The sequence below is a fragment of the Deinococcus sp. YIM 77859 genome, from assembly GCF_000745175.1.
In the GTDB taxonomy this organism is placed as follows: Bacteria; Deinococcota; Deinococci; order Deinococcales; family Deinococcaceae; genus Deinococcus.
In genome coordinates this window covers 1,755,001-1,807,912 of the sequence record NZ_JQNI01000002.1, presented here as the reverse complement: position 1 = coordinate 1,807,912, position 52,912 = coordinate 1,755,001, and the positions used below count along the sequence as shown (strand labels likewise).

65 protein-coding genes and 1 tRNA gene (2 of these 66 running past the window's edge) are annotated in these 52,912 nt (G+C 68.2%); 38 read left to right on the top strand and 28 right to left on the bottom strand.

The window, feature by feature from the left end; translation table 11 throughout:
• The 6 genes from EI73_RS08920 to rdgB all read left to right on the top strand — a co-directional run.
• Positions 1–1,242 carry the 3' portion of a HAMP domain-containing sensor histidine kinase gene (locus tag EI73_RS08920; RefSeq protein ID WP_034387965.1) on the top strand. It extends 168 nt beyond the left edge of the window, so 1,242 of the gene's 1,410 nt are visible here — the last part of the coding sequence; the start codon falls outside the window, past its left edge; it ends in the stop codon at positions 1,240–1,242.
• Positions 1,239–2,033 (top strand): NTP transferase domain-containing protein, encoded by a 795-nt coding sequence (locus tag EI73_RS08915; protein ID WP_034386048.1) that lies wholly within the window; start codon positions 1,239–1,241, stop codon positions 2,031–2,033. Before EI73_RS08920 ends, EI73_RS08915 begins: the two co-directional genes overlap by 4 nt.
• A 100-nt stretch (positions 2,034–2,133) precedes the next feature.
• Entirely contained in the window at positions 2,134–2,370 is a 237-nt protein-coding gene (locus EI73_RS08910) for a ferredoxin (RefSeq protein ID WP_034384600.1), read from the top strand.
• A gap of 232 nt (positions 2,371–2,602) precedes the next feature.
• On the top strand, positions 2,603–3,535 hold the full coding sequence (locus EI73_RS08905; RefSeq protein ID WP_034386045.1) for a magnesium transporter CorA family protein: 933 nt from the start codon (positions 2,603–2,605) through the stop codon (positions 3,533–3,535).
• Complete coding sequence (locus tag EI73_RS08900; protein ID WP_034386042.1) at positions 3,535–4,236, top strand: hypothetical protein; 702 nt, start codon at positions 3,535–3,537, stop codon at positions 4,234–4,236. Before EI73_RS08905 ends, EI73_RS08900 begins: the two co-directional genes overlap by 1 nt.
• A 73-nt stretch (positions 4,237–4,309) precedes the next feature.
• Positions 4,310–4,909, top strand: a complete 600-nt coding sequence (rdgB, locus tag EI73_RS08895; RefSeq protein ID WP_034386040.1) for an RdgB/HAM1 family non-canonical purine NTP pyrophosphatase — start codon at positions 4,310–4,312, stop codon at positions 4,907–4,909.
• 15 nt (positions 4,910–4,924) lie between these two features.
• Here rdgB and EI73_RS08890 read toward each other — a convergent pair whose 3' ends face one another.
• Entirely contained in the window at positions 4,925–5,365 is a 441-nt protein-coding gene (locus EI73_RS08890) for a SufE family protein (RefSeq protein WP_034386038.1), read from the bottom strand.
• A 120-nt stretch (positions 5,366–5,485) separates the two neighbouring features.
• Between EI73_RS08890 and EI73_RS08885 the strand changes: the two genes are divergently transcribed.
• From EI73_RS08885 to EI73_RS08870, 4 genes are all read left to right on the top strand, one after another.
• Positions 5,486–6,346 (top strand): sulfurtransferase, encoded by an 861-nt coding sequence (locus EI73_RS08885; RefSeq protein WP_034386036.1) that lies wholly within the window; start codon positions 5,486–5,488, stop codon positions 6,344–6,346.
• 114 nt (positions 6,347–6,460) lie between these two features.
• Positions 6,461–6,859 (top strand): hypothetical protein, encoded by a 399-nt coding sequence (locus tag EI73_RS08880; protein WP_034386034.1) that lies wholly within the window; start codon positions 6,461–6,463, stop codon positions 6,857–6,859.
• Between the two features lie 176 nt (positions 6,860–7,035).
• Positions 7,036–8,253: an MFS transporter gene (locus EI73_RS08875; protein WP_081908990.1), complete on the top strand. Its 1,218-nt coding sequence runs from the start codon at positions 7,036–7,038 to the stop codon at positions 8,251–8,253.
• Positions 8,254–8,262: 9 nt separating this feature from the next.
• On the top strand, positions 8,263–8,742 hold the full coding sequence (locus EI73_RS08870) for a MerR family transcriptional regulator (protein WP_034386030.1): 480 nt from the start codon (positions 8,263–8,265) through the stop codon (positions 8,740–8,742).
• 482 nt (positions 8,743–9,224) lie between these two features.
• On the opposite strand, the gene alaS is transcribed toward EI73_RS08870, so the two are convergent.
• From alaS to EI73_RS08850, 3 genes are all read right to left on the bottom strand, one after another.
• Positions 9,225–11,897 (bottom strand): alanine--tRNA ligase, encoded by a 2,673-nt coding sequence (gene alaS / locus EI73_RS08860; protein WP_034386026.1) that lies wholly within the window; start codon positions 11,895–11,897, stop codon positions 9,225–9,227.
• Positions 11,898–12,008: 111 nt separating this feature from the next.
• The gene (locus tag EI73_RS08855; protein WP_034386024.1) at positions 12,009–12,500 is read right to left on the bottom strand and encodes a hypothetical protein; all 492 of its coding nucleotides are present in this window, start codon (positions 12,498–12,500) and stop codon (positions 12,009–12,011) included.
• A 102-nt stretch (positions 12,501–12,602) separates the two neighbouring features.
• Positions 12,603–13,637 carry a response regulator gene (locus EI73_RS08850; protein ID WP_034386023.1) on the bottom strand — a complete coding sequence of 345 codons (1,035 nt, stop codon included), beginning with the start codon at positions 13,635–13,637 and terminating at the stop codon, positions 12,603–12,605.
• Positions 13,638–13,716: 79 nt separating this feature from the next.
• On the opposite strand from EI73_RS08850, the gene EI73_RS08845 reads away from it, so the two are divergent.
• Complete coding sequence (locus EI73_RS08845; protein WP_034387962.1) at positions 13,717–15,225, top strand: amidohydrolase; 1,509 nt, start codon at positions 13,717–13,719, stop codon at positions 15,223–15,225.
• Between the two features lie 49 nt (positions 15,226–15,274).
• On the opposite strand, the gene EI73_RS08840 is transcribed toward EI73_RS08845, so the two are convergent.
• The 5 genes from EI73_RS08840 to EI73_RS08820 all read right to left on the bottom strand — a co-directional run bounded on the left by EI73_RS08840 (position 15,275) and on the right by EI73_RS08820 (position 18,934).
• A complete protein-coding gene (locus EI73_RS08840; protein ID WP_034386022.1) occupies positions 15,275–15,616 on the bottom strand; it encodes an antibiotic biosynthesis monooxygenase in 342 nt (113 codons plus the stop codon).
• 35 nt (positions 15,617–15,651) lie between these two features.
• Positions 15,652–16,536, bottom strand: coding sequence for a hemin ABC transporter substrate-binding protein (locus tag EI73_RS08835; protein WP_034386020.1), 885 nt, complete (start codon positions 16,534–16,536; stop codon positions 15,652–15,654).
• A 199-nt stretch (positions 16,537–16,735) separates the two neighbouring features.
• Positions 16,736–17,470 carry a YebC/PmpR family DNA-binding transcriptional regulator gene (locus EI73_RS08830; RefSeq protein ID WP_034386019.1) on the bottom strand — a complete coding sequence of 245 codons (735 nt, stop codon included), beginning with the start codon at positions 17,468–17,470 and terminating at the stop codon, positions 16,736–16,738.
• Positions 17,471–17,609: 139 nt separating this feature from the next.
• Entirely contained in the window at positions 17,610–18,191 is a 582-nt protein-coding gene (locus EI73_RS08825; protein WP_034386017.1) for a GNAT family N-acetyltransferase, read from the bottom strand.
• Positions 18,192–18,214: 23 nt separating this feature from the next.
• A complete protein-coding gene (locus EI73_RS08820) occupies positions 18,215–18,934 on the bottom strand; it encodes a carbonic anhydrase (protein WP_051935586.1) in 720 nt (239 codons plus the stop codon).
• A 51-nt stretch (positions 18,935–18,985) separates the two neighbouring features.
• Here EI73_RS08820 and EI73_RS08815 point away from each other — a divergent pair, with 51 nt between their 5' ends.
• Positions 18,986–19,351: a hypothetical protein gene (locus EI73_RS08815; RefSeq protein ID WP_034386016.1), complete on the top strand. Its 366-nt coding sequence runs from the start codon at positions 18,986–18,988 to the stop codon at positions 19,349–19,351.
• Between the two features lie 2 nt (positions 19,352–19,353).
• Here the strand turns inward: EI73_RS08815 and prmC are convergent, their stop codons facing one another.
• From prmC to EI73_RS08780, 7 genes are all read right to left on the bottom strand, one after another.
• The gene (gene prmC, locus EI73_RS08810; RefSeq protein ID WP_034386014.1) at positions 19,354–20,208 is read right to left on the bottom strand and encodes a peptide chain release factor N(5)-glutamine methyltransferase; all 855 of its coding nucleotides are present in this window, start codon (positions 20,206–20,208) and stop codon (positions 19,354–19,356) included.
• A 40-nt stretch (positions 20,209–20,248) separates the two neighbouring features.
• Positions 20,249–20,833, bottom strand: a complete 585-nt coding sequence (locus EI73_RS08805; protein ID WP_034386013.1) for a protein jag — start codon at positions 20,831–20,833, stop codon at positions 20,249–20,251.
• Positions 20,834–20,902: 69 nt separating this feature from the next.
• Positions 20,903–21,487, bottom strand: coding sequence for a peptidylprolyl isomerase (locus tag EI73_RS08800; RefSeq protein ID WP_034387959.1), 585 nt, complete (start codon positions 21,485–21,487; stop codon positions 20,903–20,905).
• A 40-nt stretch (positions 21,488–21,527) separates the two neighbouring features.
• Complete coding sequence (locus EI73_RS08795; protein ID WP_034386012.1) at positions 21,528–22,769, bottom strand: aminopeptidase; 1,242 nt, start codon at positions 22,767–22,769, stop codon at positions 21,528–21,530.
• Positions 22,770–22,808: 39 nt separating this feature from the next.
• On the bottom strand, positions 22,809–23,270 hold the full coding sequence (locus EI73_RS08790) for a tRNA (cytidine(34)-2'-O)-methyltransferase (protein ID WP_034386010.1): 462 nt from the start codon (positions 23,268–23,270) through the stop codon (positions 22,809–22,811).
• The gene (ispF, locus tag EI73_RS08785) at positions 23,267–23,758 is read right to left on the bottom strand and encodes a 2-C-methyl-D-erythritol 2,4-cyclodiphosphate synthase (RefSeq protein WP_034386009.1); all 492 of its coding nucleotides are present in this window, start codon (positions 23,756–23,758) and stop codon (positions 23,267–23,269) included. Before ispF ends, EI73_RS08790 begins: the two co-directional genes overlap by 4 nt.
• Before the next feature lie 169 nt (positions 23,759–23,927).
• On the bottom strand, positions 23,928–24,527 hold the full coding sequence (locus EI73_RS08780) for an NUDIX domain-containing protein (protein WP_034386007.1): 600 nt from the start codon (positions 24,525–24,527) through the stop codon (positions 23,928–23,930).
• Positions 24,528–24,676: 149 nt separating this feature from the next.
• Between EI73_RS08780 and EI73_RS08775 the strand changes: the two genes are divergently transcribed.
• The 15 genes from EI73_RS08775 (at position 24,677) to EI73_RS08710 (ending at position 35,024) form a co-directional block, all read left to right on the top strand.
• Positions 24,677–25,612 carry a DUF808 domain-containing protein gene (locus EI73_RS08775; protein WP_034386006.1) on the top strand — a complete coding sequence of 312 codons (936 nt, stop codon included), beginning with the start codon at positions 24,677–24,679 and terminating at the stop codon, positions 25,610–25,612.
• Positions 25,613–26,879: 1,267 nt separating this feature from the next.
• Positions 26,880–27,116: a hypothetical protein gene (locus EI73_RS08770; RefSeq protein WP_231557313.1), complete on the top strand. Its 237-nt coding sequence runs from the start codon at positions 26,880–26,882 to the stop codon at positions 27,114–27,116.
• 97 nt (positions 27,117–27,213) lie between these two features.
• Complete coding sequence (locus EI73_RS08760) at positions 27,214–30,690, top strand: DUF927 domain-containing protein (protein WP_051935460.1); 3,477 nt, start codon at positions 27,214–27,216, stop codon at positions 30,688–30,690.
• Positions 30,687–31,226, top strand: a complete 540-nt coding sequence (locus EI73_RS08755; RefSeq protein ID WP_034386001.1) for a hypothetical protein — start codon at positions 30,687–30,689, stop codon at positions 31,224–31,226. The genes EI73_RS08760 and EI73_RS08755 overlap by 4 nt, the downstream gene beginning before the upstream one ends.
• Positions 31,223–31,447, top strand: a complete 225-nt coding sequence (locus tag EI73_RS08750; RefSeq protein ID WP_034385999.1) for a hypothetical protein — start codon at positions 31,223–31,225, stop codon at positions 31,445–31,447. Before EI73_RS08755 ends, EI73_RS08750 begins: the two co-directional genes overlap by 4 nt.
• Positions 31,444–31,737: a hypothetical protein gene (locus EI73_RS08745; protein ID WP_034385997.1), complete on the top strand. Its 294-nt coding sequence runs from the start codon at positions 31,444–31,446 to the stop codon at positions 31,735–31,737. Before EI73_RS08750 ends, EI73_RS08745 begins: the two co-directional genes overlap by 4 nt.
• On the top strand, positions 31,734–32,015 hold the full coding sequence (locus EI73_RS08740) for a hypothetical protein (RefSeq protein WP_034385996.1): 282 nt from the start codon (positions 31,734–31,736) through the stop codon (positions 32,013–32,015). Before EI73_RS08745 ends, EI73_RS08740 begins: the two co-directional genes overlap by 4 nt.
• The gene (locus tag EI73_RS16295) at positions 32,005–32,301 is read left to right on the top strand and encodes a hypothetical protein (RefSeq protein WP_034385995.1); all 297 of its coding nucleotides are present in this window, start codon (positions 32,005–32,007) and stop codon (positions 32,299–32,301) included. Before EI73_RS08740 ends, EI73_RS16295 begins: the two co-directional genes overlap by 11 nt.
• The gene (locus tag EI73_RS16290) at positions 32,298–32,591 is read left to right on the top strand and encodes a hypothetical protein (RefSeq protein WP_034385993.1); all 294 of its coding nucleotides are present in this window, start codon (positions 32,298–32,300) and stop codon (positions 32,589–32,591) included. Before EI73_RS16295 ends, EI73_RS16290 begins: the two co-directional genes overlap by 4 nt.
• Positions 32,588–32,803, top strand: a complete 216-nt coding sequence (locus tag EI73_RS16285; protein WP_156103497.1) for a hypothetical protein — start codon at positions 32,588–32,590, stop codon at positions 32,801–32,803. Before EI73_RS16290 ends, EI73_RS16285 begins: the two co-directional genes overlap by 4 nt.
• The gene (locus EI73_RS16280) at positions 32,800–33,000 is read left to right on the top strand and encodes a hypothetical protein (protein ID WP_156103496.1); all 201 of its coding nucleotides are present in this window, start codon (positions 32,800–32,802) and stop codon (positions 32,998–33,000) included. Before EI73_RS16285 ends, EI73_RS16280 begins: the two co-directional genes overlap by 4 nt.
• On the top strand, positions 32,997–33,524 hold the full coding sequence (locus tag EI73_RS08725) for a hypothetical protein (protein ID WP_034385991.1): 528 nt from the start codon (positions 32,997–32,999) through the stop codon (positions 33,522–33,524). Before EI73_RS16280 ends, EI73_RS08725 begins: the two co-directional genes overlap by 4 nt.
• A gap of 183 nt (positions 33,525–33,707) precedes the next feature.
• Positions 33,708–34,010 carry a hypothetical protein gene (locus EI73_RS08720; protein WP_156103495.1) on the top strand — a complete coding sequence of 101 codons (303 nt, stop codon included), beginning with the start codon at positions 33,708–33,710 and terminating at the stop codon, positions 34,008–34,010.
• 137 nt (positions 34,011–34,147) lie between these two features.
• The gene (locus EI73_RS08715) at positions 34,148–34,591 is read left to right on the top strand and encodes a hypothetical protein (protein ID WP_034385988.1); all 444 of its coding nucleotides are present in this window, start codon (positions 34,148–34,150) and stop codon (positions 34,589–34,591) included.
• Positions 34,569–35,024 carry a hypothetical protein gene (locus EI73_RS08710; RefSeq protein ID WP_156103494.1) on the top strand — a complete coding sequence of 152 codons (456 nt, stop codon included), beginning with the start codon at positions 34,569–34,571 and terminating at the stop codon, positions 35,022–35,024. The genes EI73_RS08715 and EI73_RS08710 overlap by 23 nt, the downstream gene beginning before the upstream one ends.
• A gap of 81 nt (positions 35,025–35,105) precedes the next feature.
• Here EI73_RS08710 and EI73_RS08705 read toward each other — a convergent pair whose 3' ends face one another.
• The 4 genes from EI73_RS08705 to EI73_RS16695 all read right to left on the bottom strand — a co-directional run bounded on the left by EI73_RS08705 (position 35,106) and on the right by EI73_RS16695 (position 36,721).
• Positions 35,106–35,468 (bottom strand): hypothetical protein, encoded by a 363-nt coding sequence (locus tag EI73_RS08705; RefSeq protein WP_034385985.1) that lies wholly within the window; start codon positions 35,466–35,468, stop codon positions 35,106–35,108.
• Positions 35,465–36,001 (bottom strand): hypothetical protein, encoded by a 537-nt coding sequence (locus EI73_RS08700; RefSeq protein WP_034385983.1) that lies wholly within the window; start codon positions 35,999–36,001, stop codon positions 35,465–35,467. The genes EI73_RS08705 and EI73_RS08700 overlap by 4 nt, the downstream gene beginning before the upstream one ends.
• Positions 35,988–36,161, bottom strand: a complete 174-nt coding sequence (locus EI73_RS16275) for a hypothetical protein (protein ID WP_156103493.1) — start codon at positions 36,159–36,161, stop codon at positions 35,988–35,990. The genes EI73_RS08700 and EI73_RS16275 overlap by 14 nt, the downstream gene beginning before the upstream one ends.
• A gap of 143 nt (positions 36,162–36,304) precedes the next feature.
• Complete coding sequence (locus EI73_RS16695; protein ID WP_231557312.1) at positions 36,305–36,721, bottom strand: hypothetical protein; 417 nt, start codon at positions 36,719–36,721, stop codon at positions 36,305–36,307.
• 152 nt (positions 36,722–36,873) lie between these two features.
• On the opposite strand from EI73_RS16695, the gene EI73_RS08690 reads away from it, so the two are divergent.
• From EI73_RS08690 to EI73_RS08680, 3 genes are all read left to right on the top strand, one after another.
• Positions 36,874–37,125 (top strand): helix-turn-helix transcriptional regulator, encoded by a 252-nt coding sequence (locus EI73_RS08690; RefSeq protein WP_034385981.1) that lies wholly within the window; start codon positions 36,874–36,876, stop codon positions 37,123–37,125.
• On the top strand, positions 37,115–37,882 hold the full coding sequence (locus tag EI73_RS08685; protein ID WP_051935458.1) for a Fic family protein: 768 nt from the start codon (positions 37,115–37,117) through the stop codon (positions 37,880–37,882). Before EI73_RS08690 ends, EI73_RS08685 begins: the two co-directional genes overlap by 11 nt.
• Before the next feature lie 127 nt (positions 37,883–38,009).
• Positions 38,010–39,317 carry a site-specific integrase gene (locus tag EI73_RS08680; protein WP_034385980.1) on the top strand — a complete coding sequence of 436 codons (1,308 nt, stop codon included), beginning with the start codon at positions 38,010–38,012 and terminating at the stop codon, positions 39,315–39,317.
• A gap of 398 nt (positions 39,318–39,715) precedes the next feature.
• Here EI73_RS08680 and EI73_RS08675 read toward each other — a convergent pair.
• A tRNA-Lys gene (locus EI73_RS08675) sits at positions 39,716–39,791 on the bottom strand.
• A 63-nt stretch (positions 39,792–39,854) separates the two neighbouring features.
• The gene (locus EI73_RS08670; RefSeq protein ID WP_156103492.1) at positions 39,855–41,027 is read right to left on the bottom strand and encodes a glutamate ligase domain-containing protein; all 1,173 of its coding nucleotides are present in this window, start codon (positions 41,025–41,027) and stop codon (positions 39,855–39,857) included.
• Between the two features lie 190 nt (positions 41,028–41,217).
• Between EI73_RS08670 and purE the strand changes: the two genes are divergently transcribed.
• Together purE and purK are read left to right on the top strand one after the other, a co-directional pair.
• Entirely contained in the window at positions 41,218–41,751 is a 534-nt protein-coding gene (purE, locus tag EI73_RS08665; RefSeq protein ID WP_255344508.1) for a 5-(carboxyamino)imidazole ribonucleotide mutase, read from the top strand.
• Positions 41,748–42,857, top strand: coding sequence for a 5-(carboxyamino)imidazole ribonucleotide synthase (gene purK, locus EI73_RS08660; RefSeq protein ID WP_034385978.1), 1,110 nt, complete (start codon positions 41,748–41,750; stop codon positions 42,855–42,857). Before purE ends, purK begins: the two co-directional genes overlap by 4 nt.
• Positions 42,858–42,880: 23 nt before the next feature.
• Here the strand turns inward: purK and argB are convergent, their stop codons facing one another.
• Together argB and EI73_RS08650 are read right to left on the bottom strand one after the other, a co-directional pair.
• Entirely contained in the window at positions 42,881–43,630 is a 750-nt protein-coding gene (gene argB, locus EI73_RS08655; protein ID WP_034385976.1) for an acetylglutamate kinase, read from the bottom strand.
• Between the two features lie 10 nt (positions 43,631–43,640).
• Positions 43,641–44,165, bottom strand: coding sequence for a GNAT family N-acetyltransferase (locus EI73_RS08650; protein WP_051935457.1), 525 nt, complete (start codon positions 44,163–44,165; stop codon positions 43,641–43,643).
• Positions 44,166–44,326: 161 nt separating this feature from the next.
• Here EI73_RS08650 and EI73_RS08645 point away from each other — a divergent pair, with 161 nt between their 5' ends.
• Entirely contained in the window at positions 44,327–45,325 is a 999-nt protein-coding gene (locus EI73_RS08645) for a tRNA-dihydrouridine synthase (RefSeq protein WP_051935456.1), read from the top strand.
• Between the two features lie 60 nt (positions 45,326–45,385).
• Positions 45,386–45,943: a DinB family protein gene (locus EI73_RS08640; RefSeq protein ID WP_034385974.1), complete on the top strand. Its 558-nt coding sequence runs from the start codon at positions 45,386–45,388 to the stop codon at positions 45,941–45,943.
• Between the two features lie 46 nt (positions 45,944–45,989).
• Here the strand turns inward: EI73_RS08640 and EI73_RS08635 are convergent, their stop codons facing one another.
• Positions 45,990–47,291 carry a hemolysin family protein gene (locus EI73_RS08635; protein ID WP_034385972.1) on the bottom strand — a complete coding sequence of 434 codons (1,302 nt, stop codon included), beginning with the start codon at positions 47,289–47,291 and terminating at the stop codon, positions 45,990–45,992.
• Positions 47,292–47,394: 103 nt separating this feature from the next.
• Here EI73_RS08635 and hemC point away from each other — a divergent pair, with 103 nt between their 5' ends.
• On the top strand, positions 47,395–48,336 hold the full coding sequence (gene hemC, locus EI73_RS08630) for a hydroxymethylbilane synthase (protein ID WP_034385971.1): 942 nt from the start codon (positions 47,395–47,397) through the stop codon (positions 48,334–48,336).
• 4 nt (positions 48,337–48,340) lie between these two features.
• Positions 48,341–49,312, top strand: coding sequence for an asparaginase (locus tag EI73_RS08625; protein WP_034385970.1), 972 nt, complete (start codon positions 48,341–48,343; stop codon positions 49,310–49,312).
• A gap of 33 nt (positions 49,313–49,345) precedes the next feature.
• Here the strand turns inward: EI73_RS08625 and EI73_RS08620 are convergent, their stop codons facing one another.
• The gene (locus EI73_RS08620; protein ID WP_034385969.1) at positions 49,346–49,957 is read right to left on the bottom strand and encodes a DedA family protein; all 612 of its coding nucleotides are present in this window, start codon (positions 49,955–49,957) and stop codon (positions 49,346–49,348) included.
• Between the two features lie 76 nt (positions 49,958–50,033).
• Here EI73_RS08620 and EI73_RS08615 point away from each other — a divergent pair, with 76 nt between their 5' ends.
• Positions 50,034–50,702, top strand: coding sequence for an HAD-IA family hydrolase (locus tag EI73_RS08615; RefSeq protein WP_034385968.1), 669 nt, complete (start codon positions 50,034–50,036; stop codon positions 50,700–50,702).
• Between the two features lie 54 nt (positions 50,703–50,756).
• Here EI73_RS08615 and EI73_RS08610 read toward each other — a convergent pair whose 3' ends face one another.
• Together EI73_RS08610 and EI73_RS08605 are read right to left on the bottom strand one after the other, a co-directional pair.
• The gene (locus tag EI73_RS08610; RefSeq protein WP_034385967.1) at positions 50,757–51,434 is read right to left on the bottom strand and encodes an SDR family oxidoreductase; all 678 of its coding nucleotides are present in this window, start codon (positions 51,432–51,434) and stop codon (positions 50,757–50,759) included.
• A gap of 26 nt (positions 51,435–51,460) precedes the next feature.
• Complete coding sequence (locus EI73_RS08605; protein WP_051935455.1) at positions 51,461–52,744, bottom strand: Xaa-Pro peptidase family protein; 1,284 nt, start codon at positions 52,742–52,744, stop codon at positions 51,461–51,463.
• 49 nt (positions 52,745–52,793) lie between these two features.
• Between EI73_RS08605 and EI73_RS08600 the strand changes: the two genes are divergently transcribed.
• Positions 52,794–52,912 carry the 5' portion of a potassium channel family protein gene (locus tag EI73_RS08600; protein WP_034385966.1) on the top strand. It continues 700 nt past the right edge of the window, so 119 of the gene's 819 nt are visible here — the first part of the coding sequence; its start codon is at positions 52,794–52,796; the stop codon falls past the right edge of the window.

Below are 52,912 nucleotides of genomic sequence, written 5' to 3'. Positions count from 1 at the left end.
GCGGCCCTAGGCCGGGGAGAGGACCTGCTGGGGGCACTGTTGGGCGTCCAGGGAACACTGGCTCCGGCGGATCTGGAAGCCATTCTGGAGGCGGACCCACAGACCCGGAATCTGGATGTGCGGCTGTTGACGGTGCGGGGGGGAGAGGTGCGTGCGGTGAGTACTCGGCGCTTTCCGGAGGGGATCCCGCCCGATCTTCCTCCCGGGACGTACCGAGCAGGTGACCGGCTGGTCGCGGTGCGGGTGCTGGCGGGCGGGCGAGCAGCCCTCACGGTGGCGACGGACGCGCGGGCGCTGGGCGAGGCGCGGGCGGCTTTTGGGCGGGCGCTGCTTGTGCTGCTGCCCCTCGCGCTGGCTCTGTCCCTGGGACTGGGCTGGACGGTCGCGGGGCGACTGCTGCGGCCGGTACGCCTGCTGGAGGAGGCGGCGCGGGAGATCGGCGCCGGGGGAGAGCTGCGGCGGCCGGTCCCCGGTGCGGGCGAGGGGGACGAGCTCGCGCGGCTGGCGCTGACCCTGCAGGAGACGTTTGCGCGGCTGGCCGATGCCCGCGACCGTGAGCGGGACTTCCTGCGGGCGGCGGCGCACGACCTGCGCAGCCCCCTGGCGGCCCTTACGGCACGGGTGGACGCCACGCTCGCCCGCGACCGCGACGCCGCACGGTACCGCCTGGAACTGCGCGAGATCGGCACAGATATCGCCCGACTCTCGGCGCTCGCCCACCACCTGCTCCTTCTGGCGCGTGATCCGGCGGCCCTGACCCGGGAACCGGTGCCGCTGCGCGACCTGGCGGCAGACGCGGTCGACCGAGCGCGCGAACTCCAGCCCGAAGCAGATGTGGACCTGATTGCCCCGCACGCTGTGACGGTGGCGGGTGACCGTGTGCTGTTGGGGCAGGCGATCTGGAACCTGACGGCAAATGCGCTACTCCACGCACCCGGTGCGGCCGTGACCGTGACCGTGACGAGTGACGGGGCGGGCGGCGGTCTGGTAGAGGTGCGGGACGACGGCCCCGGTGTGGATGCAGCCATCCTAAGCCGCCTGGGTGAGGCCTTTTACCGCCCGGACGCCAGCCGGGCCTCTGGAACCGGGGGGCACGGCCTAGGCCTCGCGTTGGTGCGCCGCGCGGCCGACCTTCATGGCGGCGCGTTGCGGCTGGCGAGCGCCCCCGGAGCGGGCTTTACGGCCACGCTGCACCTTCCCGCCCGGCCCGCGCCGGGAGAAGTGCTACGCTCTCCCGCATGACCCAACTTCCAGCCGCGCCGTGGAGTGCCGTGGTGCTGGGCGGCGGTGATCCCGGCGACGCCTTTGCGGCCGCACACGGCGTGCCCGTCAAGGCCCTGATTCCGGTGGCGGGGGAACCGATGGCCCTGCATGTGCTGCGCGCCCTGCGCGAGAGCGGACGGGTGGGGCGCGTTGCCTACGTTGGTCCGACCGTTCCCGAGATGGCCGAGCTGATCGACGAGCGCGTAACTGACCACGGCACGCTGCTGAGCAATCTGGAAGCCGGTGTGGAGGCGCTGGCCGCTGCTGGTCTGGCACCGGGAGAGCGCGTGCTGGTGGTGACGGCCGATATCCCGCTGGTGACCGGGGAACAGCTTGCGCAGGTGCTGGACGCGGCGCCTGCACACGCTGCCCTGGTCTATCCAGTGGTTCGCCGGGGCGACTGCGAAAAGGCCTACCCCGGGGTGCAGCGCACCTATGCCCGGCTGCGCGAGGACACCTTTACCGGTGGGAACATCTTCCTGCTGGATCCCCGCCTGATCGGCCAGTTTCTGCCCCGGCTGCGCGAGGTGCTGGCCGCGCGCAAGGCTCCTCTAAAGCTCGCTGGACTGATCGGGCCGGGCATCCTGCTGCGGCTGCTCACGCGCCGCCTGACCGTGCGCGAGCTGGAAGAACGGGTCAGCCGTATCCTGGGCGTGCCCGCCCGCGCCCTGGTCACCCCGCACGCCGCTATCGGTACCGATGTGGACAAGGACGCCGACCTGCGCCTGGCCGAAGCGCACCTAGGGGCACGGCCCCCCCTTCAATCCTGAGCCTTGCGCTTGGTTTTTGCGTCTACACCGGCGGAATCCTGGCTCATTCGTGAACCTCCCGCCCTTGTCACGGCGGGGGGGGGTGTGCATACTGTCCGCCATGCCTCACGTCATCACCAGCCCCTGTATCGGTGTCAAGGATCAGGCCTGCACCGAAGTCTGCCCAGTCGAGTGCATCTACGACGGCGGCGACCAGTTCGTGATTCACCCTGACGAGTGCATCGACTGCGGCGCCTGCGTGCCCGCCTGCCCGGTGAGCGCGATTTTTCCCGAGGAGGACGTGCCCGCGGGCGAGGAAGAATTCATCGTCAAGAACCGCGCCTTTTTCGGGCTCTAACCGTCCTTTTGCCTGTTGGTCCCGGCTGCTGGCCGGGGCGTTTTCTTGGCGCCCTTGCCCTGTCTTCCGCGTGCCGTTAGGATGGCCCCTGGTGCCGGTGCGCACCCGGAAAGGAGGTGATGACGTGAATCTTACCCTGGAAGCCGACCACGATCCTCCCAGTTTTTTCCTCACGCCATCCCACCCCCGGAGGACGCACCATGCAGAACACGGACAGTAAGGGCGGGCGGCCATGCTGACGTACTACCGCAGCATCGGCGGGAAGTTGCAGGTTGTGGGCGGCTACGTCGACGGCTGCTGGATCAATGCGACGGCCCCTACCGCCGAGGAACTTGCCCGCGTGAGCCGCGAGACGGGCCTTGATCTCGACTACCTCAGCTACCCCCTTGACCCGGACGAGCGCAGCCGTTTCGAGCGCGAGGACGGTCAACTGCTCATCATCATGCAGACCAGCTACCGTCTGGGAGAAGACAGCGATATCCCCTATGACACGGTGCCGCTGGGCATTCTGCACACCGACCACTGCCTGGTCACCGTCTGTGCCACCGAGAACCCGGTGGTGAATGACGTGGTGAGCGGCCTGGTCCGCCGCGTTTCAACAGCGAAGAAAAACCGCCTGACCCTGCAGCTCTTCCTGCGCAATGCCCAGCGCTTTTTGATCGACGTGCGGCAGATCAACAAGCAGGTAGACCGCATCGAGGACCGCATGGAGACAGCCACCCGCAACCGGGAGCTGATGGATCTTCTCAAGCTGGAAAAGAGCCTGGTGTACTTTATCACTGGCCTCAAGGCGAACGAGGCGATGATGGAGCGCGTCAAGCGTGACCGCATCTTTGAGATGTACGAGGAGGATTCCGACCTGCTGGACGATGTGCTGATCGAGAATCTCCAGGCGATCGAGATGGCTTCTATCGCCAGCAACATCCTCACCAGCATGGCGGGTGCCTTTGCTTCCGTCATCAACAACAACGTCAACCAGGTTGTGAAGGTGCTCACCGTGACGACCATTCTGGTGGCCATCCCCACGCTGGTGACCAGCATCTTCGGGATGAATGTGCCGCTGCCCTTTCAGGAGAGTCCCGAAGCGCTGTGGATCATCCTGGGAATCGCCCTCACGTTGTCGGCAAGCCTGGCCTTCCTGTTCTACCGCTGGCGGGTGTTCTGATGCCGGACCCCCGTTCGGGCACTCGGTTCGCCGTCTACCTCTGTCCCCCGGCGGGTAACCCGTATTACCGGCTGGGAAGCGATCTTCTCGGGTTCGACGTGCGGGCGGGGCAGGTGCGGCCTCTGCCCGAGTTCCTGCGACCGCAGGACCAGACGGAGGCTGGGCCGTACGGTCTGCACCTGACGGTTGTGGAGGGTTTCTTGACTGACCCGGCGTGGTGGCCGCAGATCGAGGCGGAGGTGCGCGCTGGCGTGGCCTGCCTGTCTCCTGGCGCAGTGCTCACCCTGACCGGGGGACGGGTGGAAGCCTGGGACGACGGCGAAACTTGGGTGCACCGCTTCGACGCCAATGCCGCCCTGCTGGTGCTGCACACCCTGCTCCTCGCGCGCCTCGCCCGGTTCGTGACGGCTTCGCCCTTTGACGCGCAGGTCGCGCAGGGCAAGTACGCGCAGCCCTTTGAGCGGGCGCGGATGCGTCTGCTGCATACGCCGCGCGGCTTAGACTCCTGGCGACCTCACTTCACGCTGGTCCAGCCCTACCGGGGAAGCGATCCTGCGGGCCTGCGCACGCGGCTGGAAGCCCTGACAGCCCCCCATCACGCCCAGACGTACCGCGCCGTCGCCCTTTTCGAGAAGCGTGAGGGAGAAACGCGCTGGCGAGTGCGGGCTGATGTTCCCCTGCATTCCCCCCAAACGGCGTGACCCTCACGCGGCGTTCCCGTTCCTCCCCTACACTCGGCGGGTGACAAAGAACGCAGGAACGAGCGAAAGCGGAATGCGGGTGGTGGTGGCGACCGGCAACCCGGGCAAGGTGCGCGAGATCGCAGAGGCTCTGGAGGGGTTGGGCTGGCAGCTGGAGGGCCTGAACGGTGTGCCCCTCCCCGAGGAGACAGGCACCACCTACGAGGAGAATGCCGCCCTGAAAGCCTGTGCGGCAGCCGTCGCGACCGGCCTGCCGGCCCTGGCGGACGACTCCGGGTTGGAAGTGAGCGCGCTGGGCGGGCAACCCGGCGTGTACAGCGCCCGCTTTGGCCACCGCAGCAGCGACCTGGAGCGCAACCTCTACCTGCTGGAGCGGCTGCGCGGCGTACAGGACCGCCGGGCGAAGTTCGTCTCGGTGGTGATTCTCGCCTATCCCGACGGGCACCTGGAAACATACCGCGGTGAGGTGCTCGGGACGCTGCTGGAAGGTCCGCGCGGCGAGAACGGCTTTGGCTACGATCCCCTCTTTGTGCCCGACGGCGACACCCGGACCTTCGCTGAGATGAGCTTGGCCGAAAAACGGGTGATCAGCCACCGAGGACGGGCGCTGGCTGCGCTGCTGCAAGCCCACCGGAGCGGGCCGCCCGCACGGGAAGTGATCCGGGCGGAATAACCCAGATCACCCGGCCTATAGCGCGTGTTCCCGCACGTCGTTCTTGAGCCGCATCAGAATGGCGCCCATCCCGCGCAGCCGCATCGGCGTGATCAGCTCGGTGAGCCCCATCTCCATATAAAACTGGTCGGGCACATTCAGGATGGTCTCGGGCTTTTCGCCCTGCAGCGCTTCGCTGAGGATGCCGGCGTACCCCCGCACCGTGGGGGCTTCCTCGGGCACCTTGAAGTGCATTCGCACGCCGCCCTGCTCGTCCCGCTCAGTCACGAGGAAAAAGGGGCTGGCGCATTCGGGCACCGGCTTCATGAATTCAGGGTGCTCCACGTACTTCGCGGGCAGCGGGGGCAGCTTCCTGCTGTATTCCAGGAGCGCTTGCAGCCGCAGCGGCTTGGGGGCGCTGCGAAACATGTTCACGATGTTCTGGAGCTTCTCGGGAAGGGGGGGAGCGTCCGACATACGGTCACTGTACCCCCGGCGCCGGGCAGGTTATGGTAAGCCCTGTCCAGTTGACCTTTTGGGTCAACCAAAGGACCACTTGGGTACAATCGGGAGCGGAAAGCGTCATAGGAGGCACACATGGAATACGCAAAGGACGTGCTGGTCAGCACCGAGTGGGTGGCCCAGAACCTCAACCAGGAGGGCATCCGCCTCATCGAGGTGGATGAGGATATCCTGCTGTACGACACCGGCCATATTCCCGGCGCCGTGAAGATCGATTGGCAGCAGGATTTCTGGGACCCGGTCATGCGCGAGTTTATCCAGCCCGAGCAGCTTCAGGCGTTGCTGGGCCGCCTGGGGCTTAAGCCGGAGGACACCATCATTCTCTACGGCGACAAGAGCAACTGGTGGGCCGCCTATGCGTACTGGTTCCTCAGCTACAACGGGGTAGGCAACCTCAAGCTGATGAATGGTGGCCGTCAGAAGTGGGTTGCGGAAGGCCGTGAACTCACCACCGAGGTGCCGACCTTTGAACCCACCCAGTATCCGCCTCTTCGCCGGGACGAGAGCCTGCGCGCCTACCGTGACGAGGTCAAGGCCCATATCGAGGCGGTGCGGGCGGGCCAGGGCGCGATGGTGGATGTCCGCAGCCCCGACGAGTTCTCCGGCAAGGTCACGCACATGCCCAACTACCCACAAGAAGGCGTGCTGCGCGGTGGCCACATTCCCGGCGCGCGCAACATCCCCTGGGCGCGCGCTACCAATGAGGACGGCACCTTTAAGAGCGCCGAGGAACTCCGGGCGCTGTACGAGGGCGAGGGCGTGACCCCGGACAAGGACGTGATCGCCTACTGCCGCATCGCGGAACGCTCCAGCCACTCCTGGTTCGTGCTGCGTGAGCTGCTGGGCTATCCCAGGGTCCGCAACTATGACGGCTCGTGGACCGAATGGGGCAACGCAGTGGGGATGCCCATCGAGAAGACGTACCAGGAAGCCTGAGCTTGGAGGGGAAGCAGGGGGGGCAGGCCCCTCTGCTTTTTTGGTGGCTTTCTTCACGTCTTCCCCTCCGGTCAGGGGAAGCGCCTCACCGCCGTTTGCCCTTAAGGTAGAGGGGTGACGCTCCTGATCCTCATCATCGCTGTTCTGGCGGGCGCCTTCCTGTTTCTGAAGCTGCGGAGCAACCGCTCCGGCGGCGCGCCTCCCGGAACTGTGGGGCTGGACGAGGAGACGGCGGTTCGGCCCGAGATAGATCCCGCAGCCTTGGCGGCCGCCCGAGCACGCGTTTCGCCCGCTGTTCCCGACGAGGTGCTCTCGGACGCCCTGCTGGACGCTACGCCCAAGCAGCTCGCTAGCCTGTTTGCCGCCGTGCCAAAGGACGTGATGGCCGCCGCTTTGGGCAAGGAGGCCGAAGCGCCACGGGGCCAGGCGAAGGCCGAAGACCTCGCGCAACTCAGAAAGATGGGCGACGCCGTGGATGACCTCGAAATCTGGAGTTTCGGGGAGAAGAGCTAAAGGGGCAGAAGGCAGAACGCCGAAAGCGCTGGCGATCACCCGCGAGGAACTCAACCGGGGGCTGGAACCCTGCGGGCTGAGCCCAGGGCGTTTCAAAGCGCCGCTGTTCCTTCCTGCGGAACAGGAGGAGAGCCGCTTCACGGTTTTCCTTAACCTATACGTGTACGTTTAGGTTCATGTCTGCCTCTTCCCCTCTCACTTCTGCAGGTCCAGCAGCACAAGCGGTTCAGTCCACTCGGCAGAGCGTTGCTGCCTGGGCGATCACGGCGGCTTGCCTAATCGCCTTTATGGGGATCGGTGTGGTGGACCCGATCCTGCCGGAGATCGGACACCAGCTGGGCGCGACACCGACCCAGGTCGAACTGCTCTTTACGACCTACCTGGGCGTGATGGCCGTGATGACGCTGTTTGCGGGGAACATCGGCACGCGCCTGGGCCGCCGCCGGGTGGCTCTGATCGGCCTGGCCCTGATCGCGTTCTTCGCACTGGCCTGCGGGCTCAGCGGCAGCATTCCCGCGCTGGCGGTGTTCCGGGGCGGCTGGGGGCTGGGCAGCGCCCTCTTCACGCCGACCGCGCTCGTGCTGCTGCTCGCGCTGATCGGACACGCCGAGAAAGCCATCATGCGCTACGAGGCCGCCATCGGTCTGGGCATGAGTATGGGGCCGCTGTTGGGCGGCGTGCTGGGCAGCCACGGCTGGCGCTTTCCCTTCCTGGGCGCGGCCACGCTGATGCTGCTGGCGCTGGTGGCCGTCGCCGCCTTCGTGCGCGTGCCGGAGAGCCGCGAACCTGTCCGTCCCGTCGGTGACGTCTTTCGCGCGTACCGCCGTCCGGCCTTCCTGGCGGTGGGCCTCACCGGGCTGCTGTATTACTTCGGCTTCTTCCTGCTGCTGGGCTACACGCCGCTCTTCCTGCACCTGGGTACCCTGGGGCTGGGCCTGACCTTTTTCGGCTGGGGCGTGCTGTTGGGGCTGGGCAGCACCCTGCTGGTAGAACGGCTGCTGCGCCGCCTGCGGGCCAGCCGGATCGTTACCCTGGCGCTGGCAGGGCTGACCCTGCTCTTTGTGCTGTTGGGCTTTGCACCGCTGGCGAGCGGGGTCAAGATCGCCCTCGTCGTCCTGAGCGGCACCCTCTTTGGCCTGATGAACGCCCTGCTGACCACCCTTAGCGTGGAGGTTGCCCACCTGCCGCGCGCCACCGCCACCAGCGCCTACAACTTCCTGCGTTGGCTGGGGGCCACGGTTGCGCCGGTCGGCAGCGGCTGGGTGGCCGAACACCTGGGCGCCCCCGTGCCCTACGCGTTTGGCGCTGCGGCGGTGGCCCTGGCCGTGCTGATCATGGCCTTTGCTGCTCACGCCATCGACGCCGCGCGGACCAGTGATCCGCACGTCCACTAGACTCTGGGTATGACTGGCCCAGCCGCCCCCGACGACACCCCCCGCTACCGGGTGGGCGAGGTCGCCGCGCGGCTGGGCCTGACGCTGCGGACGCTGAAGTACTACGAGGAACTGGGCCTGGTCACGCCGGGGCGCAGCGGCGGCCGTTACCGCCTGTATTCCGAAGCGGACGTAGCCCGGCTGGAGCGCGTGCGCCGGATGCGGGCGCTGGGCCTTAGCCTAGAGACCATCCGCGCCACCTTCTCTCAGCCCCAGGAGCGCGACCCAGAAGGACGGCAGGTCCTTACCCCCGAGGGTCTGCGGGCCCTAGAGAGCGACCTGAGCGGGCAACTGGAGGTGTTGACGCGGCGCATCGCGGCTGCTGAACGCGAGCTGCGCGACGCCCGTGCCCTGCGCCGTGACCTGGAACGCGACCTCGCCTACGTGCGGCGGCGGCTGGGCGGGGCACAGGTGGGTGACCTCTTGCGCGAGACGGGCCAGGATGAATAGAGGCGCTCGGGAAGACCGTGAAAAAAGGTAGTGGCCTCAAGGTAAGGACGCATTGTCGCGGTGGATGAAGAGCCAGGCGACGGGTTCGAGGTTGGCCTGCTGACGGCAGAACGAGAGACTGTTGCGGACCAGGAAGGGCAAGGTGGCGCGAAGAGTGGCATGGAAACGTTCGATGTGTTGGGTTCCCCCAAGCTCGGTCCATCGCCAGCCAGATCCAGAGCCGACGGTCCTGATGACCAACGAACGGGCATCACTCATCGCATTCCAGTACCAGCGGGGCTGCTCCTGCCGGCGGGCACGGGGCTAGGAGCGAGGCGGCGGGTTGCACCTGGGGCAAACTGGGCCGTTCATTCCCCGTGAAACCACCGTCATCCGCTCAAAGCCACTACCCTCAAATGCATACTCTTGACCCCGTTCGTATCTCGCGCTATTCTTTACCCATCACCGCCCAAGAGGCGGCTTTTTTGTGGGCTGTTGAAGCGTTAGAACGCCGTGTCCAGCGCCTCCAGCGCCGCTTGCGGGTTCCCAATCCCCGCCTGCGCCAGGTCGGGCCGCCCGCCGCCCTTGCCGCCGCCCGCCGCGGCGAGTTTGCCGACGAGTTGCCCGGCGTGTGCCCCGCGCGCGACGGCGTTCTTGGTCGCCTTGACCACCAGGCCCCGGTCGCTCGCGATCACGGCGAGGTCCGCGCCGCTCTGGTCGAGGAGCTTGTCGGCGGCCCCGCGCAGTTCGTTCCCCTCGATGCCGGAGAGCCGCAGCGCCGCGACCCGGAAGCCGCCCAGCTCGCGGAGCTGTGGTGCACGGCCTCCGCCCATCTGCGCTTCCGCCAGTTGCCGCCGGACCTGCGCCGTTTCCTGTTGGGCAGCCTTGAGCTGGGCCTGAAGACCGCTGACCCGACCTTCTAGACCGTCCACACTGGTGTTGAGCAGTCCAGCGACGCGCGCCACGTTGTTCAGGCGCTCGCGCACCCAGGTTGTCGCTGCCTCGCCCGCCAGCGCCTCGATGCGGCGAACGCCTGCGGCTACGTTTTCATCGGAGACGATGACAAAAGCGCCGATGTCGCCCGTCCGCGTGACATGCGCGCCGCCGCACAGCTCCATGCTCGTCACCGTGCCGTTGCCGAAGGGCACACCGCCTTCCACTCGCACCACCCGCACGGTCTCGCCGTACTTCTCTCCAAAAAGGGCCGTCGCGCCCGCCGCTTTTGCCTCCGCCAGCGGCATCTCCTGCCAGGTCACCGGAAAGTTGGCGCTCACCCAGCGGCTGACGAGGGTTTCCACCTGCGCCGTCTCCTCATCGCTGAGGGGCGCGCCATGGGTGAAGTCGAAGCGGAGCCGGTCGGCGGCCACCAGGGATCCGGCCTGCCGGACCCCAGACCCCAGCACCGCTCGCAGCGCCGCGTGGAGCAGGTGCGTGGCCGTGTGATGCCGCTCGATCGCGCGGCGCCCGCTCGACACCACGCCGCGCACCGTCTGGCCGGGCTTGAGCTCGCCTTCCTCCACGAACACGTCATGCAGCCAAATGCCCGCCGGAGTCTTGCGGGTGTCGCGCACCACGCCGCGCCCGCCCGGCCACTCCAGCACGCCGGTATCTCCAACCTCACCGCCGCCCTCCGCATAGAACGGCGTGCGCGACAGGACGACGGTGGCTTCACTCCCCGCCCTCAGGTGCGGAAGACGCTCGCCCGCGCCCACCAGGGCCAGCACCTCGCCCTCGGCCGTCAGCGTGTCGTAGCCGACGAACTGTGTGGGGGGCAGCCCCTCCAGCGCCTCCTGCCCGGCGCCAAACAGCTCGGCCTTGCCGTACTTGCTGGCTGCTCGGGCCGTCTCCTGCGCCCGTTCCAGACTCTCGGCGTACCCGGCTTCGTCGACGCTGATGCCGTACTCTTCGGCAATCTCCTTGGTGAGGTCCAGGGGGAAGCCGTAGGTGTCGTACAGCAGAAAAGCCGCCTCACCGGGGAGGGTAGCCCCCTTCTCCAGCTCCGCAAGCAGCCCGCTCAGGCGCTGCATTCCGCCCTCCAGCGTCTTGAGGAAGCGTTCCTCCTCGCCGCGGATGGCCGCTTCTACACGGCTCTGCTCAGCCCCGAGCTCGGGATATGCTTCGCCCATCGTCTGCACGACGAGGGAGACAAGCTGGTAGAGCGTCGGCTCGCGAAAGCCCAGCAGGTACCCGTGCCGGATCGCGCGGCGCATGATCTTGCGGGTGGTGTAGCCGCGCCCGGTGTTGGAAAAGGCCACCCCGTCCGCCAGGATCATGCTGACGCTGCGGAGGTGTTCGGCCACCACGCGGTGGGACACGCTGACCTCGCCCTCATAGGGCTGACCGCTGAGTTCCGCTACTCGGTCGATGATGGGCTTAAAGACGTCGTTCGAGTAGAAGTCGGGCACGTCCTGAACGACGCTCGCCACCCGCTCCAGACCCATCCCGGTGTCGATGTTCTTGAAGGGCAGATCGGCCAGCACCGGGGTTCCATCGGGCCGGGGGTCTTGCCGGTCGTACTGCGGGAAGACCAGGTTCCAGACCTCCAGGAAGCGGGCACTCTCGCGCGTTCGGGCGTAGTCGGCCCAGGTGTCGTCACCGTACGCGGGGCCGCGGTCGTAGTAGATCTCGGAGCACGGCCCACAAGGACCATTCGGCCCTTTCAGCGGGGCGTCGGCGGGCCAGAAGTTCTCGTCGGCGCCGAAGCGGTGAATGTGGCTTTCCGGGAGGCCGATCTCCTGGGTCCAGTACCGAAAGGCCTCGTCGTCGTCCTCATAGATGGTGACGTACATCCGCGCGGGATCGAGCCCCAGCCACTCGGAGCCCGTCAGAAACTCCCAGGCCCAGGCGATGGCCTCGCGCTTGAAGTAGTCTCCAAAGGAGAAGTTGCCCATCATCTCAAAGAGGCTGAGGTGCCGCCGGGTGCGGCCCACGTTCTCGATGTCGCCCACGCGGACGCACTTTTGTGCGGTGGTCACGCGCCGACTTTCGCCGTAGCCGGGAAACACGGCGGGAGCGCCCATAAATTGCGGCTTGAACGGCTGCATGCCGGCCACCGTAAAGAGTGTGGTCGGGTCGGGCGCGATGGTCGAATGCGAGGGCAGGCGCAGGTGCCCTTTGCTCTCGAAGAACGACAGGTACTTCTCGCGGATTTCAGAGGTGGTGAGCGGCCCGGTCATGGGGCAGAGTCTAGCAGCGGGCGGGTGGGGCCGAATCCGCCGAACGGCACGGTGCGGAAAGCAAAGAGAGGGGCAGAGCGGCGCGGCTCTGCCCTCCTGGAGTCGTTTGCTTCAGACGAACTGCCCGCCGTGCCGCGCCGCCGCTGCCTCCACCGCGTCCGCTGGTACAGAATCTTCCACGGCGACGGCGCGGCCTCCCGACACGCCCTCGTTCAGGCGGTTGTAGCGGTCCTCTTCCAGGTATCCGCCGGTCTCGTCGACACCGGCCGCGCCGCCCACGGCCCCCACCGCCGCACCCACACCCGAGCCCAGTGCCGTCATGCCCAGAATCACGGGCAGGGCCAGGCCTCCTGTCGCAGCGGTGGCCACGACACCAGCCACCGCCCCGACAGCCGCCCCCACGCCGGTTCCCTCGATGGCGCCCTCGCCCGCGTCCTCGGCCGTGCCGCCACCCTCGACCACACGGGTTTGGGTCTGCGTGCTTTCGGTGACCCGGCGGTTCAGGGTGGTATGACCCACCTCAGGCTGAATCAAGCCCTGCGCGCGGAGATCTTCGATAAAGGCATCGGCCTGAGCCTTGCTGGGAAAAATCAGGTGTTTCATGGCTCCAGTGTCTGGGGAACCCTGGCCCCCCAGATGAGAGGGCTGCCAACGGGAATTGGGGATCCGGGGGCGTCTGGCGGGCCAACACCACCTGGGTGAGGATCAGTGCAGGTCGGCGGCCCACCACGCTTCCCGCTGTGCGGCGAGACGGGCGCGGGGATCACCGAGGGTGCCCAGTGCCCGGGCCAGCCCCTGCCAGTCTGCCTCGCTGAGGGGATCGATCGCCAGGGCGCGCTGATGAAACTGCGCGGCGTCCTTGGCGCGGCCCGCTCGGCTGGCGGCCTGGGCGGCCAAGCCCAGCACGCTCAGTTGTTTTTGCTCCAGGCGGGCGCGCACGTCGTCCACCCAAGGGCTGTCCGCGCCGGGCAGAAAGGTGCCGTATAGCCCGGCGAGTTCGCGCAGCTCCTCCAGGCCAAGGGCGCCCTGCTCGGCTTGGGCGGCCAGCAGCTCAAAGCGCTGCACGTCGTAGTCGGGACGCAGATGCTCGGCGAGGGCGTAGCGCCGGTTGCTGCTGACGACGGCGTCGTTGCTGAGGCTGCGGCGCAGGCGGTGCAGCGTGGTGTGAAAGAGGCTGCTGGCCCGCGCCTCGTCCTTTTCCGGCCAGAGCGCCTCGGCGGCCTCCCAGGAGGTGACCTCTCGGTGTTCGAGCAGGTAGAAGAACAGTTCCAGCGCCTTGCGCGACACCCACGAGACCGGCACGCCCTGCCACACGACCTGGGCCGTGCCCAGCGCCCGGGCAGACATGCCGCTCTCGCCCTGGAGGGTCAGGCCCGCGCGGCGCAACCGGGCGTCCACCGCCTCGCGCAGGTCCTGCGGCGTGAAGGGCTTGGGCAGGTAGTCGTCGGCACCCAGATTCATGCCGCGGCGCACGTCGCTGCGCTCGGCATGGCTGGAGAGCAGGATAAAGGGCAGCGCCGAGAGCTTCTCGTGCTGACGCACCTGCTCTAGAAATTCCAAGCCGGTCATGTAGGGCATCACCACGTCGCTGATGACCAGGTCGGGCGTGAAAACCTTGAGCAGGTCGAGCGCCTCGACGGGATGGCTGCTCGTTCGCACCTCGTGTCCCGCTCGGGTGAGAATCACGCTGATGAGCTTGAGGATGGCGGCGTCGTCATCAACGACGAGGATGCGCGGCATGAGGGCAGCTTAGCAACCGGGTGAGAATGACTCTTTCGGAAACTTCACGGACTGGGTGAGCTGGGTTACGCTGACGACCATGGCGGCCTTCTCTCCGGAGCTCACAGTCATCTACGCGACCATCCGTACCCTCGATGACCAGCACCCCCAAGCCACAGCTGTCTTGGTGGGTGGGGGCCGGGTGCTGGCGGTGGGCTCGCGGGAGGAGATGGCCGCCCTCGCGCCCCGGGCCCACGTGCTGGATCACCGTGACCTGATCCTCACGCCGGGGCTGGCGGAGGCACACATTCATCTCGTCGCCTACGGCTTTTCTCTCGCGGAGCTGAACCTGCACGGCGCGCGCAGCGTCTCGGAGGTGCAGGCACGGGTAGCGCAGCGGACGATGAACACGCCGCCCGGTACCTGGCTTCGCGGCGGTGGGTTCTTGCTGAGCGAACTGGGCTTGGATGAGTATCCGGCAGCGGCGGTGCTGGACGAGGTCAGCCCGCATCACCCGGTCCTGCTGTTTTCCCGCGACCTGCACCTAGGCTGGGCCAACTCGCTGGCATTGCGCCTCGCGGGCATCCGCCCGGACACGCCTGATCCTGTGGGGGGGAGGATTGTGCGGCCCCTGGGCACCCTGTTGGAGAGCGCGAGCGAACTCGTGACCCGGGTGATGCCTGTGCCCAGCGAGGCGGACTTCTTGGCCGCCGCAAAAGCCGGCGTGGAGGACCTGGCGGGGCGAGGCTACGTCAGTGCGCACACGATGGCTTTTGAGGAGCCAGAAGCGCCCCGGGCCCTGCAAACGCTTGCCGCTCGCGGCGACTTGCCGCTGAGGATCTGGGCCTGCCTGCCGCACGAGCGCCTGGAACAGGCCCGCGAGCTCGGTTTGGCCTGCAGCCCGGGGAGCCTATTCCAGTGGGGCGGGGTGAAGTTCTTCGCCGACGGCGCGTTGGGGAGCCGCACAGCCTGGCTGCACGGCCCAGGCTTTGCGGGTGGCTCCGGGACCGGTATGCCTCTTGATTCCCCCGACCTGATTCGCGAGCGCGGGGCCGAAGCGCTGCGGCTGGGCCTGACGCCGGTCACCCACGCCATCGGTGACCGCGCGAATACCGAGGTGTTGGAGGTCTATGAGGCCCTGCGTCCCCTTGCCGACGAGAAGGGCATTCGTCTGAGAATCGAGCACGCCCAGCATCTGCGCCCGGAGGACATTCCCCGTTTCCGCGGCCTCACCGCGAGCGTGCAGCCCATTCACCTCCAGGCAGACGGGCCGATGATCCGCGAGCTGTTGCCCCACCGGGTGGACACGAGCTACGCCTTTCGGTCCCTGAAGGCGGCGGGGGCCGTCCTCGCCTTCGGGTCTGACGCCCCGGTTGCGCCGCCGGAGTACCGCGCCAACTTCGCTGCTGCCCTTACCCGCCGCGACGACGAGGGACAGCCCATCGCGCCCGCGGAGGCCCTCACAGAGGAGGAGATCCTCTGGGCCCATACCCGTGGCCCTGCCCTGGCCGCAGGTTGGGAGGACGAGGGCATCATTCGTCCGGGAGCGCGAGCAGCGTTTACCCTGTGGGACCGTATCGGCGGCAACGCGCGAGCCCTGGTGCTGTAGGAAGGCAGGAAAACTCGCGTTCGGCGTTCCGGCGGTGGCCGTCCTGCTTCTACTGGGCGTCCTGTTCGCTTTCGGCGGTTCCGGCGTTCGTACTCAGAAAGACCTCGTGGATTTCTATCTCGTTGGGGCCGCTGAAGGCCTCGCGGGGCAGACTGCCGCTGCGGGCGTGGCCCTGGCGAAAGGCTTCCGACTGCGTCCACGCCTCAAAGGCCTCGCGGCTTTCCCAGTACGTCAGCACGATGTAGGGCTTGCCCTCCTGGGTGGGGCGCAGCACCTCGTTGCGAAGAAAGCCCGGCATGCCGTCCACCAGGCGGGCGCGGTGGCGGAAGCGTTCCTCGAACTGTTCAGCGTACTCGGGGCGAACGGCAATGCGGTTCATCACGGTGATCATGGTGAGCCTCCTTCGCGGGGTGCAGCGGGGTCAGGTTAGCGTTTCAGCTCGGGATGCAGGGCCAGCGTCAGGTCCTGTACGGCGCGCCCCAGCCGGGGACCAAAGCCCAGCAGGTAGAGGTCGTCCAGGGCCACAACGCGGCGGTTGCGGCCTGCTGGCGTTTGGGCCAGGCCGGGCAGTCGCAGCACGCCGTCTACTCCACCCAGGCTCTCGAGGCCCCCCGAAAGCATCAGAATCACGTCCGGGGCCGCAGTGACGGCGGCTTCTGGGGTGAGCGGCTTGTACCCCTGTACCCCCTGCACTGCGTTGACGCCGCCACCCAGCGTGATCATCGCGTCGGCTGCGGTTCCCGCGCCACTGATTTGAACCGTCTGGGGGCCACGAGCATAGATGAACATGACTCTGGGCCGTGACTGGAAGCGGGCAGTCAGCAGGGCGGCCTTGGCCAGGTCGCGGCTGATGCCGGCGTTCAGCTCCGCGGCCTTGGCTTCCTGACCGAAGACCTTTCCCAGGGTGCTGATCTTGGCACGCGTGCCTTCCGGTGTGTATTCGGCGGGGAGAATAAGCACATTTAACCCCGCCGCCCGCAGTTGCGCGAGGGTACTTGGCGGTCCAGCCTCTGTGGTCGCGATCACCAGCGTGGGTTTCAGGCTGAGGATGCCCTCGGCGCTGAGGTTACGCTGGTAGCCCACCTTCGGCAGCCCTCGCGTGGCCGCAGGAAAGGTCGAGGATGTATCGGTCGCGATGATTCGGCTTCCCGCCCCCAACGCATACACGATCTCGGTGACCGGGCCACCCAGCGTCACCACTCGGGTGGTGTCCCGCACCGTGACCTTCTGTCCCGTTGCATCCGTGACGGTGACCGGCTGTGCGGCAGCCACCGTAAGGCTCAGAAGAACCGTCAGACCGACTCGTTTCATCCCTCCTCCTCTTTCATCAGCTCTAAAGGCCGCTGACTTGCTGTCTCGAAGACTGCCAGAAAACTAACTAATCCAACCAGTTAAGTCAACTTTTCCCGCCGCTTCGGGCGCGTGGCGAGGGGGAGAGCAACCCGTCACCCCCCGGACGAACCTTGTGTCCGGAGGTCACGGGTTGCTCACTGCGCTTGAGGGCGCCCTTCTACGCCTCGACTTCTTCCGGCAAGTCTGCGTTTGTATACACGTTCTGCACGTCGTCGAGCTCTTCAAGCGCCTCGACGAGCACCAGCAGTTTGCGGGCGTCTTCACCGCTGACTGCGACGGTGTTGGTAGGAACCATGGTGATCTGCGCACTCTCGGGTTTGAACCCCGCAGCGGTGAGGCCATCCTGCACCGTGTAGAGGTCATGGGGCGCGGTGCTGATCTCGAGGCCGTCCTCCGACTCCTGGAGATCCTCGGCGCCGTGCTCAATGGCGGCTTCTTGGGCAGCTTCTGAGGCGTCGGGCAGCAGGATCACGCCCTTTTTCTCAAACTGCCAGGCCACCGAGCCGCTGTTGCCCAGCGAGCCGCCGCGCTTGTTAAAGACAGCGCGAATATCCGCCACCGTACGGTTAACGTTGTCGGTGAGCGCCTCGATAAAGATCGCGGTACCCCCGGGGCCGTACCCCTCGTAGGTGACCTCCTTGTAGTCTGCCGCCCCTTCCGCTGCGCCCACCGCGCGCTTGATGGCATTCTCGATGTTGTCGGCGGGAACCGTGTCGGCCTTGGCCGCCGCGATGGCGTTTTTCAGGCTGAGGTTCGCCGCCGGGTCACCGCTCCCGCCGCTTCTGACCGCTGCCTGAATCGCACGGATATGCTTGGAGTAGATCGCGCTCCGCTTCTTGTCGTTGGCGCCCTTTTTGCGCTTGATCTGCGCCCATTTGCTGTGCCCGGCCATGTTCAGAGTCTCCTTGAAAGACGCGCCCACCCTAAGCTTGGGGGCGCGTGACCAAGGCGCATTCTAGCGCGGCCCGTTCCTCATCACCGTCCTTAAACTGCTCCGAGCCAGGACCCCAAAGCTCGCCCCGTGCCCGAGCTTAGTTCAGCAGCCCGATCTGCGCGCGCAGGGCGGAGGTGTCGACCCGGTCTGCGGTGATCTCCATAAAGACCGTGTCGTACCGCTTGTCTCCCAGCCGCACCGTGCCGGTCCGCCGGCCGCAGACCCTAAACCCCACCTTCTCGTAGGCGCGAATCGCGCGGGTGTTGAACGAAAAGACCTTCAGCAGAATGTTGTGCAGCCCGAGGTGGAAGACGCCGTAGGCCACCATCAGCTGCGTCGCCTCCGAGCCGAAGCCGCCGCCCCAGAAGCCAGGGTCGTGAATGCTGATGCCCAGTTCGGCCGTGCCGTGGCGGTGGTTGAGGTCACGCAGGTCTACGCCGCCGATCAGCCGCCCGGAGCTGCGCTCGTAGATACCGAAGGTGACCTGCGTGGGGCTGTTGCGGCTGACCGACTCGAAGTACGCCTGCTCGTCCTCCAGGCTGTAGGAGACGCCGAAGCCCTGCAGATAGGTCGTGAGTTCGAGATTCTGAAAGAGGCGGGTGAGTTCGGGGAGGTCGTCGCGGCGCAGCCGGGCCAGGATCACCCGCTCGCCCTGGAGGACGGGAACAGGAGGAGTCACCCGTTTACTCTAGCGGGGCGAGGTCAGGGGCGCAGGTCTTCCTCGTCGATCAAAAAGTCCACCGCGCCCGAGCCGATCTCGTAAAAAGCCCCGATTACCCGGATCTGCCCCCGTGCCTCGGCGGCTTGGATCACGGGCTGCCGCCGCAGCTCCTGCACCTGGTGACGAACATTATTCAAAACCGCCTCGCGCATTCGGGCCTTTTTGTCGCGGATGGGGGGAAGGGTGCGAACGCAGGGCTGAATGCGGGCGATCAGGCGTTGCAGGTGCTCGGGCTCGCGCGCGAGCTGTTCTTCGGGAAGCAGCGCGGCCGCGACGGCTCCGCAGCCCTCGTGGCCCATGACCACAATCAGGCGCACGGCGAGGTGCTCGGTCGCGTATTCCAGGGTTCCCAGGACCGATTCGCCCACCACATTCCCCGCCACGCGCACCACAAACAGGTCACCGAGGCCCTGGTCAAAGACGATCTCCACCGGCACCCGGCTGTCACTGCACGCGAGGACCGCCGCAAAGGGTGTTTGACCCATAATCTGCGCGCGCCGCTGGTTCGCGTCCGCCTCGGGCCGGGTGGCCTTGCCCGAGAAGAAGCGGGCATTGCCGTCCTGCAGCGCCTCTATGGCGTCTTCGGGCGACGTCATGCGGCCAGGGCGCAGCTCGGCGATGTCCTTCATGCTCGCGCCGCGGCGAATGGCCGTCTGAATGCGCCGCTCGCGGTCGTCGGGATCAAAGGGAGGTTGGCTCATGCTGGGCATCCTACCTGGAGCCACAGGACACGGGTCGCGTATCGTCGGAGCATGCCGGACGCTGAGCCCACCCTGGAGGAACTGCTGGAACGCTACGCCACCCTGCGCGATACCCTGCAAGGGCTGGAACTCGAACGCGACGCCTTGGCCGCCCAGATCAAAGCCGCCCTCGCGGCGGGGGCCCGGGCCGAAACGGACCTCTACCGAGCCGAGCTCAAAGTGTCGCGCCGTGTCGAATACCCCCTCGACCGGTTCCGTGACGCCTTTGGAGACGCCGCCGCGCTGGAGGTGGCGGTGATCGACCGCAAAAAGGCCGAGGCGCTGGCAAAAGCGGGTGACCTCGACGGCGAGCGGTTGCGCGACCTGGCCGTAGTGAAGGAGGTGCAGGCGCTGGTGCTTGTGCCCAAGACGCGGTGAGGTCAGCGGTAGGGAGAGGCCCGCACAAAGCGTTCCCGCCCGGTGAGGTCGGGGAGAACCTCGGCTCGCCAGCCCCGCGCCCGCAGTTCCCCAGCGAAGCGGGCTGCATTGCGGGGGTCGAGTTCCAGCAGCAGCCGGCCGCCGGGGGCCAGCGCCGCTTGCGCCTGCGCCGCCAGTGACCGGGCCACATCCAGACCGTCTGGCCCGCCATACAGGGCGAGAGCGGGGTCCCAGCGAACTTCCGGCTCGGCGGTGAGGCGGTCGGCATCGGGCAGGTAGGGCGGATTGCTCACCACCAGGTCAAAGGGCCCCGGTTGCCCCGCCAGCAGACTGCCTTTGACCAGCAGAATGTCGAGTCCGTTCAGGCGGGCGTTTTCCCGTGCCAGGTCAAGGGCGTCGGGGCTGAGGTCGGTCGCGGTGACCGCTGCGTCTGGGCGGGCAGCCTTGATGCCCAGCGCGAGCGCACCCGTGCCGGTGCCCACGTCCAGCACCTGGGGTGCGGGTACGCCGTGCAGGGCGTCCAGCGCGAGATGCAGCAGCCACTCGGTCTCTGGCCGGGGAACGAGGGCCCGCCGGTCTGTTCGCAGCCGAACGCCGCCCCACTCCACCTCGCCCAGCAGATGCTGAAGGGGTTCGCGCGCTGCCCGCCGCCTCAGCAGGGCGAGGAGCCGCTCGGCGTCCGCCTGCGCTACGGTCTCTTCGCCGCGTGTGAGGAGGGCCGCGCCGCTGAGGTTCAGCGCGTGCTGCACCAGAGCCCTTGCGTCGGCGGCGGGTGAGGGCACACCCGCCTCGTGCAGCCGCTGCGTGGCCCACGCGAGCCACGCGCGAAGGGTGAGGGGTGAGGGCTGGGGGATCACAGAACAGGGCGTTTGCTGGTCTCTTGTGGCGCAGAGCCGTCTAGCCGTGCCTGGGCTTGATGACGAGCCGCCGCGCTGCTCCCTCGCCCACAGACTCCGTCGTCACGTCGGGGTGTTCCTTGAGGGCGATGTGGATGACCCGGCGCTCGGCGGCCGGCATGGGCTGGAGTTCATGGGGTTCACCGCTTTTGGCGACCTGCACGGCGAGGCGCTCGGCGAGCCGGGTGAGCCCCTCCGCCTGCCGCCTGCGAAAGCCGCCCACGTCCACCCGCACCCGCAGGTCGCTGCGGCCCGCCTGCTTGGCGAGCACGGTATACGCGAGCACCTCGATGGCACCCAGCGTGCGCCCGTCACGGCCAGCCAGCCGCGGGGCGTTCTCCCCGCCGATCTCCGCTTCCAGGGCGTCTTCACCCTCGCGGATGCTGACGGTGAGGGCCGGGTCAATGCGGGCGGTCAGCCCCCGCAGGAAGCGCTCCAAGACCGCGCGGGGATCCTCGTGCCCCGCGTCTAGGGGCGGCGCAGCGGGTGCACCCACCTCCGGGGCAGGCGGTAGGGGCGCCAGGTCATCCGCGTCACTGATCCCCAGCCCCGCCAGGTAGTCGTCGAGGTTCGTGCGGTTGTCCATGGGTGCAGTGTAGCGCGGACGGCTCTCACGGCCCTCCCACAGAGCACCGGCGGCGTTGGCCTCCTGGCCCTAGCGGCCGGCGTTCTTTTCCACCAGATACGCCCGCTCGATGATGTCCGGTGTGCCGGGCATCCCCGGCTGAATGCGGGTGAGGCGGTCAAGCACGTCTAGCCCCTCCACCACCTGTCCAAAGACGGTGTGCCGCCCGTCGAGGTGGGGCGTGGGCACAAAGGTGATGAAAAACTGTGAGCCGTTGGTGTTGGGGCCACGGTTGGCCATGCTCAGGACGCCCTTGCGGTCGTGGCGCCGCTCGTTGAACTCGTCCTCGAAGTCGTAGCCGGGGCCGCCCGTGCCGGTGCCGGTCGGGTCGCCGCCCTGGGCCATGAAACCCTCGATCACACGGTGAAACCGAATGCCATCATAGTAGTGGTGACGCAGCAGGTACGCAAAGGAGTTGACCGTCACGGGCGCGTCCTCGGCAAACAGGTCGAGGACGATACGGCCCTTGCTCGTTTCGAGCACCGCTCGGTAGGCCTTGCCCGGCTCGATGCCCTCGCCCAGCTCAGGAGCCCGTGAGAAACGCGTCTGCCGCTCGCTGGACAGCTCCGGGGTGGGGGAAAAGCCCTCGGCCTGGTAGGTCTGGTTGCTGGTCATGGGCTGCATTGTAGCGGCCAGCCGCCACGCCCGCTGCCGCTTAGGACACCACCCACTCCCCTGCGCGCATCAGCGCCTCGCGCTCTCCAGCGGCCGTGATGCCGTCCACGTCCGTTCTCGGCGTGCCGATCATCCAGTCCACGTGAATCAGCGAGTCGTTGCCCCCCGCTGCGCGCAGGGCTTCGGGGTTCTCGCCGTGCTGCACGTTGGTGGGATAGCAGCGCCCAAAGGCGATATGAGAGGCCGCATTCTCATCAAAGAGGGTGTTGAGAAAGAGTGTTCCGGTTTGTGCAACGGGAGCGGAGGCGGGCACCAGGGCGATCTCACCCAGGAACGAGGCGCCCTCGTCGGTTTCGAGGAGTTGCCGCAGCGTGTCTTCGCCCTGTTCCGCGTGGATCTCCACCGCCCGGCCCCCGGCAAAGCGCACCCGGATCCCCTCGATGAGTTGTCCCCGGGCGCTGAGGGGCTTACTGGCCACCGCTATGCCGTCCACCTGCTCGCGGTGCGGGGCGGTAAAGACTTCGTCGGTAGGAAGATTAGGCACGCCCCGAATACCGTTTTGGGCGGTTTCTGCTCCACCCTGCCACAGGTGCCCTTGGGCAAGCCCCACGGTGAGGTCAGTGCCCAGCTCGGAGCGCAGGTGGAGGGCGGCGTACTGCCGCTCGTTCAGGAAGGCGCTCAGGCGTTCGAGGCGCGCGAGGTGGGCGTTCCAGGCCGCTACCGGATCGGGCAGGTCGGCGCGGGTCACCCTGAAGATATCGTTCCACAGTCGGGAGACGGCTTCCGCCTCAGGCAGCTCCGGATAGACCCGGCGTGCCCAGGCGGGGGTGCTCATCGCCGCAACAGTCCAGTTCACCGCCATGCCGCTGATCGCGCGGTTCACGTCTCGCGTGGCGGCAGCGATAGCCTTGCTGCGCCGTGCAACCCGGCCCTGGTCCACCCCCGCCAGCAGCGACGGATCTTCTCCCACGATGGAGATAAAGGCGTAGCCGTCTGCCACCATGGCCCGCTGTTCCTGCGCGAGCCACGCGGGGACGTACTCGACCGCGGCCTCTGTGCCCTCCTCGAAGAGGGCGAGTGCAAGGTGAGGGTCACTATAGTGGACGCGCACGTCGGCCGCGCCCACTCGGTACGCGGCGCGGGCCACCTGGCGCACGAGGGGGGCGGCGTCAAGGGGCGCGCGCAGGAGCACCTTACCACCTTCGGGCAGGTTCACCCCTGTTCGCACAAGCAGTTCGGCGTAGCGGGCAAGCTTTTCGGCAAAGTCGGACGGGGACGTCATGGGGGTCACTCTACGGCGAACCCGGTCCTGCCCGCTCATCTACCACCCTTCGATCTGCCGCCCCGCCTCAAAGGCCGCCGCTCCCACGGCCACCGCCAGATTCAGGCTGCGGCCCCCGCCGGGTTGCGGCAGCTTGAGGGCGGGCAGACTCCCACGAAGCCAGACGGGGAGCCCGCGCGATTCCGGTCCGAAAAGGAGGTAGTCGCCGCGCCGGAAGCCCGCTCGGGTGTACAGGGTGGCTGCGTGCGCAGAAAAGGCCCACACCCGCGCGCCCGGCAAAAGGGTGCTCTGAAAGGCCGTCCAACTCGCGTGTTCGTGGAGCGCGACCCCTTGCAGGTAGTCCATCACGGCCCGGCGGAATTCGCGGTCGTGGAGGTGAAATCCAAAGGGCCGAATAAGGTGCAGCTCGGCGCCCAGCACGGCGCAGGTGCGGGCGACGTTGCCCACGTTCCCGGCCTTTTCCGGCTCAAACAGGACGACACGCAGCAGCGGCTCGCTCACCCTGCCACCCTGACGAGGAGAACGGTTGCCCGTACCTGCACGTGATCGGGGGCGAGGCCCTCGGAGGTCTTGAAGCTCACGCCCACTTCCGTGTCCTTTAGGTCCAGCAGCGTGGCCAGGTTGCGGGCGATGGCGCGGCGCAGTGGCCCCAGCTTGGGCCGGTCGAGGGTGACCACGAGTGCTGCATTGGCCGGAACATAGTTCCGCTCCTGCACCAGCCGCAGCGCGTGCATCAGAATCTCGCGCGAGTCCAGCCCCGCATGAGCGGGATCGGTATCGGGGTAATACTGCCCGATGTCACCCAGGCTCAGGCCCGAGAGCAGCGCGTCGGCCAGGGCGTGCAGCACGGCGTCCCCGTCACTGTGGGCAACGGCACCGCGCTCGGCCTGCGGAATGGACACACCGCCCAGCACGAGAGGCCGCCCGGGCGCCAGCCGGTGCGCGTCTTCTCCGTAGCCGATGCGGAAGGGAAGGGGGGAAGGGGTCATGGGGGGAGGATAGGGCAGAGGCCTTGAGGCTAGGCGGTGTGGCTTCTTGCTCTCCCCACCCCACCCGGTCTCAAAGGTCCGTAGCAGGCGATACAGCGCACTCAGAGGCTCGAACGGGACAAGACAGAGAGGGTCTGCCGCGACCGGACCTCCAGACCGGGGCGCTCGCTCACAGCAGGCCGCGCTCCTGTAGGGGCCGCCGCGCGTGCCACAGGGTCAGGCTGCTGGGGCCATCTTGAATCTCCCCGGCCTCCAGCATCCGGTAGACCTCCGCGAGGGGCAGCACGGCGCGCTCAATCACCTCGCCGTCCTCGGGGGCGGCGGTGCCCAGGGTGACCCCCAGGGCGAGCAGGGGATAGAACACCACGCCGCTGATGCTGGGCTGCGGATAGAAGCCGGGCAGCGGCACCCATTCCGCCGCCGTGCCTCCGACCTCCTCGGCGAGTTCGCGAGCAGCGGCGGCAAGCAGATTCTCGCCGGGCTCCACGCCACCGGCCACCACCTCCCAGATGGTCGCTTGAAGGGGGTAGCGGTACTGGCGAATCAAGACAGCCTCCCCTTCCGCCGTCACCGGCAGCACGAACATCGCGCGGGGGCCACGGGGGCGGTACTGATACACCACCTCCGCGCCGCTAGAGGTCTGCACCCGGTCTTCCAGCACCACGCGGAAGCCGTCCACCAGAACCCGCGACGACAGCGTCTTCCACGGCTGCACGCCGCCCGGCACGAGCCCTGCCCAATTGGGATGTTCTTGCGCCTCGCCTGCCATGGCGTCAGGCTACCGCACCGGCCCGGCGGCCTTCCCCAAGGTCAGGCGAAGGGCAGTTCGGCGCCTGGGTTGCTACGCTGTGCCCTGATGGCCTCCTGGCAACCTTTCTCCCCCCCGCAAGCCCTGCCTTCCTGCACCGGAGGTCTCCGGTGAGTGGTGGCCTCGTCGCCCTGCTGGACGACGTGGCGTCCATCGCCCGGCTCGCTGCGGCCTCCATCGACGATATCGGTGCGGCGGCCGGGCGAGCGGGGGCCAAGGCAATAGGCGTGGTAGTGGACGACACGGCGGTGACTCCGCGGTACGTCACCGGGTTCTCTCCGGACCGTGAACTTCCGATCATCGGGCGAATTGCGCAGGGATCACTGCGCAACAAGCTTGTGTTTATCCTGCCCGCGGCGCTTCTCCTCAGCCAGTTCCTGCCCGGGGTCATCACCCCCCTCTTGATGCTGGGCGGCGCTTACCTCTGCTATGAGGGAGCAGAGAAACTCTACGAGGCGGTAGGCGGCGCGCATCAGGAGACGCTGCACGAGGAGGCCGCCAAACTGTCGAGCCAGGCCCACGAGGAGCAGATGGTCGCGGGTGCCATCCGCACCGACTTCATCCTCTCGGCGGAGATCATGGCCATCGCGCTCGCCGAGGTGGCCGATCAGCCCTTCTTCGCGCGTGCCCTGATCCTGGTGGTGGTCGCCCTGGTGATTACCCTGCTGGTGTACGGGGTGGTCGGCCTGATCGTGAAGATGGATGACCTCGGCCTACGGCTCGCCGAGCGGGGTTCCGGTCCGGCGCGGGCCCTGGGGCGCGGGCTGGTCCGGGGGATGCCCGCCCTCCTGTCGGCGCTGTCCGTGATCGGCACAGCCGCCATGCTCTGGGTGGGGGGACACATCATCCTGGCTGGTCTGGACACCTTTGGGCTGGGTGCCCCCGCCCACGAGCTGCACGACCTAGCCCTACGCGCTGGTCACGCGCTGCCGGCCTTGGAAGGCCTGGTCGAATGGCTGGTAGAAACCGCCGGTTCCGGCCTGTTTGGTGTGCTTGTCGGGGCGGTGATCGTGGCGGCGCTGCACCTGCGTCCTCAAAACCACTAAGCCGCGCCACAGCAAAAACCCCCGCGCTGGGCGGGGCTTTTTCTGGTGGGTCGTGTAGGAATCGAACCTACAACCCGCTGATTAAGAGAGGGCATCAAGGGCTTTCGGGAGCATCCCCCTCCCTCCGGGCATAAAGGGGAAAACGCCGTACAACACGCATAAAGCGGTGAAGAGGAAGCCGGGCGCTTCCGGGTCTGGGGGTGTTTTTTCTGGCCCAAATGGGCCACGTTTGGCCCACGGTGTCCGGGCGTGTTCGGCTGTGCGCGTAATGGGTTAGACTGTCCGGCATGAGGGTCGCCCCTACCCTGAACGAAACCCGCGCCCATACCTGGGCAGCTGTGGTGTCTGGGCAGGCGTGGAAGGCGCATACCCTACGCCCCTTCGATACGCCCCACGCGGAATACGTGCGCGGCCCGCTGATCGTGTGGGCCACGAAGCCCGGCGAAGGAAAAGCCGGGCCGCACCTGGGGCAGCCTGCGCCTTCGCCGCTTGAAGTGGCAGCGGCCCGGCTGAACATGCGCCCGCACTTCCTGGCCTTCGTGCGGGCCGCTCGTGGAAAGGTCCGGCATAGTGTCCGGTGGAAGACGGGCGCACGGCGGCGGCGGCGGCGTGTGCTGAAAGCCTTGGACCGCGTGCGGTATGGGGCCCGCCTGCTACAGCAGCAGGCGGAAGGTCCGCGTGAGCTGATAGACAGGGTCGCTAGCACTGGCGAACGGGTCTTTAAACCTCATAAACCTCGCCCGGGGGATGGTCCACAGAAGTATGCCGTTCTTTTCAGGAGTGGGAAAGTAAATATACACAGGTTTCGTGTTTATCTTGGCTTGGACTATGAAACCGGGGAAGTCATAACAAATCGAGAGCTTAACGAGGCGGGCGCTTTTTATAGAGAGATTGAGGGAGAGCTTATTTTAAGCCATACATATGCCCGGACACTTAAAGAGGCTCTATTCCTCTTCTTTGAATGGCTGAACGGGCGAAAGCGTAGCCTACGTCTTGCCTTTGCCCTCACCGTGTGGCACCTTGAGCGCGAAGCTTTCCGTGCCCACCTGGCCCGGCGCGTTAAGCCTGTCTCCCGCCGGACCCGCCCCCCCCGGCCCCTCTACGCGCGGTCACGGCCCCCCACGGCCCCACTTGCCCCCCCTGTGATCTGAGCGAAGGCCCACACCTTCCGCTCTGCCCGCTGCTGTCCCTGGAGACAGCGCGGCCCGGCATAGGCCGGGAGACCTGAACCGGCGAAGAAGGCCCGGCTTAGGTCACAGGGGACAACATGACTTTGAGCCTGAACGCTCACACGCCCACCCCGGAAGGCCCGCGCCTGCTGACGCCCGGCGCACTTTGGCGGCGCTACGGGGTGCCGCGTGACCTGATCTACAGCTCTATTCACGCGGGCAGCCTGAAAGCCTATGACATGGGCAGCCCCAAAAAGCCCCGCTTTATGGTCAGCCCGGACGACTTCGAGGCTTGGCTAGAGACGCGGCGCGTAGTCGCCGGGAGCCAAAAATGAAGCCCGGCGCGGCAGCCGGGCGGGAAGCGGGGAGGCTTCGCCCACAGCATAAGGGGAAGACGCCTGGCCTGTCTGCCCCCTTCGCCGGGGGTGGGCTGTGAGCGCCCTAGGGGACGCCCTGCGGCACCCGGCCAACCAGCCCCGGCCCCTGGTGGAGTGGCTGGCCGCACAGGTGAACCCCGGCGCTGACCTGCGCGGCCTGGCAGACGGCGGGGGCGTGTTGTGTGACTTCCGGCCCGGCCTGGAAGAGAAAAACCCTTCCCTCTCGGTGAGCGTGGGCGCACAGGGCACGGTCTTTAAGCGGTTCGGCGGGGACGGCTTCGAGGGGGGCGCGGTGGCGTTCGCGGCGTCTGCCCTGGGGATCAGCGAAGGCGAGGCGGCTCGCCTGCTGATTGAACGGGCGGGGCTTGTGGACACGCCCCCGACCGGCGAAGGAACGAAGGGCGGCAGGAAGGCCAGACCGGCGAAGAAGGAAGGCGGGAAGACGCGGCGCGTAGACCCGGACGCGGTGCGGGAGAAGCTGGCTGCACAGGGGCCGCTCACCCCGGACGCCCTGGCCCACGCCCTGCGCGGGTGGGTGCCTGTCACAGCGGGCGAAGACAGCCCGGAACATGGCGAGCTGGCCCGGCGCGGCCTGGCCCCTGCCCTGGCCTCCGGGCTGCTCAGGGCCTACCGCTTCGCCGGGAAGATCGGCCCGAAAGGCGTCCCCTGGAAGACGTACACCCTGCCGCGCCACATCCTGCCCGGCGCGGTGGCCTTCGAGGTGCGCGGCCCGGATGGGCAGCCGTGGGCCGTGAAGGTGCGGAACCCCGGCAGTAAGGCGGACCTCGAGGCGGCCAAGGCCGCGCGGTATGTCTACCTCACGCAAGGGGGCCACTCCCCCGCGTGGTGTGCGCCGGGGTACATGGCAGACCCCACGCGCCCGGCGCTGATCGTCGAAGGGGAGCTGAACGCGGCGGCGGTGTGCGTGATGCTGGAAGCGGCAGGCCAGGGCCACGCCTACCGCGTGCAGGGCGTGGCAAGTGCGGGCGCGTGGCCCCACCTTCACGGCCTGGAAGCGGGGCGCTCTGTATACATCTATGCGGACCCGGACCCGGAAGGAGACGCGGCCCGCGAAGCCTGGGCGAAGGTGTGCGCGTCTACCGGGGCACAGGTCCGGCAGGTGAAGGCCCGGCGGGGGGGCATAGGCGTTTTCTCTTCGCCGTCCGCCCTGGACCTTGAGCAGGGGGAGATGTTCACCCCGCATGACGCCTGCGATGTTCTGGACCCGGCGAAGAGGCCCGGCGTCCTCACGCCAAAACAGTACGCGGCGGAAAAGGGCCGGAGCCTGCTCGAAGCCCTGGAACGCGCCCACTTTTGGCAGCCCCCGGCGAAGGAACAGGCAGACCGGGACGGCCCCACGCTGGCCGGGGAAGACCTGCCCCAGTGGTGCAAAGCGGGGGACGTGCCCACCTCGAAGCGCACGGCCTACGGCTTACGCGGCGGGAAGCTGTGCGCCCTCACGCTCAAGAAAGAAGACGGGGAAGAGTGGGTGAGCGTGGAAACGCTGGCCGACTTCGCCGCCTTCATCACGGCGGAAGTGATCGAGGAAGACGGCAGCGGGGAAGCCCGGCGCGTCTTCCAGATCGAGGGCACGCGCCCGGACGGTGCGCCCCTCTTCCCCCCAGTGGTGACGGTCCCCACCTCGGAGTTTTCCGGCATGGCCTGGCCGGTGGCGAAGTGGGGTGGCGTTGCCCGCCTACCTGCCGGGCAGGGCAAGAAGGACAAGGCGCGGGACGCCATACAGGTCCTTTCCAACGCGCGGGGCTACCCGCGCCGGACGGTGTACCAGCACACGGGATGGATTCAGCACCCCGAACACGGCCCCCTGTACCTCACGGCGGGCGCGGTGATCGGCCAGGCGGGCGGCGTGGACGGCGTGACGGTGGACCTGGGCGGCAGGCTGGCCGCCTACGCTCTGCCGGACCCGGCGCAGAAGGAAGACGGCACGGCGCGGCCCCTGGAAGACGTGCGCGAAGCGGTGCGGGCTTCCCTGGACCTGCTGAGCCTGGCCCCGGACGCGGTGGCGGTGCCGCTGCTGGGCGCGGCGTACCGGGCGGCCCTCGGACCGGCTGACTTCGTGGTGTGGACGGTGGGTGAGACGGGGCGGCATAAGACCGCGTTCATGGGGCCGGTCATGAGCCACTACGGGGCGCGGTGGGGCCGGAAGTTCCTGCCGGACGGGTGGAACAGTTCGGCGAACGCGCTGGAATCCAACGCCTTCCGGGTGAAAGACGCCCTCTTCGTGATTGACGATTTCAAGCCGTCCGGGAGTGCTGGGGATAGGGCGCGGCTGGAAGGCACAGCCTCACGGGTGATTCAGGGCGCGGCAGACGGCGCGGGGCGCGGAACGCTCACGGCTGACCGGAAGACGCGGGCGGCGCTGTACCCGCGCGGGCTGATCGCCACATCTGCGGAAGACCTGCCTCGCGGCCACAGCAACCGCGCCCGTTTGGTCATGGTGGAAGTCAGGCGGCCCCTGATTGACTCCCCGGCGAAGTCGAAGGCGTTCTTCGAGGCAGAAGAGAAGGGGGGCGCGGGCGTGTACGCGCTGGCCCTGGCCGCCTTCGTTCAGGGCGTGGCCGCCCGCTTCGAGGGGGTGCGGGTGGGCAGCCCGGCCCACGTGCGGCGCGTGCGGGAACTGTCCCCCTACTTCCGGGGCCAGCATGGGCGCACCGGGGACGCGGCGGCAGAGCTGGCCTACGGCTGGGAAGTCTTTCTGTCCTTCGCCGTGAAGGTGGGGGCGGTGAAGGAAGGCGAAGCCCTGGCCCTGTGGGGACGGGTGACGGCGGCCCTCTCGGAGACGGCCAGGGGGCAGAGTGAACACCTGACGGAAGCGGACCCGGTGGCCCGCGCGCTCGCGCTGCTGTCCGGGCTGCTGGCACAGGGGCGGGTGTACCTGGAAGACCTGAAGACGGGCGGCCAGCCGGACGCGGACGCGGCGGGGCTGTGCGGCTGGCAGCGCGTGACGCACCGGGGCGAACACGGCGAAGAAGAAAGCTACCGGACCCGCCCCGGCGCGGTGATGGTGGGCTATCACGTCTTCGAGGGCGGGCAGGACTGGGGCCTCTTCCTGCCGGACGGCTTGCACGAAGCCTTACAGCGGGCGGTACAGGGCCAGGCCGCTGGGCTGCTGCCGGACGCGGCGAAGCTCTACGGCAACATGCGGGACCGGCTGGCCCCGGCTGGGCTGATGAAGTGCGAGACGGAGGCGGGCGGGCGCGTGCGCTACACGGCGAAGAGGAAAGCCCCGGACGGCGTGCGGCGGCATTTCGTAACGTTGCAACTTACACGGGGGACGGGGGGTGAATTTCTGGGGACTTTGGGGACTCTGGGGACTCACGGCGAAGAAAGCACGTCTAGCACGGCGTTTGGGTGCGTCCCCAACTTAAATTATTTCTCTGATGAATTGGGGACTCTGGGGACTCTAAGGGAGAGTGACCCGTCTTCTTCTTCGCCGTCTGCCCCTGCCGCGCCGGCCCTGCCGGACGCTGACAGCCCCGAAGACCTGGAAGCCTGGGCGGTGGAGCTGTGAGCGGCCAGGCTGTGCGGGCGCTGCTGACGGCCCTCGAAGACGCGGGCGTGACCGTGGCCCTTTCCCCGGCAGGGGACGGCCTTGCCCTGTCCGGCAGGGGCCGCCCCCCGGCTGAGCTGCTGGAGGCCGTGCGGGCCGCGAAGCCTGCCCTTCTCGAAGCCCTGCGAAGCCCGGCGAAGGAAGAGGCGGCCCCGGCTTCCTCTTCGCCGCCTACCGTGGCCCCGTGGGAAGACCTGCCGCCCGTCCCCACGAAGGCAGGCCCGCCCCGCCCGGACTGGGCGAGGGTCGCGGCACAGCCCGGCCACTGCGGAAGCTGCGCCCGCTTCGAGCTGGCCCCGGAATGGGGCGCACTCATGGGGACGTGCGGCTGTCCCCCCGAAGCCTGGCCGGGCAACCTGGCCCCGCTGGCAATCCACGCCGGGCACCGTTGCGCGGCCTACCGCGAAGAGGGGCAGGACGTCGGGCAGGGCTACCGGGCGAAGCGCCTTGCCCCGTCCCCTCGCCCTGCCCCACAGCCCCGGCAGGTGGCCCCGTGACGGGGGTGGAATGGGCGTGTCTTGCCGCCTACGCCCGGACGCTGCCCCCCGGCCCGGTGCGGTCACGGGTGCGGGCGCTGGCCCTGCGGGGCCGCCCCACGCGGCAGGGGGTGGCTTTGAGCACGGCGGCAGGGCTGGGCTACCTCTACCGGGGCAAGCTGACGCCCCAGGGCGAGGCGGTGGCACGTGCCTTCCTTCGCCGCGAAGGGCTGGGGCTGTGAGCGGCGAAGAGATGACGGCGGCACAGGCCCGCGTCCTGCTCGAAGCGTTGCGGGACTGGTATGGCGCACAGGGGGACGTGTCCGGCGTGGCCTTCGTGGGCCGCGCCCTGGCCCGGCTGCCCCTCTCACAGCCACGGGAAGCGCGGGCGGCTAGAAACACCCTGGAAGGGGCCGGGCTGCTGATGCGCGGGGGCTTCCTGCCCATCTGGGGCCGCCTGCTGGCCTTCCGGGTGGGCCGGGCGGTCCATAACGGCGCGGACCTGCCGGACCTGCCGGGGGCCAGAGCATGACCGGCGAAGAGATGAACCCCCACGGCTACGCCCTGGCCCTCCCGTCTGAAACAGACACGCCCCTCCCCGTCCGGGCGGCCTTCCTTCGCCGGGTTGAACCCCACCCCGGCCAGGTGCGTGAAGTGGCCCTGAAAGCCCACGTTACAGGCCCAGGAAGCGGCGGCAGGCTGACCGCGAAAGGCGAGCGGGACGCCCTCGAAGTCTTGCGGGGGGTGGGCATCCCCCCCCGGTCTATAGACGGCCCCACGGTGGGCCAGGAGGTACACCATGAACCCTGACCCCGTAGAAGCCCGGCAAGCCCGGCGAAGGAAGAGGCGCGGCAAGCCCGGCACCCTCGAGGACGCCCGTTTGTTGCTGTGGCGTGCACTGACGCGGGCGGGCGAGCTGCTCGAAGAGGAAGACCCGGCCCTGAGCCTGAAGGCCATTCACGCCATTTCACAGGGCGCGGCGGCCTACGCCCGCATTGTGGAAGTGGGGGAACTTGAAGCCCGGATCGCGGCCCTTGAGGGGGCCAGCGGCGAAGAGGAAGACAGCGGCCCCCGGCTGGGCAGGGGGGCAGCGTGACCGCGAAGAGAAAGCGTCTCCTGGTGCTGGAAGCGGCGCACGCGGCCAGGGCGGCCAGGCACAGCGGGCACACCCGGACGCTGCCCGGTGCGGACACCCTGTGCGAACTGGCCCGGCGCGTCTGCCTGGCCCTGCCGGAAGACCTCCAGGCCTGCGTGACGGTACAGGGGGCGCGGGGGTATGCGGAACTGCTGGAAGCGTACTGGAGGCTGGGCTTTTCCGGTAACGGCGAAGACCTGGCGGCGGCGGCCCGGCAGGCTTACGCCCTGGCCTTCGAGGGGCAGGCGTGAGGCGGGGCAGACCTTCCCTTCTTCGCCGGCTCGAAGCCCTGGAAGCCGGGCCACGCGGGCAGGGCGTGGACGTCTGGCAGGAAGACGAAGACAGGCCGGGCATCTTCCAGCGGGCCGGGGTGCGGCTGTGCCGGGCGGACGTGGAAGCCCTGTCCGGCCCGGTCCCGGCCCTCCGGGTCTTCGTGGTGTACGGCGAAGGGGGGACGGTATGACGTTACGCGGCAGGCTCTCGCGCCTGGAAGTGCGGCAGGGGCGGGCAGTGAGCCTGTGGGAAGCCCTGCCGGAACATCTGCGCAAAGACGTGATGCCGGAAGACCTGGCGGCAGCGGCACGGCACGCGCCCGAAGCTCTACGGGGGGACGTGCGGGCGCTGAGCCTGTGGGCCTACCTGTGCGGGGGTGAGGCATGAGGACACGCGGAAAGCTGGCCCGGCTCGAAGCCCTGGAAGCCCGCGAAGAGGCCCGGCGCGAAGCCGTGCGGGAGGCGAATTGGGCGAAGATCAAAGCGGCAGAAGCCCGGCTGTCCGCTGCTGATCGGGCAGCCTGGCAGGACGCGGCCCGCGTGTTGGAACACGGCGAAGACCCGGGCACCGTGGCCCGGATGGCGCGGGCGTGTGCGTGGTTGCCGGAAGACCTGCCGGTGAGTCACCCGGCGAAGGAAGAGGCTTTGGGCTGGGCAGACGGGGCGCTCGATGTCCCGGACGGCGTGCCCCTGGGCTGCCCCCCTGCCGGGCGGGTGGAAGACTTCGCGGCCTATTTCGAGGCGTGCGCTTCGTGGTGTGACGCCCAAGCCCGGCGCGTGCCCCTCTCCCCCGATGTTCACCGGCTGGCCCGGTGGGGCGCGGCGCTGTGGCGCTTCGAGGGGGCGCTGTGCCGCGTGCTGGGGGTGACGGCGAAGGAAGACGGGACTAGACCCGCCCGCGCAGAGCCGTGAAGGAAGCAGGAGGCCCCACGCGGGCGCGGTGGGGGCGTTGTGTTCCGTGCATTTCCCCGGCCTACGCGCCGGACATATCGGACAACTTGCGCGGTGTTTTTGGAAGGCCCACAGGTCAGGGGAAGACCGGGCGGGGACCGTCTTCTCTTCGCCGGGTGTCACGTGGCCGGGCAGCCTGGGAGCATGACGCGGCGAAGAGTGGCGAGGCTCGAAGACCGGGCGGGGATAGGCCGGGCAACCTGGCAGCGTGAGGCGGCCACGGGGGAAGCGTGCGCCCTGGCAGCGGTGCAGCAGACCGGCGAAGGGGAAGGCCAGGCGGAAGCGGTGCGGCAGGTCTTCGCGGCCATGCGGGCGGGCTACCGGCCCGGCGTGGGGGCGGCAGACTTCGAGCGGGCCGGGGACGCGGCCCTAGACCGGCTAGAAGCCCTGCTGTCCCCGGACGCCTTCGCGCTGGCCCTGGCCTTCATGGTGCGCGGGCTGCCGTGAGGCGTGGGGACCGGCACGCCTGCTTTCCCGTTGTGTCCTATGGTGTCCTATAGCTTCCTGCCATGTCCTAAGCTGCTCTAAACTGATAGCCTGACGCCCGTAAGGATGGGGCGAGAAGGAAGGGGCAGGATAGGGCTATGAGCGCGGTCATGCTGGGCGACATTGGGCAACTGCCGAAGGCAAGCAAGCCCGCCGAAGGCGTGAATTACCGCGCCCTGACTGGGGAAGTGCTGCGCCTTCGTGCTGAACTGCCACGCCGGTGGGAAGCCCTGCCGGAAGCAGAACGGGCGGCGCTGTACCGGGTGGCCCTTGAGGCGGCCACATTCCAGCCTTCCGTTTTGCATCTGGTCCGCGCGGCTCCCCGCGCCCTTCGCCTTTATCGGGCGGGCCGGGTAGGGGACTTCCTGGACTACGCCCGCACGCTTTCCCTGTTGTGGGATGACATTCTTTCCCTCTCAGAGAATGACAGCCCCGCATTTCAGCGTGACGCTCTGGACGCCATTCAGGAAGCGCGGGAAGCGCAACCCATAGCCGTTCTCCGCACACGGGAAGACATACGTGACTTCTTCCAAAACTTATGAAGTCTTGCCCGCCGCGCAGTTCGGTCGCACCGTCAAGGCGTACCTGAAAACCCTGAGCAAGCGGGAAGACGCGGCAGCGCGTGAAATCTTTGAGACGCTGACCGTAGCACTTTCGGAGAACCCGCGCCAGATGCGCGGGCAATCTTTGGCGTGGCTGGAAAAGATCGAGCCGGAACCCTGGCCCGGCCCCACTTTGGCCGGGGACAAGCGGGGAAGGTACAGCCTAAAAGGGTGGGAGTTCTGGAAGGCGTACCTTCACTTCCCCTATGCGAAGGGGGCAGCCCGGAAAGGCCGGGTCATGTACGCGATTGACGAAGCCAGTCGGGCGGTTCACCTGCTGATGATGTACACCCATGCGGAATACCAGAGCCGCCCGGATGATGGCTTTCTAGAAGGCGTGATGCGGGAAAGCGGCATCCCCCCACGTCAGTAAAGCCCCACGCCCCCCGGCGAAGGGAAGACGTGGGGCGGGTTGGGGGAAGTTACGCGCGGGCCTTCGCGCTGGCCCTGGCCTTCATGGTGCGCGGGCTGCCTGCCAGCTCTCCCGCGCTTCCCCGTAGGCTTCGAGAGCTGCCAGCACTTCGCGGGCCACCCGGACGGCGTGAAGGCTCAGCACCGTTTGGGCGGCGGGCGTCTCGAAGGTGACGCGGCTGCCAGCGGGCAGGAAGACCCGCTTTTTCTTGTCGAGCGTGGGCAGCGGGTGGGGAAGCACGGCGGTGACGGTCGCGTCTTCCGGTACGCGGTAGGGGCGCACCTGCCCGGCGTGATCTTCCGCGCACAGGTACAGGGCGGGCCGCCCGTCCCCCTCGAAGATCAGGGCAGCCCCGCGCAGGGTGACGGCCTGGGGGAAGAGGGGCCGGGGTGCTCTGCCGCTCATTCTTCGCCGCCTTCCTCCCTGGCGAACCCCAGGGCCGCCCACACGGCGGGGAGAAGCAGGTCCGGCACGATCACGGTCCGGCCCTCCAGGGGTGCCCCGCAGAAGGCCAGCACGGCAGGCGTGTACTCCGGGGTCAAAGCGGCGTTCTGTTCTGCGGGAACGTCCAGCACTTCGCCGCCTTCCAGCGTGAGCCGTGCGCCGCCTTCCGGCAGGGCTTCCACGTGGGCGAGGGTGGGCAGGGGATGGCGAAGGGTGAGAGGCTTTTGCACGCTGTCGAAGACGCGGGACAGGGCCGCGTCATGGGGTGCGGGGACGGCGAAGGTGCGGGCGCTGGGGTCTTTCCAGTCTTCGAGCAGGACGGCCACGCCCTGCGCGGTCAGGGGCAGGAAGGAAGCGCGGGGCGTCAAGGCCGGGGACAGGTGGAAGACCTCGCCCCCTTCGAGGGTCAGGCGGGCCGCACGTCCGGGCAGGACTTCCACGGCTTGCACCCTGGGCAGGCGGAGGGGAGCGGCGGTGCTGTCATTGGCAGGCATGGGGGACGCGTCCTTTCGAGGTCAAGCGGGCGAGGGTCACGACCAGGGCCAGGAAGCCTACGGCGGGACCGAGTACGGCGAAGGTGTAGGCGTGGGGGCCAGGCTGCGAAGCCAGGTGAAGGGCGGTGAAGTAGGCCAGCCACAGGGCAAGGGGGCGCATGGGCAGGGGCTTCCTTTCGAGAGGGGGCCGGGCTGGAAGCGGAAGGGGGCGGCGAAGGGGTGAAGGTCTTCGTCTTCGCCGTCTCAGGTCATGCGGCGCGGCTTCCAGCCGGGGAAGGGGGGCGCGGGTGGCCCCCCGTGCGCTTAGGCGGCGCGGGCCTGGGGAAAGAGGGCGCATAGGAAGCGCCACACCTGCCGGGCCTGATCTTCCGTGAGGGCGGCCAGGCTGTAGACCGGTAGATTCAGCGCGGCCCCGGCGAAGCTGTAATGCTCCCCGCTGGGGATACCGGCGCGGCCCATCAGCCGGTGAAGCTTCGCGGCGCGGGCCTTCCCGATGGTGGGGACGGGCGCGGGGGTGAAGCTGTAGAGGACCGTGCGGGGGTGGGCGAGGACGGCGGCCACTTCTTCGAGGCTGGCCCGGCGAAGGAAGGCGGCGGGGTACACGCCGGACGCGGCGGCGTAGACTTCCGCGCCCTGGGCGGTCACGCGCAGCACCTGCGTGGTGTAGCTGTGGGGGTTGAAGACGCTGTAGGTACCGGGGGCGGGAGTGGTAGTGTTCACGTTGCTTCCTTTCGTGTACTCGGGGGGGAGTCAGTTAGGGGGCGGAACTCTTGGCCGGGTGTCGCCCTCTTTCTGCTGGTCTTATACTACCCCTTTCGGGTAGGAGAGTCAACCCTTTACGGGTAGTAACCCGGAAGTGGTAGGCTGTGCCCATGAATGATGAGATACGGGCGAAGGTCGACGCCCGGTTAAGAGAAAAGGGCATGACGCGGGCAGAACTGGCCCGCGCTACAGGTATCCATGCGAACCACATAACCCGCGCCCTGAACAACACGGGCGGCAGGGGCGGGAACGTGCCCCCAGTCTGGCAAGCCATCCTCGAAGCCCTAGACCTGCGGCTGACGGTGGAACCGGGGGCGATGCGGGGCGGCGAAGGGAAGGGTAGGGAGCAACGTGACGGCTGACCTCCTGCATGAGGTAGACACCCTGAATGCCCGGCTGAAGGCGTACCCGCTGCCCGCGTCTCTCCGGGCCAGCATCGAAGCGGATTGGGAAGTTTCGCAGACGTACAACAGCAACGCGATAGAGGGCAACACGCTGAGCCTGGCGGAAACGAAAGCAGTGCTGCTGGACGGCGTGACGGTCAGCGGGCACCCCCTGAGAGAACACCTGGAAGCAGTGAACCACCGGGAGGCGTGGCGGCTCATGCGCCGCATGGCGGCCCAGCCCGCCCCGCTGAGTGAAGATGACGTGCTGGCCCTTCACCGGACCATCCTGACCGGCATTCAATCCGATGACGCCGGGGTGTACCGGCGGGACCGCGTGCGGGTGGTGGGTTCCTCGCGCATCTTCCCCAACCCCCTCAAGGTGCCGGACCTGATGGGCGAGCTGATCGCGGACCTGAACACCCAGGCGAGCGAGGTTCACCCGGTCATCCTGGCCGCCCGCGCGCATTACGGCCTGGTCGCCGTTCACCCCTTCATTGATGGGAACGGGCGCACGGCGCGGCTGCTGATGAACCTTCTCCTGATTCGGGCGGGCTATCCCCCGGCCCTTATTCCCGTGACGGGGCGGGCAGAGTATTACGCGGCGCTAGAGGAAGCCAACGGCGGCAACCTGGCCCCCTTCGAGGCCCTGGTGACGGGGCGCGTGCTGGCAAGCGTGCGTGACCTGCTGGCCGTGGTAGGTGACGGCGAAGAGGAAAGCGGGCCGGGGTCGTGAAGCCCCCCCTTCCTGCCCTCTGAGGGCTGTCCTCTCAGCACGGCACAACTCCGGCCCGCTGTGACCCGCTGCCCTACATTGTCCGGTCACAGCGTCTTTCTTCCGGCTTCGCCTTAGGCTGTGGGCCATGACGGCGAAGGGGGAAAGCAGGGCAAAGGGCCGGAACGGCTGGCACGCGGGGACGGTCGAAGAGTTACCTTCGGGCCGCTTTCGCTGGCGCGTGCGGGTCGAATACCCGGACGGCACGCGGGCCAGACTGGGGGGGACCGTGAGAACCCGGACGGAAGCGCAGCGGGCCATTATCGCCGCGCAGAAGGAAGCGCAGGAAGGCAAGCGGCCCGTGTCTGACCGGCTGACCGTCTCGGAGATGCTGACTGAGTACATGGCGGCAAAAGCTGGAAGCTGGGCCCCACGAACGCTGTGGAATAACCGGAAGCTCTATGAGCGGCACATCCTGCCCTACCTGGGCGCGAAGCGGGCGGCAGGCCTCACGCCCCCAGCCCTGCGGTCTTACTTCGCCGCCCTGGGGGAAGCGCGGGAAGACCCCCTGACCGGGAAGAAGCGGCAGCCCCTCGAGTACAGCGGCCAGCGACAGATTCACGTACTGCTGTCCGGCGCGTACAAGCGGGCCATAGCGGACGGCCTGCTGAGAGACAACCCCGCACAGCATGCCCGGCCTGTGCGAGCGAAGCGCGAAGGAGCGGCGAAGGTAAAAGCCTTTACCCCAGAGGAGCTGGGGCGCTTTATCGAGGCAGCTCTACGGGACCGCTGGGCGCTGCCCCTGGCCTTTCTGGCCTATACCGGGCTGCGTATCGGCGAGGCCCTGGCCCTGACCTGGGAAGACTTCCAGCCGGACGGGGAAGGGGGCGGCTTCGTGACCGTCTCGAAGACCCGGAGCGAGTTCGAAGGGAAGGCGTACACCGGCCAGCCCAAGACGGCGGCGGGGGCGCGGCGGGTGTACGTGCCCGCAGAAGCGGCGGCCATCATCGAAGACATGCGGCGGCGGGTGGCCCTCGAAGCGCGGGCAGAGCAGGGCTACCGGGGGGAGGGGCTCGCCCCACATGCGCCCATCTTTCCCAGTGTGGACGGGCGGCCCATGCGGCAGGACACAGCTCGGCACACCATGCGCCGGGTGTGCGAGGCGGCTGGGGTGCCGCTGCTGAGCCCCCACGCGCTGCGGCACAGCGTGGCGACCTTCCACCTGGCCCACGGGCGGGACGTGGTGACCGTGGCCGCCCACCTGGGGCACGCGCAGACAAGTACAACCCTGAACATCTACGCCCATGCCCTGCCGGACAAGATGCGCGGCATGACGCTGGACCTGGCCGCCCTTCGGGGGGACACGGCGAAGAAAGAGGGCCAGGCGAAGGCGGAAGCATCGGCAGGCCGGAAGCCCTACGGCAGGACCAGGAAGGGCGGCCCGCGCCGGGCGTAGGGGCCGCGTCCCCAGTCGAAGGCGGCCAGAGTCCCCACTCAGTCCCCACGGGGGGCAAAATTGGGGACTCTGATTTTCCCCGTCTGGGCGCGGCTTTTTAGACTTGAGTCCCCAACTGCTTTTTTCGTGGGGGCGCATGTTTTTACCGTGCCAGACGGCATAAACGGGCTTGGGTCCCCAAAGTCCCCAGATTTTTAGGGGGTATACACGGCTGGGTTTTTTTCGCGCGTGTTTTTGTGCGAAAGAGGGGGCCGGGTCTTCCCCTTCGCCGGAAGACCTGGCCCATATCTGTACAGCGCCCAAACATGAATGGGCCACGTTTGGCCCACGTCCGGCCCCCTGGCCCATGTCAGCGGGTGAGGCAAAACAAAAACCCCCGCGTGTAGCGGGGCTTTTTCTGGTGGGTCGTGTAGGAATCGAACCTACAACCCGCTGATTAAGAGTCAGCTGCTCTGCCAATTGAGCTAACGACCCAGAGCAGAAGGGAGTATAGGAAGATGCCCTGAAGCTGTCAAGGCCCTGACCCTCCCGACCCACCTACCGGGCGGTGAGGCTGTCGCGCACTGTTCCCGCCAGGTACAGGCTGCCCGCGACGAGCAGTGTTCCGCCAGGCGGCGTGAGCGCCAGAGCGCGGGCCAGCGCCTGGGCGGGGTCGCTGACCGCCTCACCGCCGTACTGGGCGGCGAGGTCAGCGGGGGGCGTGGCCAGGTTGCCCGGGGCGGTGAAGACCCGCACGGGCGCTGCAGCGAGCAGCGGAACAAGGGTGGCTGCCGTGTCCTTGCGAGCGAGATTCCCAAACAGCAGCACGTCGGCGTGCGGCACGCTGGCAGCGAGGGCACGGGTGGCATGCGGGTTGTGAGCACCGTCGAGCAAGACGGTTTTCCCACCGACTTCGAAGCTTTCCAAGCGGGCGGGGTACGTTGCTTGCAGGGCAGCTTCCACCCCCTGTGGATAGCCCAGCGTGCGGAGGGTGGCGGCAGCGAGGGCGGCATTGGCCTGCTGGTGGGCACCGGCCAGACGCGGTGGGTGGGGGAGGGCAAAGAGGGCGGGGTGTGTGTCCGGCGTGTACAGGAGTGCACCCACCTCGGCGGCCACGTCGCGCACCACCTCGAGCGCTTCCCCTGTTGCAGTCGTCAGCAGGGGGACGCCGGGACGGGCGGCGCGGGCCTTGTCAAGAGCGATGTCACGCAGGGTTGGCCCCAGGGTCGCCACGTGGTCGAGGGCGACATTCGTCAGGGCAACAGCCGTAACGTTGTGCAGGGCCTGCGTCGCGTCTGAAACGCCTCCAACTCCGGCCTCCATCACAGCGACCTGCACGCCGTCCTCGGCAAAGACCTGTGCGGCGAGGGCCAGCGTGAGGTCGAAAAAGGCGGCGTTCGGCGCCTGCGCCTGCGCCCAGGCGATAAAGGCGGCGGTGCGTGCCGGATCCAGCTCCTGGCCGTCCACCCGGATGCGTTCCTCGTAGCGCTGGAGGTGAGGGCTGGTAAAGCGGCCCACCCGCGCTCCGCAGGCGAGGAGCCCGGCTTCCAGCATCGCGCAACTGCTGCCCTTGCCGTTCGTGCCCACCACGCGAATGGAGGAAAAACGCGCATCGGGGGCGCCGAGCCTATCCAGCAGCGCCCGTGCCCCCTGCGGTCCCCGTTGGCGGCCCGCGCGGGTACGCGCATACAGCCAGTCGTACTCGGGGATCATGGGGTGAAGGTAGCGCATGGGCCTGGCCCCGCTCCAGCCGTACCCTGGTCTCCAGCATGTCTTTCTCGGGGTGAAGATGTAGGCCGCCCTCCAGCCCGCGTGGCCGGCGAGGGAACCGGCGGCCCGAGTGCGCGGCGCGTTCCACCTGTGACCAGTTCACGTCCCGAAGCCTGGCTCAACGTACCCCAGGCCGCCTCGACCCGCTAGCATACGGGCCGTGACGGACGGACAAGGGGAACCCCGCGTGGGCGTAGTGATGGGCAGCCGCAGCGATTTCGACACCATGCAGGGCGCGCTGGAGGTGCTGCGTGACCTGGCGGTGCCCTACGAGGTGCGGGTGTTGTCGGCCCACCGCACGCCGCAGCTGCTCTCCCGCTATGCCGCGAGGGCTGAGCGCCTGAACTTTGCGTGCGTCATCGCGGGAGCGGGGGGCGCGGCCCATCTGCCGGGGATGCTCGCCGCCTTTACGCGCGTCCCGGTCTTGGGCGTGCCCGTTCAGTCCCGCGCGCTTTCGGGTCAGGATAGCCTCCTGAGCATCGTGCAGATGCCCGCCGGAATTCCAGTGGCCACCTTTGCCATCGGCCAGGCTGGAGCGAAAAATGCCGCCCTCTTTGCCGCCGCCCTGCTCGCCACCACGGATGAGGCCGTGCGGGAACGGCTGAACGCCTTTCGGCAGCAACAGACCCAAGCGGTGCTCGACGCCCCCTTTTTCGAGGGCCATCCGGCGGCGGGGGCAGAATGACGTCCCGCTTGACGCTTGGCATCCTCGGCGGCGGCCAGCTGGCCCAGATGCTGGCCCTCGCCGCTTTGCCGCTGGGTGTGCGGGTGGTGGTGCTCGAACCCGATCCCCAGGCCCCGGCGCGGCTGTGCGCCGAACACCTTCAGGCACCCTACACCGATCCCGCTGGCCTCGCGCGTCTTGCCCAGTGCGATGCGGTGACGCTGGAGTTCGAGAATGTGCCGGTCGAGGCTCTGGCCGCGCTGGAAGGCCGAGTTCCCGTGCGGCCCGGAGGGGGGCTGCTGGCCCGCAGCCGGCACCGAGCCCGTGAGAAGGAAGCCCTGCGGGCAGCGGGCGCGCAGACGGCTCCCTTCGTCCCCATCGAACACGAAGCCGACCTCGTGGGGGCGCTGGAGGCGGTGGGTGGGCGCGGCCTCCTCAAGACGAGCGAACTGGGCTACGACGGCAAGGGTCAGGCACGGGTGAACAGCAGAGAGGAGCTGCGCGCTGCCTGGGACGCCCTGGGCCGCGTGCCCTGCGTGCTCGAAGGGCTCGTTGCCTTTGAGCGCGAGGTGAGCCTGGCGGTGGCGCGCAGCGCTGGGGGCGAGGTGGCCTTTGGACCGTTGGTGGAAAACACCCACCGCCAGGGAATCCTCCGCACCAGCGTTTTTCCTGCGGCCGCACCGGAGGGCACCGAGGCGCGCGCCCGTGAGCTGGCCCACGCCGTCGCGCAGGCCTGGGCGCTCGAGGGGCTCCTCACGCTCGAATTCTTCCAGTTGCCGAGCGGGGAGCTCCTCGTGAACGAGGTCGCGCCGCGTGTCCACAACAGCGGTCACCTCACGCAGGACGGCGGCGGCCTCAGCCAGTTTGAGGCGCAGGTGCGCGCCGTCCTCGGTCTGCCGCTGACCAACTGGACCCCCCTGCACCCCACCGCGATGGTGAATGTCGTGGGCACCGCAGGCGGCCAGGAGCCCGACTGGGCCGCTGTGGACGCCCTCCCCGGCACCAGGCTGCACCTCTACCACAAGGCTCCTCGCCCCGGTCGCAAGCTGGGGCACGTGAACCTCGTCGCGCCGGAGGTGGAGACACTGCGGGCGCGGCTGGAACGGCTGGAGGGGCTGGTGCCCTGAGGGCCCCGGTGAAAGCCCGTGTCTTAGGGCGTGACCCGTGTTCCCGCCTCTCCCCGCACGGCGGCCGCCAGCACCCCGGGGTTCGTGCCGCTCGCGATCACGGCAAAGGGAGCGCCCGCATCGAGAGCGTCCAGTGCGGCGCGAACCTTGGGAATCATGCCTCCCGCGATCCAGCCTGCCGCCATCCCGGCCTCGGCCTCGGCGCGGGTGAGGTGGGGCGCGAGGCTATCGGGGTCAGGGTAGGCGCGGTAGACGCCGTCAACATCGGTGAGAAAGACGATGCCTTCTCCCAGGGCTCCGGCCACGGCTCCGGCGGCGGTGTCCGCGTTCACGTTCAGCGCCTCGCCGTCCGGGCCAAGGGCCACGCAGCCCACCACCGGTGTGATGCCGGCACCCAGCAGCGCCCTGAGCAGACCGGTATTCACGCGGGTGACCCGCCCCACTCGGCCCAGCGCGGGGTCTTGCACCTCAGCCACCAGCAGCTCGCTGTCGCGCCCCAGCAGGCCCACGGCACCGCCTACGTCCTGGCTGAGCTGCTTATTGAGCTGCGCGAGGGCCATCTCAATCGCGTCCATCGCCTCGGGGCTGGTCACCCGCAGGCCGTTTCTGAATTCGCTGGTGATGCCCCGCCGCGCGAGTTCGCGTTCGATCACCGGTCCGCCGCCGTGCACCACCACAACCGGCATCCCCGAGCGCAGCGCCGCGATCTCTCCCGCGACGGCTCGGCGCAACTCCACACTCTTCATGGCGTTTCCGCCGTATTTCACGATCACGAGAAGGAGTCTATAGCGTGAGCCTCCGCACCTCGTCGTTGGCGCTGCCGGCGGTCTTGCTGGCCCGCGGTGTCAGCGGGGCGAGGGGCTTGGCGTACCAGGTCATCACGGGCCGGGCGTCAAGCGCGAAGGTATAGCCCAGGCGCTCCCAGAAGCGGGCGCCGCGCGGGTTATCGCCCAGCACGCTCGCGAGGATCCGGCTGGTGCCGGGGGGCACCCGGGCTTCGAGGTCGCGGACAGCCTGACGGCCTAAGCCCTGCGACTGCCGGTCCTCGCGGATAAGCAGCAGGTTGATGGTCAGGTCGCCCGCTTCCGGATAGTCGGACTTGCAGTCGAGGCTGCCGACAAGTTCGCCCGCGTCGTCGTGCAGCAGTTCGAGGCGGCGGCGCGGGTCAAGCAGGGCAATTTCTACGTCGCGCTCCACCTCGCTCAGGCTGGGAACACGGGTGCCGAGCAGCGCGAAGTATCCGGGTGCGGCGGCGTAGAGCGTGTGCAGCAGGGGAGCGTGGTGGAGCGCCAGGGGCGTGACGTTCAAGGTCTGAGCCTCCCGTCCGGCGGGCGGGGATGAGCAGAGGAAGATAGGCCGGACTACGAGCAGCATACTGCCCCTTCGCCGTTTCGGGCGTGAAGCCGCCCGCCCAGGAGACTTGAGGCGGACTTCACGTGGAGGGGGAAGAGCCGCGCTACCCTGGCGGGATGACGAGCGCTCCTGGTTTCTATGCCCGTCACCTTTCCCGTCCGGGTGCGGTGCTCGCGCCGATGGCAGGGTACAGCGACGCGCCTATGCGGCAGCTCGCCGCCGAACAGGGGGCCCTGTGGACCGTCAGCGAGATGATCAGCGCCCGTGGCCTGGTGCTGGGCGGCGAGACAGAGAACCTCACGCTGGGCCGTCCCTACCCCGGCGAGACCCGGCGGGTGGTGCAGCTGTTCGGAGCTGAACCCGAGATTCTCGCGCAGGCTGCGGCGCGTGCGGAGGCTTGGTTTGCGCCCGCCGCCCTTGACCTCAACTTGGGCTGTCCGGTGCCCAAGGTGAGAGGCCGTGGCGGTGCCTGCCTTCTTCAGACGCCAGAGGTGGCCTACACGCTTGTGCGGGCGATGCGGGAGGCGACCCGGCTTGACGTGAGTGCCAAGATTCGCCTGGGTTGGGACACGGACCGCAGCGTGGAGATCGCCCAGGGGCTGGCAGCCGCCGGGGCAGCGCTCATCACGGTTCATGGGCGGACCAGTGTTCAGCGCTATACGGGTGAAGCCGACTGGGACGCAATTGGCCGCGTTGCCGCCGCCGTGAACGTGCCGGTGGTGGGAAGCGGCGACGTAAAGACCGCTGCGCAGGCCCGGGCCCGCCTCAAGACGGGTGTGGCGGCGGTGATGATCGGGCGCGGTGCCGTGGGAAACCCCTGGATTTTCCGCATGTTGTCCCAGGGGGAAGGAACGCTTCCCAGTGCCCAGGAGCGGGCCCAGACAGCCCTGCGACACGCGGAGCTGCACGTCTCGTTCTATGGCCCCGACCGGTTTGGCGTCTTCAGCGTGCGGCCCCTGCGCAAGGTGCTGCCGCAGTACCTGCCCGATCATCCTGAGCTGCGGGACGCCCTCGTTCGGGTGAACACGGTGGAGGATGTGGCCCAGGTGTTGGCTCCCCTGCTGGCCGCCCCCGCTCGGCTCGCGCCCTGCACAACCCACATGAAGAGCGCGTGAGTTCTATGCGAAATAGTCCTCAGAGTTTCGTGAGCCAGCGGGGTATGCTGGGAGCTGCCCATGAATGTCCACGACTACTACGCTTATCTTTCCGGCGCGCGTGAGCAGCTGTGGAACTTTCTGCGGGCGCTTCCGGATGCCGATCTCAACCGTCCTCTGATCGAGGGAGACCGCTTCCACAACATCAAGGACCTGCTGCTGCATGTGGTGGATGTCGAGGATCACTGGGTACACGGCATCGCCCTGGGAGACAGCGTGGCGAGTACGTACCCGCATGACTGGATCACGCCCCATGCCGAACAGTACGAGCTGAGCTGGATTATCGCCTACGGGCAGGAGGTTGGGCGCCGAACCCGCGACTTCCTCGGCCAGAGCCCCGACCTTTCCCAGCCGGTCAAGCTCGTTCAGGACGACCCGGCGAGTGCCCAGGTGACCCTCGAGCAGCTTCTGTGGCACGTGATGACCCATGAGGTCCGGCACACCGCGCAGATTGTGCTGCTGATTCGGCAGCTCGGGCACACGCCGCCCTGGCTCGACTACCTGCGCTTTGTGCGCCCTCAGCCCGCGCCGGTGGTGGCGGGAGGAGACGCCGACCCCGAAGCCGACGAAGAGCTGTGACCGTTCTCCGGCCTTCAGGCTGGGGCTTTTCAAGGCTGAGCCGAGTTCAGGGCTCCGAGCGGGGGGGCGGCACGAAGTCTGCTGGCGGTCGAATCAGCAGCCGGTCCACCCGTGGGCCGTCCACATCCACGACTTCGATCTCCCAGCCGTCCACCCGCGCCACCGCGCCCACCTGGGGAAATTCGCCCAGGACGTCGAGGACGTAGCCGGCCAGGGTGCTGAAGTCTTCACGCCCAAGCCTGGGCAGGGGCAGCACCTCGCGCAGCTCGTGCATGGGGAGGCTGCCGTCCGCGAGCAGCGAGCCGTCCTCGCGGCGCACAAGCTGGTTTTCGTCCTCCGGGTGTTCCACCCCGGCCAGCTCGGCAAGCAGGTCACTGATGGAAAGAACGCCGCTAAAGTCGCCGTACTCGTCGACCACCACGGCCAACCGCTGCCGCCCCTCCCGTTCCAGGCGGGCGAGGGCGTCTTCTGCCCAGGCCGCTTCCGGAATAAAAACGGCGGGCCGCACGAAGCTTGCCAGCGGCGAGCGGGTGTACAGGGCGCGCAGCACGTCGCTCACCGCCACCTGCCCCACCACGTCGCCGCTGCGTGGGTCACGCACGAGGTAGCGGTCGTGTTCGTCGGTCAGCACCGTCTCCACCAGGGTCTCGATCGGTGCGCCGAGATCAAGCGTTACGGCCTCGGTGCGGGGCGTCATCAGGTCGCGTACGCGCCGGTCGTTGAAACGCAGCACCGACGCGATCCGCTCGGTTTCCGTCTCCTCGAGGCTGCCGCTCTCGGCGGCCTGTGCGACGACCGCCCGCACGTCCTCTTCGGTGACGACTTCCTGGGCGGCCTCCCGCAGCCCCAGCAGCCTCAGCAGCCCGCTCGCCGTCATGTCGAGCAGCCACACCAGCGGCCGCGCGACCCGCGACAGCACCGTGAAAAAGGGCGCGACCCGCATCGCGAGGGCCTCCGGGTTTCGCAAGGCAATTCCCTTGGGTGCGAGTTCGCCCAGCACCAGTGAGAGGAAGGTCACCAGCAGGACCACCGTGACGCTGGCGGCCGTCCCGGCGGCGCTGCCGAACAGGGGCCGCAGCAGCGGTTCCAGGTGGCCGGTGAGGCTTCCTCCTGCAAAGACGGCGCTGATGGTGCCGATCAGGGTGATGCCAATCTGCACCGTCGCCAGAAACGCGCCGGGTTGCTCGGTGAGCCGCACCGCCGCCGCGGCCCCCCGGTCTCCACGCGCCGCTGCCGCCTCCAGCCGCGACCGCTTGGCCGATACGACGCCCAGCTCCGAACCGGAAAAGAAACCGTTGACGATCAGCAGCAGGATCAGGATGCCGAATTCCAACCATGGATTGCCCACGTACGGCAGTGTAGGGGCTTGGGATCCTGCTGACCCGAATGACCGCGGGGCGGCAAAGGGGGCTGGCCCCATCCCCCCAGCAACCCTCTATACTGCTCCGGTTATGCGTACGGTGACCGTTGGCACGCGCGGCAGCACGCTCGCGCTCGCGCAGACCCGGTGGGTGGTGGCCCGCCTAAAGGAGGAGTGGCCCGAAACGGATTTTCGCATTCAGACGATCAGCACCAAGGGGGACCGCGACCGCGCCTCCCTGGGATCGCTTGCCCAGAAGGGGGACAAGGGCTTTTGGGTCAAGGAGATCGAAGATGCCCTGCTCACCGGGCGCATCGACATTGCGGTGCATTCCCTCAAGGATTTGCCCACCGAGCAGCCCGAGGGTCTGGAGGTATCGGCCATTCCGAAACGGGTCGATGCCCGCGACGTGCTGATCGGCAAGGAGGGCAGGAAAAGCCTGGTCCAGCTGCCCCCAGGAGCGCGGGTGGGCACGAGCAGCCTGCGCCGCAAGGCCTTTTTGCGCGCCTACCGCCCGGACCTTCAGGTGATTGACCTGCGCGGCAATATCGATACCCGCCTGGCTGCGCTGGGCACCGGCGAGTACGACGCGATCATCCTGGCGGCGGCTGGCCTGATTCGCACCGAGATGCGTCACCGCATCGACGAATTCATCGACCCCGATATCCTGCTGCCTGCTCCCGGTCAGGGCGCGCTGGCCCTGGAAACCCGAGCAGACGATGACCTCAGCATTGAGGTGGCCTATGCCATCCACGACCACGCGACCGACGACCGCGTGACCGCCGAGCGGGAGTTTCTCGCGGGGCTGGGGGCGGGGTGCCTGGCTCCGGTGGGGGCACACGCCAGCATCAAGGGCGGCATCCTCACCCTGGAAGGTTGGGTGGGTGCTCCCGACGGCAGCCAGCTGATTCGGGCAACCACCTCGGGGGATCCAGCCGAGTGCGCGGACCTGGGGGCAGAGCTCGCTGCGGACATGCTCGGTCAGGGGGCACAGGCCCTGATCGAGGCGGCCAGGGGTGAGGGCACCTGCTGACCGTATGCCGGACCAACGTCTTGCGGTGATTCATACGGGCGGCACCATCGCCAGCCGCCCCAATCCCCACGGGCCGGGTGTCACGCCGCAGGCCGCTCCCCGCGTGCCGGGTCTGCCTGGTGTCACCGTTACCGATCACCACCCCTTTCGCTTGCCGGGCCCCCACATCACGCCGGCGCACATGCTGGACCTGGCCCACTTGATCGAACGCCTTGCGGCGGAGCATGACGGGATCGTCGTCACGCACGGGACGGATACGCTGGAAGAGACGGCGTTTTTTCTGCACCTCGTCCTCGCTACCCGTACGCCGGTCGTGTTGACCGGCAGCATGCGCCACGCCGCCGAGGCGTCCTGGGACGGTCCCGGCAATCTCCTCGATGCGGCGCAGGTCGCTTTGCATCCGCAGTCGTGGGGACGAGGCCCCCTTGCCGTGTTTGGCGGTGACATCTTCGACGCTCGCACGGTCACCAAGGTTCACACAACCGCTGTCGACGCTTTTGGTGGGTATCCCGGCCCAATCGGGCGCATCGACCGAACCGGCGAGGCCGCGCATCTGCGGTACTTCGCCACTCCGGAAGCGCGCCCCGTCTACACGCCTCCCGCCATCCGCGCGCACGTCGAAATCCTCTACGCCTACGCGGGCTGGCAGGGCGAGGGCTACGCCGAGGCGGAGGCCCGTTCGGACGGCCTGGTGATCGCGGCGCTGGGCACCGGCAACCTTCCCGCCGAACTCCTCCCCCTGATCGCCCGCAGCGCCGAACGGGGCAAACCCGTTGTGATCGCCACCCGTACCCATGCTGGCCCCGTTATTCCCGTCTACGGCTACACGGGTGGCGGCGCGACCCTGGTGGAGGCGGGGGCCATTCCTGCCAGCTTCCTGAACGCCCACAAGGCCCGGCTGCTCCTGTTGGTGCTGCTCAGCCTGGGCCGGGACGTGGCGGAGATCCAGCGGGTGTTCGGAGCGGGAGCGTTTTAGGGCGGCAGCCAGACGCACTCCCCAGGCAACACCCTACGCCTTGGCGGCCTGCTCGCGCTTGCGTTTCACGAACCACACCACCGCCGCGACCACCACCAGGGCCAGGATGATCTTGGAGGCCGGGCCGACGTACTGTTCGACGCGGTGGTAGTTCTCGCCCAAAAGGTACCCGGCTCCGGCGAGCAGGCTTGACCACATGGCCGAGCCGATGGCGCTGTAGAGCAGGAACTTCGGCATGGGCATCTCGCTCATGCCGGCGGGGAGGCTCAGCAGGCTGCGGATGCCGGGAACCATTCGCCCAAACAGCACGGCCTTCGTGCCGTGGCGGTCAAACCAGTCGTCGGCCTTGCGGATGTCGTCGCCCCTCACCGTGAGCCACTTGCCGTAGCGGTCCGCCCACTGAACCAGCCGCTCCTCGCTGAACACCCGACCGATGTAGTACAGCGGAAGGGTGCCCAGCACGCTGCCCAGCGTGCCCACGGCGATCACCATGACGAGGTTCAGGTCACCGCGTGCCGCCGCGAAACCGGCTGAGGGCATAATCAGCTCGCTGGGAATCGGCGGGAAGATATTTTCCAGAATCATCAGCAGCAGGATGCCGAGGTATCCCATGCTGTCCATCAGGTTCTGCACCCAGTCGGCCATGGCCTCAGCCTACCGATTGGCCGGGAGACAGAACGTCCACCGAAAGTGGGGGTGAAGGTGGTCCTAGACTGACCCCATGGCTTCCTCCATCCCCTGGCGCGCCCTGGTCTTCGATTTCGACGGCACCATCCTCGATACCGAGACGCGTGAATTTCACCACTGGCAGCAGCTCTACCGCGAACACGGGCGCGAACTCGCCCTGGCGGACTGGCAGCGCGGCATCGGCACCTGGGGCGCCTTTGACCCCTGGGCGGGCTTGCCCGAGCAGATCCAGGCGAACCGCGAGCGGGTGCGCGCCGGACTGCACGAGCGCATCCTGGCTGATATCGCCGAGCAGGACCTGCGGCCCGGCGTGCGGGGGGTGCTTGAAGAGGCGCGGGCTGCGGGCCTGCGCTTGGCCCTGGCGACAAGCAGCGACCGTACCTGGGTCACCCGCTGGCTGGCCCAGCATGACCTCCTGCCCCTGTTCGAGGTGCTCGCGACCCGTGACGACGTGCGCCGGGTCAAACCAGATCCCGAGCTGTACGTGCTTGCGACTGAACGCCTGGGGCTGCGGGCGGCGGACTGCCTGGCGGTCGAGGACAGTCTGAACGGGGCGACCGCCGCCCTGGCCGCTGGGCTGCAGGTGGTCGTGGTGCCCAACGACGTGACGCGCACCCAGCCCTTCCCGCCGACTTGGCCGCGCCTTGACGACGGCTTTGCGGGTGGGCTGACGGCGCTGCTGCGGGCTGCTGGCGCAGGCTGAGCCTCCGTGCCCGCTCCAGACAGGCTCAGGATGACGAGTGCCCCCTTGGTCCGCCTATGCGTCCGGGTACACCTTCAGCTCGGTCACATGGGCGCGGTCGGGTCGGGTGAGGGCGTGGGCGACACTCTTGGCGAGGCCGCGGGGGTCGATCAGGTGGTCCCAGTCGATCCCCGCCTCGCGGTTTCGGGGTGTGTCGATGGCTCCCATGGGGTACAGGACGCAGCCACGGACTCCTCTGCTCTTCAGTTCGTCGTGCAGGCTCAGGATGTAGGCGGCGAGAGCAGCTTTGCTGGCGGTATACAGCGCTGCCTTGGGACCGCTCATGCGGGCGGCCGTGCCCGAGCTCACCCCCACGATCATCCCGTCTTTTTGCCGCAGCATGTGGGGCAGCACGCCCTGAACGGCGTGGAAAAGGGTGAGCATGTTCGTGTCGAACATCGCCCGCAGGTCCTCGTCGGTCGCCTTGTGCACGTCCTGGGCGGCATAGGCCCCCACGGTGTGCACCAGGGCGTCCACCTTCACCTTGCGCAGGGCGTCCACGCTGGCGGGATCCCGCAGATCGAGGTCCAGCACCTCGGTCGCGGGCACGCGGTCCGCAGCGCGCGAAAGCGCCTCACCCCGTCCAACCAGGACGAGCTGCGCGCCCGCGTCCTCCAGTTCCTGGGCCACGGCCGTCGCCAGTGCGCCGCCTGCCCCCGTGAGCATGATTGTCGAGGAGCTGAGGTTCGCCATACGCTCAGACTAACGGTCCGCCGCCTTCAGGCGTCCTTAAGAGCCCACCCTTCCGGGGCCTTGGCGCCCGCCGCTGCTCCGAAACTGGCCGCCCGCACCGCCTCCCAAGGGCCCGCGCCCAGCACGAAAGGCTGCTGCTGAAGGTCCGTGGTCACCTGCGGCCCTTCGGGTGAGAGAAAGACATTGACTTCGCTCCGAATCCCAAAGCCCTGTTCGCGCGGGTAGGTGCCGGGTTCTACCGTCACCGCCAGGTCAGGCGTGAGGGTGCGGAGGTCGTGCGTCTCGTAGTCGTCGAGGTTGGCGCCCGAGCCGTGCAGCTGCACGCCCAGGTCATGGCCGGTGCGGTGCAGGAAGTGCCGCGCCCACGGTTCTCCCATCGCCTCGCGCGCGGCTCGGTCGAGTTCCCAGCCCTGAAGGCGGCCCCAGCCTTCTCGCCCATACCGCTCGCGCAGCAGGGTGAGTGCCGCGTCCCGTGCGCCGCGCACCGCCGTCCACGCTTCCCAGTACTCGGCGCTCGGCTCGCCCGCATACCCCACCCAGGTCACGTCCGCGAAGGGGCGGCCCTCCTCCTGGGCCCACAGGTCGATGAGCACGCACTCGCCCCAATGCAGCGCCGCGTTCTGCCCGCCCCCGGGTTCATAGTGGGGATCGGCGGCGTTCGCGCCGAAGCTCACGTTGACGGGGTGACCGCTCGTCAGTCCGGCCTGCGCGATGGCGCGCTCGATCACGGCCTGGGCCTCCAGCTCCGTCACGGGCTCCCCAGCCTTGAGCCGCTCGTGAAGCAGGCGAAAAGCGTCGTCCTTGGCCCGCATCAGCACGGCGGCGGCGCGGCGGTGTGCAGCCAAGTCTTCGGGTGACCACACCAGAAAAGCCTGAAGCAGGTCGGCGCTGCTCACCACCTTCGCCCCGGCGGCGCGCACGCGCTCCAGCGTGCCCGCATCCACCCGGCTCACGTAGGGCACGGCGCCCTGCGGGCTATACTCCATCGCCACCGTCTTGCCGGCCACCATGTCGCGCAGCGCCGCGTCCAGCTCCGCGTGTGATCCAAAGGCGCGCCGGGCGACGTTCCAACCCCGCGTCAGCGCGGCCCAGGTGCCTCCCTCGATGTGGTGGTGAAGCAGCGTGACTGGTCCCTCGCGGGGCACCCACAGGAAAAATCGTCGCGTGAGGTGCACGCCGGCGGGCAAACCCAACAGGGTGCGGGCATGCGGGTTGAGGCCCTGGAAGTCATAGAGCAGCCAGCCGTCCACCGCAGTGCCCCGAAGCGCGCCGCGCAGCCGTTCGGGGGGAGGAGGGGAAGCAATCGTCATGGAGGCAGGATAAGGGGCCGCGAGGCACAGAAGTTGCTACGGTGCCCCTATGACGCTCCCCCCTGATCCCGAGCGGCTGCGGCGCGAACGAATGGAGCTGCTTCGTCACCTCGACCGGCTGACGGATCTGCCCATGACCCTCCTGGGCTTCGTGTGGCTGGCCCTGCT

Excerpts from the sequence above, each read along its gene's own strand:
- EI73_RS08800 (WP_034387959.1), bottom strand. The coding sequence starts at position 21,487 with ATGACCAGCAACCAGACCTACCAGGCCGAGGGCTTTTCCCCCACCCCG.
- EI73_RS08870 (WP_034386030.1), top strand. The coding sequence starts at position 8,263 with ATGACTGGCCCAGCCGCCCCCGACGACACCCCCCGCTACCGGGTGGGC.
- EI73_RS08835 (WP_034386020.1), bottom strand. The coding sequence starts at position 16,536 with ATGAAACGAGTCGGTCTGACGGTTCTTCTGAGCCTTACGGTGGCTGCC.
- EI73_RS08890 (WP_034386038.1), bottom strand. The coding sequence starts at position 5,365 with ATGTCGGACGCTCCCCCCCTTCCCGAGAAGCTCCAGAACATCGTGAAC.
- EI73_RS08640 (WP_034385974.1), top strand. The coding sequence starts at position 45,386 with ATGAATGTCCACGACTACTACGCTTATCTTTCCGGCGCGCGTGAGCAG.
- EI73_RS08795 (WP_034386012.1), bottom strand. The coding sequence starts at position 22,769 with ATGACGTCCCCGTCCGACTTTGCCGAAAAGCTTGCCCGCTACGCCGAA.
- EI73_RS08610 (WP_034385967.1), bottom strand. The coding sequence starts at position 51,434 with ATGGCGAACCTCAGCTCCTCGACAATCATGCTCACGGGGGCAGGCGGC.
- EI73_RS08915 (WP_034386048.1), top strand. The coding sequence starts at position 1,239 with ATGACCCAACTTCCAGCCGCGCCGTGGAGTGCCGTGGTGCTGGGCGGC.
- purK (WP_034385978.1), top strand. The coding sequence starts at position 41,748 with ATGACGTCCCGCTTGACGCTTGGCATCCTCGGCGGCGGCCAGCTGGCC.
- EI73_RS08815 (WP_034386016.1), top strand. The coding sequence starts at position 18,986 with ATGCCGGACGCTGAGCCCACCCTGGAGGAACTGCTGGAACGCTACGCC.
- EI73_RS08645 (WP_051935456.1), top strand. The coding sequence starts at position 44,327 with ATGACGAGCGCTCCTGGTTTCTATGCCCGTCACCTTTCCCGTCCGGGT.
- EI73_RS16275 (WP_156103493.1), bottom strand. The coding sequence starts at position 36,161 with ATGCGCCCCCTTGCCCTGTGGCTGGCCTACTTCACCGCCCTTCACCTG.
- EI73_RS08830 (WP_034386019.1), bottom strand. The coding sequence starts at position 17,470 with ATGGCCGGGCACAGCAAATGGGCGCAGATCAAGCGCAAAAAGGGCGCC.
- EI73_RS08820 (WP_051935586.1), bottom strand. The coding sequence starts at position 18,934 with ATGAGCCAACCTCCCTTTGATCCCGACGACCGCGAGCGGCGCATTCAG.
- EI73_RS08855 (WP_034386024.1), bottom strand. The coding sequence starts at position 12,500 with ATGAAACACCTGATTTTTCCCAGCAAGGCTCAGGCCGATGCCTTTATC.
- rdgB (WP_034386040.1), top strand. The coding sequence starts at position 4,310 with ATGCGGGTGGTGGTGGCGACCGGCAACCCGGGCAAGGTGCGCGAGATC.
- EI73_RS08720 (WP_156103495.1), top strand. The coding sequence starts at position 33,708 with ATGACGCGGCGAAGAGTGGCGAGGCTCGAAGACCGGGCGGGGATAGGC.
- EI73_RS08885 (WP_034386036.1), top strand. The coding sequence starts at position 5,486 with ATGGAATACGCAAAGGACGTGCTGGTCAGCACCGAGTGGGTGGCCCAG.
- EI73_RS08905 (WP_034386045.1), top strand. The coding sequence starts at position 2,603 with ATGCTGACGTACTACCGCAGCATCGGCGGGAAGTTGCAGGTTGTGGGC.
- EI73_RS08910 (WP_034384600.1), top strand. The coding sequence starts at position 2,134 with ATGCCTCACGTCATCACCAGCCCCTGTATCGGTGTCAAGGATCAGGCC.
- EI73_RS08740 (WP_034385996.1), top strand. The coding sequence starts at position 31,734 with ATGACCGGCGAAGAGATGAACCCCCACGGCTACGCCCTGGCCCTCCCG.
- EI73_RS08780 (WP_034386007.1), bottom strand. The coding sequence starts at position 24,527 with ATGGCAGGCGAGGCGCAAGAACATCCCAATTGGGCAGGGCTCGTGCCG.
- EI73_RS08770 (WP_231557313.1), top strand. The coding sequence starts at position 26,880 with ATGACTTTGAGCCTGAACGCTCACACGCCCACCCCGGAAGGCCCGCGC.
- EI73_RS08725 (WP_034385991.1), top strand. The coding sequence starts at position 32,997 with ATGAGGACACGCGGAAAGCTGGCCCGGCTCGAAGCCCTGGAAGCCCGC.
- EI73_RS08900 (WP_034386042.1), top strand. The coding sequence starts at position 3,535 with ATGCCGGACCCCCGTTCGGGCACTCGGTTCGCCGTCTACCTCTGTCCC.
- EI73_RS08875 (WP_081908990.1), top strand. The coding sequence starts at position 7,036 with ATGTCTGCCTCTTCCCCTCTCACTTCTGCAGGTCCAGCAGCACAAGCG.
- ispF (WP_034386009.1), bottom strand. The coding sequence starts at position 23,758 with ATGACCCCTTCCCCCCTTCCCTTCCGCATCGGCTACGGAGAAGACGCG.
- EI73_RS08845 (WP_034387962.1), top strand. The coding sequence starts at position 13,717 with ATGGCGGCCTTCTCTCCGGAGCTCACAGTCATCTACGCGACCATCCGT.
- EI73_RS08700 (WP_034385983.1), bottom strand. The coding sequence starts at position 36,001 with ATGCCTGCCAATGACAGCACCGCCGCTCCCCTCCGCCTGCCCAGGGTG.
- EI73_RS16280 (WP_156103496.1), top strand. The coding sequence starts at position 32,800 with ATGACGTTACGCGGCAGGCTCTCGCGCCTGGAAGTGCGGCAGGGGCGG.
- EI73_RS08715 (WP_034385988.1), top strand. The coding sequence starts at position 34,148 with ATGAGCGCGGTCATGCTGGGCGACATTGGGCAACTGCCGAAGGCAAGC.
- EI73_RS08840 (WP_034386022.1), bottom strand. The coding sequence starts at position 15,616 with ATGATCACCGTGATGAACCGCATTGCCGTTCGCCCCGAGTACGCTGAA.
- hemC (WP_034385971.1), top strand. The coding sequence starts at position 47,395 with ATGCGTACGGTGACCGTTGGCACGCGCGGCAGCACGCTCGCGCTCGCG.
- EI73_RS08670 (WP_156103492.1), bottom strand. The coding sequence starts at position 41,027 with ATGCGCTACCTTCACCCCATGATCCCCGAGTACGACTGGCTGTATGCG.
- EI73_RS08690 (WP_034385981.1), top strand. The coding sequence starts at position 36,874 with ATGAATGATGAGATACGGGCGAAGGTCGACGCCCGGTTAAGAGAAAAG.
- EI73_RS08620 (WP_034385969.1), bottom strand. The coding sequence starts at position 49,957 with ATGGCCGACTGGGTGCAGAACCTGATGGACAGCATGGGATACCTCGGC.
- EI73_RS08805 (WP_034386013.1), bottom strand. The coding sequence starts at position 20,833 with ATGGACAACCGCACGAACCTCGACGACTACCTGGCGGGGCTGGGGATC.
- EI73_RS08605 (WP_051935455.1), bottom strand. The coding sequence starts at position 52,744 with ATGACGATTGCTTCCCCTCCTCCCCCCGAACGGCTGCGCGGCGCGCTT.
- alaS (WP_034386026.1), bottom strand. The coding sequence starts at position 11,897 with ATGACCGGGCCGCTCACCACCTCTGAAATCCGCGAGAAGTACCTGTCG.
- EI73_RS16295 (WP_034385995.1), top strand. The coding sequence starts at position 32,005 with ATGAACCCTGACCCCGTAGAAGCCCGGCAAGCCCGGCGAAGGAAGAGG.
- EI73_RS08615 (WP_034385968.1), top strand. The coding sequence starts at position 50,034 with ATGGCTTCCTCCATCCCCTGGCGCGCCCTGGTCTTCGATTTCGACGGC.
- EI73_RS08625 (WP_034385970.1), top strand. The coding sequence starts at position 48,341 with ATGCCGGACCAACGTCTTGCGGTGATTCATACGGGCGGCACCATCGCC.
- EI73_RS08850 (WP_034386023.1), bottom strand. The coding sequence starts at position 13,637 with ATGCCGCGCATCCTCGTCGTTGATGACGACGCCGCCATCCTCAAGCTC.
- EI73_RS08705 (WP_034385985.1), bottom strand. The coding sequence starts at position 35,468 with ATGAGCGGCAGAGCACCCCGGCCCCTCTTCCCCCAGGCCGTCACCCTG.
- EI73_RS08680 (WP_034385980.1), top strand. The coding sequence starts at position 38,010 with ATGACGGCGAAGGGGGAAAGCAGGGCAAAGGGCCGGAACGGCTGGCAC.